Below are 57365 nucleotides of genomic sequence, written 5' to 3'. Positions count from 1 at the left end.
CCGGGGTCCCCGCGTCGGACAGCGCCCGGCCGAGGCCGTCGGCCCGGATCCCGCCGCAGGTCCCGAGGTCGGACAGGACGACCCGGACTGCGTACAGGGTGCCGGCCAGGGGCCGCAGGTTCGGGTTCGGCGTCACCGTGGGGTCGCCGTAGTAGCGGTCGTACGCGCTGGCGCCGCGCGCGAAGTCGTCGTCGACCCCGGCGGCGGCGAACCGGTTGAACCGCGCCAGGGTGGCGCTCAGCGCGTCGGCGTCCACGCCCATCGACCGGGCTAGGTCACCCGGGGTGCCCGCGCGGTGCGCGATGCCCGCCGCGTACCAGGACTTCGGCAGCGGGGCGCGCGGGAACTGCGTGCCGGCGAAGACGTAGCTGTTGCGGTACCGCTTGTCGAAGACCAGCCACATGGTGGGCAGCGCCCCACCTTCGCGGGCGAGGCCGAGCACCCGCTGCCCGAACGTCATGTAGTCGCAGGACTCGTTGACGAACCGGCGGCCGGTGCCGTCCACCATGAGCGACCCGGGCAGGGAACGCTCGGCGAGCAGCACCGACGGCGCGGCGTCGCCGACCGGGGCGACGGCGGGGAACCACCACGCCTGCTCCATCAGGTCGGTGCCGGCGCCCGCCTCCTGGGCGGCGCGGATCCCGTCGCCGGTGTTGCTGTCCGCGCCGAGGCTCCAGCCGCCCAGGTCGCGGTGGTGGTGGGCGTGCCGCAGCGGCAGGTCGTGGTCGAAGCCGCCGGTGGCGAGCACGACACCCCGCTCGGCCCGTACGGCGAAGGTCGTCTCCCCGTGGCGCAGCTCGGCGCCGACGACCCGGTCTCCCTCGACCAGGAGCCGCTCCAGCGCCGTCTCGGTCCAGACCGGGATGCCGGCGCGGCGGACGCCGGCGAAGAGGCCGGCGGCGATGGCCTGGCCGCCGGCGGCGTACTCCCGCCCGACCGCGAGGCCGCCGAGGCCCTGGGCGAGGCGGGTCATGATGCGGGGCAGCGCGCGAACCGGGGTCTTCGCCATCAGGTTGAGCCACTTGTAGTCCGCGCCGGTGACCGGCATGGGCACGGGCGCGGAGAGGACGGCGGGACGCAGCCGCGCCCGGTCGGCACCGAGGAGCTTCAGGTCGAGCGGGCGGCACTCGCAGCTACGGCCGACGGCGGTGCCGCCGGGCAGCTCCGGGTGGTAGTCGGAGTAGCCGCGCGCCCAGAGGAAGCGCATCGGGGTGGTCCGGGTGAGCATCTCGACCGTGGCGGTGCCGTGCTCGAGGAAGCTGCGCCAGCGCTGTTCGGGTGCGGAGCCGTCCACGACGGCCTCCAGGTACGCCGCGCCGCGCTCGGGCGTGTCCCCGGAGCCCTCGGCGGCCAGCACGGGATTGGCCGGGATCCAGAAGGCGCCGCCGGAGCGCGCCGTGGAGCCGCCGACCCAGCGCGACTTCTCCACGACGACCACGGAGAGGCCGGCCTCGTGGGCGCTGAGCGCGGCGGCCAGGCCGGTGCCGGAGCCGATCACGACGAGGTCGACCGAGGTGGGCCGGGGCTGTCGGGGAACGGACATCGGGGAACTCCTTACTACGGGGCGACGACGGGCCGGGTACCGGCGGCGACGAGCGCCGTCGTCCCCTCGGCGTCCAGGGGGCAGTGGGTGCCGGTGAAGATGCTGGCGGCGCAGAGGTTGCAGTGGGTGCAGCGCGACCGGGTGGCGGCGTCGCGGCGGATCTTGTTGATCAGGTCCGGCTCCCTGAGCAGGGCGCGGGCCATCGCGACGTACTCGAAGCCGTCGCTCATGGCCGTACGCATCCCGTCGAGGTCGGTGACGCCGCCGAGCAGAATCAGCGGCATGGACAGCTCACGGCGGAACTGGAGCGCGAGGTCGCGGAAGTAGAGCGGCTGGTAGGGGTAGTCGCGGAACAGGAACCGGCCGAACATCTTCATCCCGAGCCGCAGCAGCGGCGGCTGGGGCGCGGCCATCGCCGCGAGCGGGATGTCGCCCCGGAACAGGTACATCGGGTTGAGCAGCGAGGACCCACCGGTGAGCTCCAGGGCGTCCAGGTGTCCGTCGGCCTGCAACATTCGGGCGAACGGGATCGACTCGTCGAGGTCGAAACCGCCGGGCACGCCGTCGCGCATGTTCATCTTGGCGATGACGGCCATGTCGTCGCCGACGGCCTCCTTGACGGCGGCCAGGATCCGGCGCGGGAACTCGGCGCGGTTGGCCAGCGCACCGCCGAACTCGTCCCGGCGTCGGTTGAGCTTCGGCGAAAGGAACGATCCGGCGAGGTAGGTGTGGCCCAGGTGCACCTCGACGGCGTCGAAGCCCACCTCGCGCGCCGCCGCGGCGGCGCTGCCGTGGGCGGCCACGATGCGGTGGATGTCGTCGTGGCTCGCGGCGCGGTCGAAGCCCATCCCCAGGGGGTTGAACCGCGCCGACGCCGCGAGCGAGGGCAGCCCGTTCGAGCGGGGGTTGGCCACCGGACCGGCGTGCCCGATCTGGGCGCTGACCTTGGCGCCGGTGGCGTGCACCGCCTCGGTCAGCCGCTGCAGCCCGGGCAACGCCTCGGGCCGCCAGTAGACCTGGCCCCGTTCGGTGCGCCCCTCGGGCGCGACGGCGAGGTAGGCGACCGTCGTCATGCCGACGCCGCCGCGACCCACGGCGGTGTGGTACTCGATCAGGCGGTCGGTGACCAGGGCGTCCGGGGTCGCCCCCTCGAAGGTGGCGGACTTGATGACCCGGTTGCGCAGGCGCACCGGACCGAGAACGGCGGGGGCGAGCGGGTCGGGGATCGGGCGGGTGGTGGTCACGGGGCTTCCTCGGGTGTGGTGATGCGGATGTCCAGCCGACGCAGCAGGGCGTCGACGGCGTGGGCGGGCGAGCCGTCGGGGCTGCGGGCCCAGTCGTACAGCGCGGCCTGGGCCGCCTCGCGGTACGCGGTGGCGACGGCGTGGTAGATCGCCCTCGGCGCTCCCGGTCGACGCCGGGCGATCTCCTGGGCCAGGGCCTCGGTCCAGGGCGCGTAGGCGCGCGCGGAGGCTCCCGCCAGCTCGGGTTCCTCAGCGACGACCCGCATCCAGTACCCGCCCGCGCTGAGCACGAGCGCGTCGTCGGAGACGGAGGCGACCACGGCGGCGCGCAGGGCGTCCGACAGCGGGACGTCAAGGGGCAGCGTGCGGAACGTCTCGGTCAGCCGCCGGGTTGCGGCGGGCACCCCCACCCAGGCGAGGGCGGCCTTGGAGGGGAAGTACCGCATCAGGGTGCGGACGCTGATCCCGGTGGCCGCGGAGATGTCGTCCCAGCCGGTGGTGCCGTAGCCGCGCTCCGCCCAGAGCTTTAGGGCCGCGGTGCCGACCGCCTCGGGATCGAGCACGGTGGGACGGCCACGTCGGCGCGGGGTGGGCGGGTTCTCCGAGGCCATGCGGCAAGTGAAACACTTTTTGGCGTGGTACGCCAATAATCGGCCGTGGGCTGAGGCATGCCGTCGGCGGCTGGACTGTCCTTGTCAGGCGGGCGGCTCGTTAGCCACGAACGAACCCTTGCCCTGGCGGGTGACGATCCAGCCGCGCTCCTCCAGGATGCGTAGGGCATACCGGACCGGCCAGGCGCTCGACTCGTACTGCTCGCGCAGTTCGGCGATGGACGGCAGCTTCTGGCCGGGCTTCAGGGTGCCCGCGCGGACTGCGGCCATGACATCAGCGATGATCTGCTCGTATAGCGGTGCTTGCGGCATGGGGCATCACCTCTCGTCAGCGCTCTGATCTTCGCACCCCGAGTGACGTGCCGTGCATTCTCTGTTGATTGTGCAGGCATAGCCTTCTAAGTTGAGTTGCCAGAGGCTCTCTCGTCAGCAACGGAGTGCCTTCACCTGGGCGGGGCGGCATCGTCCCCGTGCTGCCCCGCCCTGACCTGCTCCTGATTGCACCGTCCTTATCCCGGATCTGGGTGCACTTGTTGTTGCTGTGACGACAACAAACGCACCCAGAGGAAGGAGGAACAGATGCGTGAGCGCCCAACTGACGGGCCAATGCCGCAGGCGTACCCGGTTCCCGGGGCTCGGCCTCCGCACCCCGACGGCGACCGGGTGCTCGGGCCAGCCCGACCCGCCCGTGCCCCGCTGGCCTGGCGGCGGTACGCCCGCGGCGTGGGCGTCGCGGTCCTCGTACTCGCGCTCCTGGCGATTTGGATCTTGCGGTGAACGAGTTGCCGGTGGGGCGGCGGGTCGCGCAATGGCGGGTACGACGCAACATGACGCAGCAGCAGTTCGCCGACCGGCTCGGCAAGTCCAAAAGTTGGGTCGACAAGATCGAGCGTGGGGCACGTCGACTGGAACGGGTGTCGAACCTCCGGGAGATCGCCGACGCCCTTCGGATCGACGTGCAGGTCCTCCTCGCGGAACGCCCTGGGCGGCCGGCAGCCGCTGACAGCGGTGTGGAGCGGATCCGGACCGCGTTGGCTCAGTATGACGTGTCGGCCTCGCCCCGGACGCCCGACGTCGCGCAGTTACGGGCCGGTCTAGAACACGCGAAGCAGAGCTACCGGCACGCCCGCTACCCGGCGTTGCTCACCCTGCTGCCCGGTCTGCTCGACGCCGTGCGGGCCGCCCGGCCCCACCGGGTCACCGACGCGCTGCTGGTGCCGGTCTATGGCCTGATCGCGTTGACCCTGGTCAAGGTGGATCAGGGAGAGCTGGCGTGGTTGGCCGCCGACCGAGGGATGGCCGTCGCGCTGGCCACTGAGGATCCGCAGGTGAGCGCCGTCGCCACCGTACCGCTGTGTCAGGCACTGCGCTGCTGTGACCGTAACGGGGCCGCGTTGCGGGCCGCCGTCGTGGCCGCCCACCGCCTCGGCCCCCGCGATCCGGCTGCCCGCTTCGGGTCGCTGCGCGGGACGCTGCTGCTTCAGGCCGCGCTGGCCGCCGCCGATCGGGCCGACGATCGCAGTGCCCGAGGGCTGGTCGACCAGGCCGTGGCGCTCGCGGATCAGGGGAGCTTCGGCGGTGAGGGGTTCGGTCCGGCGGCGGTGCAGGCGGCCCGCGTGCTCGTCGAGGCCGCGCGGGGAGACCTGCCAGTGGCGACGGTACGCCACGAGCGGCTGCTCACCAGCGACGGCTGGCGTTGGATGCCGCCCGAGCATCGGGCCGCGTACCTGCTCGACGTGGCCCGCGCGTACGCCTCGGCCGGCGAGATGTCCCGGGCCGGCCGGGCGCTGCTGGAGGCGGAACGCACCGCGCGCAGCGAGGTGCGCGACCGGCCGGCTGCCCGGGAGCTGGTGGCCGCCGTGGCCCGGTCCACCGCCGCACCCGCCGCCCTGACCCGCCTCGCGGCCACCCTCCACGTCACCTGACTCGTCACCCGCGACCGATCAGTTAAAAGGGGGCCCTTCCTCTACCCGAGGCGTTAACAGGGTGCCCTTCCTTACATCAGTGAGCGGTAGAGGTTGAGGGTGCGGGCGGCGATGGCGTCCCAGGAGAAGTGCTCGACGGCGCGTCGGCGGCCGGCGCGGCCGAGGGCGGCGGCGCGCTCAGGATCCGCCAGCAACGAGTTCAGCCGCCCAGCCAGGTCGGCCTCGAAGCGGGCCGGGTCGGCGGGCGTGCCGTCCAGACCGGCCTGCTCGATCGGGACCAGCAGGCCCGTCTCGCCGTCGGCGACCACCTCGGGGATGCCGCCGGTGGCGGTGGCCACCACCGCGGTTTCGCAGGCCATCGCCTCCAGGTTGACGATGCCCATCGGCTCGTACACCGAGGGGCAGACGAAGATGGTGGCGTGGGTGAGCACCTGGATCACCTCGGGCTTGGGCAGCATCTCGGCCACCCAGATCACCCCGGAGCGGCCCGCCCGCAGTTCGGCGACCAGACCCTCCACCTCGGCGGCGATCTCCGGGGTGTCCGGTGCCCCGGCCAGCAGCACGAGCTGGGTGTCCGGGGGCAGGTCGCGGGCGGCGCGCAGCAGGTGCGGCAGGCCCTTCTGCCGGGTGATCCGCCCGACGTAGACCACGCTGGGCAGGGCCGGGTCGATGCCGAGTCGGGCCAGCACGTCCGTGCCCGGATCGGGGGCGTACTGCGCGGTGTCGATGCCGTTGTAGATCACGTGCACCCGGTCCGGATCCACCGAGGGGTACGCGGTCAGCACGTCCCGGCGCATCCCCGCGCTGACCGCCACGATCGCGTCGGCCGACTCGTAGGCGGTGCGTTCGCACCAGGAGGAGAGGGCGTACCCGCCGCCGAGCTGCTCGGCCTTCCAGGGGCGCAGCGGCTCCAGGCTGTGCGCGGTCACCACGTGCGGCACCCCGTACAGCAGCTTCGCGGTGTGCCCGGCCAGGTTGGCGTACCAGGTGTGGCTGTGCACCACGTCCGCGCCGGCACACCCGGCCGCCATCTCCAGGTCCACCCCCATGGTCCGCAGGGCCGGGTTCGCGCTGGCCAGGCCCGCCGGTTCGGGGTACGCCCGCACTCCCGGCTCGGTACGCGGCGCGCCGAAGCAGTGCACCCGGACCTCGGTCAGCCGGCGCAACTCCCGGGCCAGGTACTCGACATGCACCCCGGCGCCCCCGTAGACCTCCGGCGGGTACTCCCGGGTGAGCAGGTCGACGCGCAGCGGGATGGAGTCGGTCATGCCCGGCACCCTAGTGCAGAAGTGTGGCCGTACAAGTGGTGAAGCGGCACCGGGATGGATAGCGTCTGGTCATGGCTGAGAAGGTGCTCGCGATCGTCCTGGCCGGCGGAGAGGGCAAGCGCCTGATGCCGCTCACCACGGATCGGGCCAAGCCGGCCGTCCCGTTCGGCGGGATGTACCGCATGGTCGACTTCGTCCTCTCCAACCTGGCCAACGCCGGGTTCCTCAAGATCGTCGTGCTGACCCAGTACAAGTCCCACTCGCTCGACCGGCACATCACCAAGACCTGGCGGATGTCGACCCTGCTCGGCAACTACGTCACCCCGGTGCCCGCGCAGCAGCGCCGGGGCCCCTGGTGGTTCTCCGGCTCGGCGGACGCGATCTACCAGAGCTTCAACCTGATCTACGACGAGCAGCCCGACTATGTGATCGTCTTCGGAGCCGACCACATCTACCGGATGGATCCCCGGCAGATGGTGGAGGAGCACATCGCCTCCGGGGCCGCCGTGACCGTGGCCGGCATCCGGCAGCCGCTGTCCACGGCCGACCAGTTCGGGGTCATCGAGGTGGCCGAGGACGGCCGGCGGATCCGGGCCTTCCGGGAGAAGCCCACCGACGCGGTGGGGCTGCCGGACGCCCCCGACGAGATCTACGCCTCGATGGGCAACTACGTCTTCACCACCCGGGCCCTGGTCGAGGCGGTCGAGCGGGACGCCGAGGACCGCTCCAGCAAGCACGACATGGGCGGCAGCATCATCCCGATGCTCGTCGAGCGGGGTGAGGCCAACGTCTACGACTTCCGTGACAACGAGGTGCCCGGCAGCACCGACCGGGACCGGGGCTACTGGCGGGACGTGGGGACCCTGGACTCCTTCTACGACGCCCACATGGATCTGATCAACGTGCACCCGGTGTTCAACCTCTACAACTTCGACTGGCCGATCTACACCGAGCAGCCGCCGTACCCGCCGGCCAAGTTCGTGCACCAGTGGGGGGAGCGGGTCGGCCGCGCGGTCGCCTCGATGGTCTCCCCCGGGGCGGTGATCTCCGGCTCACTGGTGGAGAACTCGATCGTCTCGCCCAAGGTGAAGGTGCACTCCTGGGCCCATGTGGACGGCTCGGTGTTGATGGAGGGGGTGGAGATCGGTCGGCACGCGGTGGTGCGTCGGGCCATTCTGGACAAGAATGTCCACGTTCCCGAGGGCGCCGAGATCGGCGTCGATCTGGAACGCGACCGACAGCGCTACACCGTCTCCGACAACGGCATCGTGGTCATCGGCAAAGGACAGAAGGTGGAACCGTGAGTGGTGGTACTCACCCCCGGGCCGGGCAGCCGGCTCAGCCTGCCGACTTGGTCGACGTGCCTCGGCTGGTGACCGCCTACTACGCCGAGCATCCGGACCCGGCCGACCCGGCTCAGCAGGTTTCCTTCGGCACCTCGGGGCACCGTGGGTCGAGCCTGCGCAACGCCTTCAACTCCGACCACATCCTCGCCGTCACCCAGGCGCTCTGCGACTACCGGCGGGAGCAGGGCATCGACGGGCCACTGTTCCTCGGCCGGGACACCCACGCGCTCTCCGCGCCCGCCGCCGTGGACGCGTTGGAGGTGCTCGCCGGCAACGGGGTCACCGTGCTGCTGGACAGCCGCGACGGCTACACCCCCACCCCCGCGGTGTCGCACGCGATCCTCACCCACAACCGGGGCCGCACCGCCGGGTTCGCCGACGGCATCGTGATCACCCCGTCGCACAACCCGCCGGACGACGGGGGATTCAAGTACAACCCCACCCATGGCGGCCCGGCCGACTCCGACGTCACGAAGTGGATCCAGGACCGGGCTAACGCGATCCTCGCTGCCGGGCTCCAGCAGGTGCGCCGCGTCCCGTACGCGCGGGCCCGCACCGTCGACACCACCGGCACGTACGACTTCCTCGGCGCGTACGTCGACGACCTGCCGGCCGTGCTCGACCTGGACGCGATCCGCGCCGCCGGGGTCCGCATCGGCGCCGACCCGCTCGGCGGGGCCAGCGTCGCCTACTGGGACGAGATCGCCGACCGGCACCGCCTCGACCTGACCGTGGTCAATCCGATCGTCGATCCGACCTGGCGGTTCATGACCCTCGACGGGGACGGCAAGATCCGGATGGACTGCTCGTCGCCGAACGCGATGGCTTCGCTGATCGCCATGCGCGCCGACTACCAGGTCGCCACCGGCAACGACGCCGACGCCGACCGGCACGGCATCGTCACCCCCGACGCCGGGCTGATGAACCCGAACCACTATCTCGCCGTGGCCATCTCCCACCTGTTCCGTACCCGGGAGAAGTGGGGCCCGGACGCGGCGGTCGGCAAGACCCTGGTCTCCTCCTCCATGATCGACCGGGTGGCGGCCGACCTCGGGCGTCCGCTGCTGGAGGTGCCGGTCGGCTTCAAGTGGTTCGTGCCCGGGCTGCTCGACGGCACGGTCGGCTTCGGCGGGGAGGAGAGCGCCGGGGCGTCCTTCCTGCGGCGCGACGGTGGCACCTGGACCACCGACAAGGACGGCATCCTGCTCTGCCTGCTCGCCTCCGAGATCATCGCCCTGACCGGCCGCACCCCGAGTGAACACTGGGCAGAGTTGGCCGAACGCTTCGGTGCCCCCGCGTACGCTCGGATCGACGCCCCCGCCTCCCGGGAGCAGAAGGCCGTGCTCGGCAAGCTCTCTCCGGAACAGGTACGCGCCACCGAACTTGCCGGTGAACCGATCACCGCCACCATCACCACGGCACCCGGCAACGGCGCCTCGATCGGCGGGCTGAAGGTGACCACGGCCAGTGGCTGGTTCGCCGCCCGTCCGTCCGGCACCGAGGACGTCTACAAGATCTACGCCGAGTCCTTCCAGGGCCCCGAACACCTGGCCCGCCTCCAGGAGGAGGCCCAGGACCTGGTCACCGAGGTGCTGAAGGCGACAGGCTGAACGGCGGGGACCCCAACAACAGGGTCCCCGCCGTATGCATCCGGTTCCGGCTCAGCGGGCGAGCGGTATGCCGGTCTTCTGGTTGAGAAGCGCGCCGGGAAGGACGCCGCAGAGCCGGGCGAGCTGGTCGATGACCTTGTCCGGCTCGTCGAACGGATCCAGTCCGCTGACCTCCAGGGGATCCAACACAGGCACTCTGACGTGCGAGATCAGCGGATGCAGCGTCCGGTGGTCGGACTCGCCGCTACCCAGCAGATCCTCGTGCAGCTTCTCGCCCGGCCGCAGACCGGTGTAAACGATCTCGACTGTGCTGGCGGCCTGTTCGACCATCCGGCGCGCGATGTCGTCGATGCGTACCGGCTCACCCATGTCCAGCACCAGGGCTTCGCCGTCCCGGCCTATGTTCGCCGCCTGGAGGACCAGATGGACGGCCTCCTGCACCGTCATCAGATACCGGGTCACGTCCGGGTGGGTGACGGTCAGCGGCTGCCCGGCCTCGATCTGTCGCTGGAAGGCGGTCACCACCGAGCCGCGGCTGCTCAGCACGTTGCCGAACCGCACGCTGAGGAAGGTGCCCGGGTAGGCCGCCGCGGCGTGCGCGGTGAGCATCTCGGTGATGCGTTTCGAGTAACCCAGCACGCTGATCGGGTCGGCGGCCTTGTCGGTGGAGATGTTCACGAACCGGGCCACGTCCCGGCAGGCGTCGAGCACGGTGAGAGTGCCCCAGACGTTGGTCTTGACAGCCTCTCCCGGGTGCCGTTCCAGCAGCGTCAGGTGCTTGAGCGCCGCAGCATGAAAGACGATCTCGGGGCGTCGTTGCCGCATGATGCGCCGGACACCCTCGTCGTCGCGCAAGTCGGCGAGGATCAGCTCGGGGCCGTCCAGCAGTGCCCGACCGGTGAGCGACATCTGAAGGCCGTGCAACGCCGACTCGTCCCGGTCCAGCATCATCAGCTCACCGGGGTTGGCCTGCATGATCTGCCGGCACAACTCGGAGCCGATCGAGCCGCCGGCGCCGGTGACCAGGACGCGCCGGCCGGCGAGCACGTTGTCGTCCAGGGTCAGATCACCGACGACCTGACGTCGGCCGAGCAGGTCACTGATCTGGACGTCCCGTACGTCCCTGACCGTGATGCGGTGATCCACCAGCTCCCGCATCGGTGGAAGGATCTTGAATGTGGCGCCCGTGCGGAGCGTGGCCTCCCGGATCTCGCGGATCAGCGTGGCGTCGGCGTTCGCCACGGAGAAGATCAGCGCGGTCGCGCCGGTGCGGTGGATGGCCTTGGCGATCTCGGCCCGGCCACCCAGGACCGAGACGCCGGCGATGCGCAGGTCCTGCTTGTCCGGGTCGTCGTCGAGGGCGCCGACGGGCAGGTAGCGGCCCTTCGGGTCGCCGAGCATCGCGCGGACGAGTCCCTGTCCGGCCTCGCCGAGGCCGAAGAGCAGCACCGGGGTCGCTGAACGGGCGTCCGGACGCATGGCCCGGTCCCGCCGGTGCCGATGCAGCAGACGGCAGCTGAGCATCAGCAACAGTGCCAACGCCCCACCGACCACCGGGGTGCTGCCAGGCACCGGGCGTTGGTCGAACGCCAGCAGGGCGATCAGCACAACGGCAGCCGTGGTGGCGGTGGTGCCCGCGAGACCGCGGACCTCCTCGACACTGCCGAGCGGCTGCCGACCCGAATAGATCCGGCGCAGCGCGCTCAATCCGACATGCAGTACGGCGGCAGCGCCGCCGAGCATCACCGCGTTGACAGCCTGATCGATGGTGAGGATTTGTTCGTACCTTGCCCAACCGGCGACCGTGAATCCACCGACCCAGGCGAGCGCGTCGGCGACGAGAAAGACGGCGGTACGTCGGCTGCTCGCCCTGATGCGGTCGGTGGCCGTGGATGGCGTTCGCTGGACACGCTCAATTTCCCGCAGCATGTACAAACTCCCCTGTCCTGCTGTCGGTGGCCGATGATGACCTACGGCAGGTCAGGGCCACATGCATCCCGTAACTGCTTAGCCGACGTTTGCTCTGCGGGTTCTGGGTTTCGCGTTTCTGTGGCCGGTTGTTGGTATGGCTCGTCGCTGGGGCGAAATATTGTCGCCTCCGCCGGCCGGTATTCAGGAACAGTCGAATGCCATTCACGCCAGTGGGCCGCGCGCAACCGTCGACTGGTCTTACCACGAACCTTCTTGACCCTGAGGTCGATGCCCTTGCGGGCCAGCCGCTCGGCCCGGCTACGGCTGAGCACCGTCTCGATCTCCGACGGGACACATGCCAATGCGTCGATCAGGGCGCGACGAAATCGAAGGGTTTTCAGGTCCGCTGATTCCCGCGCGACCTGTCGCCCGGGTCGGTCGTTTGTCCCGGTGTGCTCGCAGGGGGAGAGGAGAAACTGGTGCTCGATGCGGTGGGAGCTGAGGCCAACCCGACTCGGGAACACGACCTTGAACCCTTTCGCGTCCTGGCTACCTGTGGCGGGTTCGTGCCGGGGCATCGGTATGGAGGCCCGGTGCGCTCTCTCGTCCAGATCGTGGAATCGATATCCGAGAGCATCGACCTGACCTTGGTGACGCGTGACCGCGATCTCGCCACGCCGACTCCGTATCCGGGTCTCTCTGGCCGTTGGGTCAGGCAGTCCGGAGCGCGGGTGTTCTACCTGACCGTCTCACGGGCGGGTCAATGGCGTCAGCTGCGGCGCGAGTTCCGAGATACTTCCTTCGACCTGCTGTACGTGAACAGTCTCTTCTCGATGTTCTCACTCGTGCCGATCATCGCGGCACGGCTGGGTGTGCTGAGGGTGTCGCGGATCCTCGTGGCCCCGCGGGGGGAGTTGTCGACCGGCTCGCTCTCCCTCAAGCGGCGGAAGAAGCAGGTGTTCCTCCGGTTCTGGCTGCCGCTGCTCAGGACGCTGGGAGTCGTCTGGCATGCCACCAGTGATCGTGAGGCGGAGAGTATCCGGCGAGCGTGCCCATGGGCACAGATCGAGATCAACAGGTCGCAGGTGTCGCTGCCGTACGAACCGCTTCCGCCGGGACCGGTCGTACCCGGCCCTGCCCGGCTCGTGTTTATCAGTCGCATCAGCCCCGAGAAGAACTTGATCCTTGTACTGCGGGCGTTGCAGCAGGTCTCGACGCCGATGGATCTCGACATATACGGGCCGATGGAGAATGTCGGCTACTGGGAGAAGTGCCAGAACCTGTTCGCGCGCCTGCCGACGACGGTACAGGTGCGGTACTGCGGCGAGTTGGCTGCGGACGAGGTACGGAGCACCTTCGCCAGGTACGACGCCTTTGTCTTCCCCACGCTCGGCGAAAACTTTGGGCATGTCATCGCCGAGAGCCTTTCCGCATCCTGTCCCGTGATCTGCTCCGACCAGACGCCTTGGACGGACCTGCTGACCGCTGGTGGTGGCGCGGTCCTGAAGCGGCTCACCGCCGACGATCTCGCCGGGCAGCTCGAACGGTTCGCCGCGTTGGATCAGGTCGCTCGGGCGCACGCGCGTCGTGCAGCTGGCGACGCATACCGATCGTGGCGTCGGCGCGTTGACGGCCCGAACATCCTCGAGCAGGCTCGCCGGGCGTCATGGGTACGGCCCGGTGACCCGATCCACCCGTCGTGCTGTGGCGCTGATTCGTGAATGGGAGATAGCGGTGAACCAGCCGGTCAAGGATCGGGCCAACCTTCTTCCCATTAGGGAGGGGACGCGTCGCGTTGCGGTTGTCACCCATGGGCTGCACAGGAGTGGCGGCGTGGAAAGCGTTGTCAGCTGGCTCTGCGAGGGTCTTGCCGCGAGCGGCCGGTACGCCGTGGACATACACGATTTGGCGATGTCGTATCGGGACAGTTCCAGCCGGCGCATTCTGGCGCCCCGGTCGTGGCTGCAGCCGAGCGTGCTCACGCGCAAAGGGGAGAGGCCGGACGAATGGTATTGGGGTGCGAACGCGGTCGAACTCGAGTTCATGCGGTACCGGCCACGACGTGAGTTGACCAAGGCGCTGGCGGGGTACGACCTCATCCAGGTTGTCTGCGGTTCGCCCGCGTGGGCGGCACCGATTCTCAACGCCGGCCCGCCGGTCGTGATCCAGATGGCGACGTTGGTGGAGTGGGAACGTGATTCATATCCGAAAGCGGGAGCGTCCGCCGTAGCCGCTTGGCGAGCGATGATGACCCGGATCACCGCACGGATCGAGAGGTCGGCCCTGAGCGCGGCCGACGCGGTCCTCGTCGAGAACAAGGTGATCCTCGACTGGATGAGGACAGTCGGCCATTCCAACGTCGTGCTCGCGCCTCCCGGCGTCGACACGACCATCTTCTCACCGCCATCCGACGGCTGGCGTGCCGATGGACACCTGCTCTCGGTCTGTCGACTCGCCGACCCACGTAAAGGACTGGACCGAATGGTCCGCGCGTACGGGAAGCTCGTGTGTGATCGGCCCGACGCGCCCCCGCTCGTGCTCGCGGGAAAGGGACGCCTGGATCCCTCGATCAGCGCGCTCATCGCCGATCTCGGGCTGAACCGGCGGATCGTGGTGCGTGCCGATGTTCCGGTCAATGAACTGGTCGAGCTTTACCGTAGTGCCTCGGTGTTTCTGCAGACCTCCTACGAGGAGGGCCTCGGTCTGTCCGTCATCGAGGCGATGGCCTGCGGGGTTCCGAGCGTGGTCACGGCCACCTACGGCGCGCGCGAGAGCGTCGCCGACGGACGGACCGGCTGGTTGGTTCCGCTGGAACCCGCGGCCGATGTCAGCCGGTCAGTGGCGGCGCGGGTGCACGAGATCCTCGACGGCGCCGGTGCCAGTATGGCCACCGCAGCTCGCCGCCGCTGCGAAGAACATTTTTCCCGGCACGTCACGCTCCGCCGTTTCATCGACACGTACGATCGGCTGCTCGCGCACGGGGCAGAGACGCGGTGAGCGCACCAGCGGCGGTCCAGCCCTCAAGGGAACGGGGGAAGCATCGGATCGCCCGGCGGCAGACCTCCCGACTCACCGGGTTGCTCCAGCAGTTCCCGGTGACTGCGGTGATCCTGGCACCGTACGCGATCCTTGTGGTTCCGATGGCGGTGTTCCACGGCAACCCGAAGACCGGGTTCATACTGAGCCTGCTGGGGCTGGCCCTGGCCAGTACCCTGGCCGTGGAACTAGCCTTTCGCAGCCGGATAGGCAAGCGCGGTGACTGGCAGCGCGGCCTTGCACAGGCCAACGCCGGTTACCCACACCTGTTCCTCCTCGCCCGGCTGACCGCTGTCGTCAGCATCGTCGCGGACGTGGTCGGTGCGCTGGAAGGCCGTGGCACTGTCTTCACCCAGGCTGCGGGCGAGTTGGCCTCATCACCCGCGGCCTTCGTCACCTCCGCTCTCTCGGGATGGCGCTACCTCGCGGTCGCCCTGCTGCTGGCGAGCCTGCTCGGGGGCCACGTGGGTCACCTGCGTTTCCTGCTGTGGGCGACCCTCCTCGTCGCCACCCAGGTTGTGCTCATACTGATCACGGCAATCTCGGCCCCGCTGATCGGGTTCCTGTCCTTTCTTCTCGCGGTGACCGCCATCTGTGGTGTGGTCCGCCCACGCTTCGTGATCGCCGCTGTGCTTGTGTTGTTCCTCGTCTGGCCGACGATCTTCGCGCAGCGCAACGAAGTCAGGGTCGGGGGCGGGTATGCGGTGGACGAGAGGATCAGTGCCAGCGACCGACTCCGCTTCGACCTTCAGGTCTCGCGGGCGAGTGACTACGAGGTGCCGGTCGACATCGGCCGTCCCGGCCTGCCGGAAATCGTTCGGTATGGCGTTGTGCCCCGGATACTGGATCCGGATCGGCCGGCGCTGTCGACCGGCGCGCGGATCAACGAGTTCCTCGGTGGAAGCCCTACGTCCGCCTATACATTCCTCGCTCTCGGCACCATCTACTTTCTTGACGGCCCCTGGGGGGTAATCCTCTTCTACAGCGGTTGGGCGCTCGCCGTCGTCGCGCTGATGCGGATCCGGGGCGCGCCGGGACCGGTGCGGCTCTCCTACCTGTGCTTCGTGATGGCAACTCCGCTCGTCTGGTCGGCCACCTACCCCGAGTCCATGATCGCGTTTGTGCAGTACTCGGTCGCTGCGCTGCCGGTTTTGCTGATCATTTACCTGACCAGGCAGACCCGAGCACCTGTCCCGCCTGCCGCCAGCGGGTACGCCAGTTGACCGCATCGGCGGATCTCCGTGGCGCGACCGGCGGAGGTCGGGCATCCGCGTCATCTCCGGCCGGGCGCTCCTTCGGGCGGCGTGCCGTCGTGGCGTTTGCGGTCAACGGGCTGTCCAGTATCGGCAACCTTGCCGTGTCGGTGTCGGTTGCTCGTGGTGAACCGCTGGGTCGCTTGGGGCAGTTCGCCCTCGCGTTCTCGATCTACGTGCTGGTCACCGGGCTGTCGCGTACGACGGTTACGGAGTCGGTTCTCGCGGAGCGCGCGGAACCTTCGTCGGCCGAGGCGGCGTACGGAGCCCGCCGAGCCTGCCTGCTCGGCGTGTTGACGGGGGCAGTGGTCGTGGTGGTGGGGGTCGGTCACGGATCGTCGTACCTCGCCATCGCCGGCGGGATGCTGCCGGGCCTGGTGCTGTACGACTACGTGAAGGCGATGAGCCTCGGCGCAGGCGAGACCCGGGTTGCCGTGGTGCAGGAGGGGCTGTGGACCGGGTGCGTGTTGACGATCACGCTGTCAGCCCTCGTTCTGCCCATCACGCCCGTTCTGGTCTTCGCGACCTGGGCCACCACGGGAGCCCTCATCGGGGTTCTCGCCGCCGTCGGTCAGCGGTATCCGGTCCGGCCGGGATGGAACCTCGATCGACGGCGGACCAAGGTCTCCGCGACCTTTGCGGCGCAGTTCCTGGTCACCACCGGGTCCGCGCAACTGGCCCTGACCGGACTGGCCGTCGTCGGCGGCGCTGCCGGCGTCGCCGTCGTCGGAGCGCTGGGTGCGGCCCGGACCGTATTCGGGCCGGTGGCCCTGCTGACCGCCACGCTCAATTCGTTGATCGTCCCGTTTCTCGCGCGCAGCCGCCCCCGGGGAGTCCGTACGCGGCTGCGTACCGCCGGGCCGGTGGTCGGCCTGACGATTGCCCTCAGCGCCCCGGTGGTGATCGGCGTCTGCCTGTTGCCGGACCGGGCTGGTGCGGCGCTGCTCGCGGACAACTGGGCGGTGGCCCGGCCGTTGCTGCCGTTGATCGCCGTCGAGGTTCTGTTGGCGCCGATCGCGCTCGTCGGATTCGCCGGGCATCGGGTGCAGGGAGCCGGGGGGCGGGCTCTGTTGATCGGCGGGGTGCTCGGCCCGATCCGAGTCGTCTCGATCGTCGCCGGCGGTGTCCTGTTCGGCGCGTACGGCGCTGCCGGAGCGCTTGCCCTGATCGTCGTGGTCAGCGCGAGCTGCTGGTGTCTCAGCTACCTGACCCTCGATGTGCAAAGGGAGAAGCGATGGCGCGACCAACCGTCGGGCTGATCTGTCTCGGTGAGGCGGGAAACTTCGGGGACGACCTGATCATGATTGCCGCGGTCGTGGCGGCCACGGAGACAGGGGACGACGTCGCGGTCCGGCATCTCAGTTTCGGAAGGCCCGTCAACTGGCCTGCGGTCTCCGCACGCATCGGTCGTGACCTGAGCCCGCAAGCGGTACGTCCGACCAGAGACCTACCCGGCTCGCGACGCAGCGAACTCAGCTTCCAAAGCTGTCAGGCGGTGCTGTTCGGCGGCGGTGGTCTCCTGCAAACCAGCCACCATCCGCACACCCCCTACCACTGGCTCAGCTTTCTGCCGCGGCACCATCCGGCGGTTCCGGTGCTTGCCGTCGGCCTCGGCCTCGGCCCGTTGAGCGACTACTGGCAGCGGCGCTTGCACCAGCTTGGTTCCCCGTTCGACGAGTGTTACCTGCGTGATGACGACTCGGTCGCCTATGCCGAACAGCGACTTGGCTGGCGCGTCGGCCGGTGCCGGGATTTCGTCGACTCCGCATTTCTCACTCGACTCGGCATCGGTCGGCGCGGCTTCTCGGCAGACGGTCAAGGCCTGCTCGGGGTGGCGCTACGCCGATGGCCGGGGCTCGACCCCATCGGCACCGCCCGCCACATCGGACGCGTCGCAGAGGCGTACGGTGTCGGGAACATTCGGCTGTTCGTCCTAGAGACGAGTGCCAGCGGAGTGGACGTGGCCTTTACCGAGCAGGTGTGTCGGCAACTCGGTGGCCGTGAAGCGGATGTCGTCCCGTACCTGGGCGCGGACGTGCTCGATTTCGCCGAGGCGATGGCCGGATGTTCGGTCGCCGTCTCGATGAAGTTGCATTCGAGCGCGCTGTGGGCGGCACTCGGTGTGCCGATCTTCCCGATCTCGTACGCGCCGAAGACGGCGGCGTTCTTCGGCCAACCGTTCGCTGGCTTGAAGACGTACGACCAGGTGGTGGCACCTGCGGTGGAGCCGAACTCTGTCCCGCGCGCGGCCGACGTCGTGCTGCCGTGGCTTCGACAGGCGCTCTCCGGGCAGTTTGCGGTCACCCGTGCCGTCCTCACGAACAGCGACAAGTTGCGACTTCAGACGTCACGCACCGCGGTCAACGTCTATCGGCGTCTCGGCCGTTCATTCCGGAACGTGATGGTACGAGAGTGACCGAGGACGCCGACCACACCACCTAACGGCGCAGCGGGTCCTGGCCCCGCGCCTGCTCCAGCAGATTCGCCAGGGCCACGCTGCCGATCCGCTCCGAGAGGTGCTCCAGGTAGAACTGGCGGCCGGTTCGGCCCAGTTCCTGGCGTTTTTCGGTGCCCAACTCGTACATCCGGCGGATCGCGTCGGCCAGGGCGCGGGGGTCACCGGGTGGTGCCACAAAACCGGCGCCGGACTCGTCGACGAGCCGCGCCGCGTCGCCCGCCAGGGCGGCGACGATCGGCCGGCCGCAGGCGAGCGAGCTCTGCACCTTGCTCGGCATGGTCTTGCGGTGCAACGGCCGGTCACGCAGAGAGATTAACTGGACGTCGCCGAGCGGCATCAGCTCGATCATCCGTTCGAGCGGTTGCTGACCGAGGAAGACCACCCGGCCGGGCGGGTAGCCGCTGGCCAACTCGCGCAGCCGCTGCTCCTCCACCCCGCTGCCAGCGAACACGAGCGTCAGGTCCGAGATGTCGGTCAGGTGCTCCATGGCGTCGATCACGACGTCGAGCCCTTGCAGGTTTCCCATGCTGCCGGCGTACATCACCACGAAGCCGGAGAGCCCGAGCGATTCGGCCAGCTGCGGATCGCGGGGCCGGGGGCGAAAGCGGCGCTCGTCGACCCAGTTGTAGACGACCGAGAGTTTGTCCCGGGGGACACCGCGCTCGGCGAGGATGTCGACCATGCCGGGCGCGATGACGGCCACGTGCGTGGCCTGGCGGTAACTGGCGTTGCAGAACCGGTGCAGGATCCGGACGATCTGATCCAGGGCACGGCCGGGACGCACGTAGTCGCTCTCCGCCAGAGTGTCCGGCCACATGTCCTCGACCAGGATGACGTACGGGCGTCCGTGCAGCCACCGGGCCACCATCGCGGGAAGCGCCACGGTCGCCGGTGACGAGTAGACGAGCCAGACGTCGACCTTGCGGAGCAGGTCCAGCCGGGCCACCGCCGAGGCGGCGAAGCTGAGGTAGTTGGCGGTCCGCCTGACCGCCGACCCGTCGTGACTGGGAAACAGCGGCACCCGATGTACGGAGACGCCGTTCATCATCTCGAACTGGTATGCCCGGAGGCGGTATCCCGGGTGCAGCCTGCCCGACGGGTAGTTCGGGAAGCCGGTGAGTACGTGCACCTCGTGACCGAGCGCGACCAAGGACCGGCTGATGATCCCCGGGAGAACGGCTGAGCCGCCTTCCGGGTCGTACCACTGGGAGATGATGCCGATCCTGGTCAACGCGCCACCGCCGCACCCGGAAGCCATCTGTCGACGTTCGCCGTGTGGATGTCGCGGCCGTAGCGGGCGAAGATCTTCGCGAGCCCGTCGCGGTCGCGGACATCCACCGACCAATGGGTGTACGAGGCCAGTTCACCGGACAACCGGCGAAACCCACCTGAGCCTGTCGCAATGGCGACAATCATGAAGAATCCTTCGATTGCTTGAGAATCAGGCGTATCGACCATACAGCGCATCTGTTGCGATTGTGGGAACTGGGAACGGAGTGGTGTCCGAGATGTAGTAGCGAGAGCCGGTAGAACTCTGAATGTGACGAATGACGCGGCTCCCGATCGCAACTCCCGAACCCGGATGTACGACCCGCTGAAGCGACTCTTCGACCTGGTCGCCGCGAGCCTTCTCCTGGTGCTCGCCGCGCCGGTGATGCTCGTCGTGGCGCTGGTGGTGCTGGCCACGATGGGTAGGCCGGTGCTGTTCCGCCACACCCGACCGGGCCGACACGGCACGCTCTTCGACCTGGTGAAGTTCCGGACGATGCACGAGGTCGACCCGGCGCGCGGGCTGGTGACCGATGCCGAGCGACTCACCCGGGTCGGTCGGTGGTTACGTGCCAGCAGCCTCGACGAGTTGCCCGAGCTGTGGAACGTGCTGCGCGGTGAGATGAGCCTGGTAGGTCCCCGACCGCACCTCGTCAAGTACCTCGAGCTCTACACGTCCGAGCAGGCACGTCGACATGATGTCCGGCCGGGGATCACCGGGCTGGCGCAGGTACGGGGGCGCAACGCCATCGGGTGGGAGGAGAAGTTCACGTACGACATCGAGTACGTGGACGAGAGGTCCCTGCTGCTTGATCTCCGGATCCTGGCGGCGACCGTCCGCGTCGTCGTCCGCCGGGAGGGCATCGCCGCCCCCGGCGCCGCCACCTGGCACGAGTACACCGGTCCGCCGAAGGTACGGGAGGGCGTGACCTCGGAGAGCGCCCGATGAAGGTGCTCCTCTTCGGCGGCGGTGGTTTCCTGGGCCGGCACATCCACGCCTGCCTGGCCGCGCACGCCGAAGTGCTGGCCCCGACCCGACAGGACTGTGACCTGGCGGCGATCGACCACGGTGCACTTGTCAGGCTGCTGCGCCGGGTCCGCCCCGAAGCCATCGTGATCGCCGCAGGTAGGACCTTCGGCACCGCCACCGAACTGCTTCAGGCACACACCATGGTGACAGCCAAACTCATCGACGCCATCGCCCTGGCAGCCCCGCAGGCGCGACTGGTCAGGATTGGCTCGGCTGCGGAGTACGGACCGGTACCGCACGGGCACACGGTCCGGGAGGACGATCCGGCCCGCCCAGTCGGTGAATACGGCCTCAGCCATCTCACGGCGACCGCGTTGGTCGAGCTCGCCGGTTCGGCCGGTCGGGTGGACGGGCGGGTGTTGCGTGTCTTCAACCCGGTGGGGCCGGGCATGCCGAAGAGTTTCCTGCTCGCGCGCGCCGCGCTCCTGTTCCGGGAAGCCATCCGCGCCGGAGCGGAGACTGTGGACCTCGGCCTGCACGCCGCCTGGCGGGATTTCATCGACGTGCGTGACGTCGCCAGCGCCACCTGGGCGGCCGTTCGCACCGAACTTGCCGGTGACCGGGTATTCAACATCGGCAGCGGCCGGGCGCTCTCGCTGAGCACCGCCATCGACCAGCTTGCCGAGACCGCCGGCTACGCGGGCGTGGTGGCCGCAGGGCCGTTCGCGCCAGAAGCGGCCAGGTCAGCTGCGGTCGGGTGGATGTGCGCCGACCGTGCTCGGGCCGAGCGCATCCTTGACTGGGTGCCGATGCATCCCCTAGCTGACTCGTTGACCGAACTTTGGACGGACATCAACCGGGACGGCCCGACCGGCGCCGAGACGAGTCACCGCCAGTCGTCGCCCGCGGCGAGACGCCGCTCCAGCAGCGTCGCCAACGGCAGCGACTCACCGTCCCGCCCGCCTGCGCCCACAACCAGAGGCGGCATCGACGGCTCCGGTCGGCTGCCCAGCACCCGGGACCGGAGGCTGGACGGCACGACCAGCAGGTAGAAACGACCCTCGGTGTCCACCGCCCGGGTCCGCGCCCGGTCCACGTACCAGCCGCTGACCGCAGTGCGGTATCGGCGGCGTCCGTCGTAGGACGTCGCGGTGAGACGGTCGGTGCGCAGACCGCGTCGGGCCGCCTCGGCCGCGAATTCGGCCACCAACTCCGCCGCCCTGGCCTGCTCGGCCGCGCGCTGCCGCGCGTCCGCGTCGGCGTGTGCCCGCACTGCTCGACGCTGCCGCTCCCGCCACTCGATGCCGTCGTCCGCCACACCGACACGGTACGCGGCCAACCAGGCTGACTGGTTCCGGTGCCCCGGGAGGCGCTGTCGAGCGGACCTGCGTCGCCACCTGGATCCGTGACCGCTTCGCTCGACAGCGCCTCCGTCGTCCTCATGCCAGGCCGGCTCGGCGCAGCGCCTCGGCCATCGCGTCGTTCGCCGGCCTGGGCGCCGCCCGCCCCGACCGCTGCTGTGGTCCGCCACGCTCGCCAGTGCGGGCTGCGCGCTGCCCGCCACGTTGCCCATCGCGTGTGACCTGCCCGCCACGCGGGCCGTCGGTACCCTGTCGGCTGTCGCGGTCGCGTCGCCCGCCGGTGCCCGGCTCGGCCTCGTCTTCCAGCCGCAGGGTCAGCGAGATGCGCTTGCGCGGCACGTCCACGTCCAGCACCTTGACCCGGACTACGTCGCCGGACTTCACCACCTCGTGCGGGTCCTTGACGAAGGTGCGCGACATCGCCGACACGTGCACCAGGCCGTCCTGATGCACCCCGACGTCCACGAAGGCGCCGAAGGCGGCGACGTTGGTGACCACCCCCTCCAGCACCATGCCGGGGGTCAGGTCACTGATCTTCTCCACCCCCTCGGCGAAGGTCGCCGTCCTGAACTCCGGGCGGGGGTCGCGGCCCGGCTTCTCCAACTCGGCGAGGATGTCGGTGACAGTGGGCAGACCGAAGGTGTCGTCCACGAAGTCGGTGGCGCGCAACCCCCGCAGGATGGCGCTGCGGCCGATGATGGAGCGCAGGTCCTGACCGGTGGAGGCGAGGATCCGGCGCACCACCGGGTACGCCTCCGGGTGCACGCTGGAGGAGTCCAGGGGGTCGTCGCCGCCGGGGATGCGCAGGAAGCCGGCGCACTGCTCGAAGGCCTTGGGGCCCAGCCGGGACACCTTCTTCAACTCGGCCCGGGTGCGGAAGGGGCCGTTGGCGTCCCGGTGCAGCACGATGTTCTCGGCCAGGCCGGCGCCGATGCCGGAGACCCGGGTGAGCAGGGGCGCCGAGGCGGTGTTGACGTCCACCCCGACGGCGTTCACACAGTCCTCCACGACGGCGTCGAGTGACCGGGAGAGCTTCACCTCGGACAGGTCGTGCTGGTACTGCCCGACCCCGATGGACCGCGGGTCGATCTTGACCAGTTCGGCCAGCGGGTCTTGGAGGCGGCGGGCGATGGAGACCGCACCCCGCAGCGACACGTCCAGCCCGGGCAGTTCCTGGGCGGCGTACGCGGAGGCGGAGTAGACCGAGGCGCCCGCCTCGGAGACCACCAGCTTGGTCAGCTTCAGCTCGGGATGCCGCTTGATCAGGTCGGCGGCCAGCTTGTCGGTCTCCCGGCTGGCGGTGCCGTTGCCGATCGCGATCAACTCGACGCCGTGCGCGGCGGCCAGGGTGGCCAGGGTGGCCAGGGAGGCGTCCCACTGCCGACGCGGCTCGTGCGGGTAGATGGTGTCCGTGGCGACCACCTTGCCGGTGGCGTCCACCACGGCCACCTTCACCCCGGTACGCAGACCCGGGTCCAGCCCCATGGTGGGTCGGGCACCGGCCGGGGCGGCGAGCAGCAGGTCCCGCAGGTTGGTGGCGAAGACCCGGACGGCCTCCTCCTCGGCCGCCTGCCACAGCCGCATCCGCAGGTCTGCCCCGAGGTGGATCAGGATGCGGGTACGCCAGGCCCAGCGCACCGTGTCGGTCAGCCACTTGTCGGCCGGCCGCCCCTGGTCGGTGACCCCGAAACGGCCGGCGATCGCGGCCTCGTACCGGGTCGGGCCGGTGACGACCGCATCGGCGTCCCCCTCGGCCTCCGGGTCCATGGTCAGGTCGAGTACGCCTTCCTTCTCGCCCCGGAACATGGCCAGGATCCGGTGCGAGGGCAGCTTCGGGTACGGCTCGGCGAAGTCGAAGTAGTCGGCGAACTTGGCCCCGACGGTCTCCTGTCCCTCGCGTACCCGGGACACCAGCCGGCCCCGCGACCACATCTGCTCCCGCAGGGTGCCGATCAGGTCGGCGTCCTCGGCGAACCGCTCGATCAGGATGGCCCGGGCCCCGTCCAGCGCGGCGGCCGCGTCCGCCACCCCCTTGTCGGGGTCGACGAAACCGGCCGCCACCGTCTTCGGGTCCTGCGTCGGGTCACCGAGCAGGATGTCCGCCAGCGGCTCCAGCCCGGCCTCCCGGGCGATCTGTGCCCGGGTGCGCCGCTTGGGCTTGTACGGCAGGTAGATGTCCTCCAGCCGGGACTTCGACTCGGCGGCCATGATCTGCGCCTCGAGGGTCTCGTCCAGCTTGCCCTGGCTGCGGATGGACTCCAGCACCGCGGCCCGCCGCTCGTCCAGCTCGCGCAGGTACCGCAGCCGCTCCTCCAGGGTGCGCAGCTGGGTGTCGTCGAGCAGCCCGGTGGCCTCCTTGCGGTACCGCGCGATGAACGGCACGGTGGCGCCGCCGTCGAGCAGGTCGACGGCCGCGCGTACCTGGTGCTCGGCGACCCCGAGCTCCCCGGCGATGCGCTGATGAACAGAGAGGGTCACGATGCTCCGCCTTCTGATGTGGGTTCCGCCGTGCATTCTGCCGGGCTACCGTGGCGATCATGGAAGCACCTGTGGAGCCCCGGGCGCGGCGACTGTTCGGCGGCAGCGCTCGGGCCCTCGGCGACCTGGCTACCAGCCCGTTCCGGGCCGACCGGGACCGCATCGTCGGCTCGCCCTTCTTCGCCCGGCTGGCCGGGGTCACCCAGGTGGTGAGCCCCGGCGGGTCCGGGTTGCTGGTGCACAACCGGCTGACCCACAGCCTCAAGGTCGCCCAGGTGGCCCGGGCGATCGCCGAACGCCTGACCGCCGACGACTGGCAGCGGGATCTGGCGGAGAAGTTGGGTGGCTGCGACCCGGACGTGGTCGAGGCCGCCGCCCTAGCCCACGACCTAGGTCACCCGCCCTTCGGGCACCTGGGGGAGCGGGTGCTGGACCGGCTGGCCCGGCACCGGCTGGGTCTCACCGACGGCTTCGAGGGCAACGCCCAGTCGTACCGGATAGTCACCTCGACCGAGATCCGGGGGGCGGCGACCACCGGCCTGGACCTGACCGCGGCGGTGCGGGCGGCCATGCTGAAGTACCCCTGGACCCGGCTGGACCACCCCGACCCCCACCCCCGCCTGATGGACCCTCCGCCGCGCGGGGCGGCTCCGCTGCCGGAGGACCCGGACAGCGGCTCGGCGAAATTCGGGGCGTACCGCACCGAGCTGGACGACCTGCGGCAGGCCCGGGCACCCTTCGTCGGGCGGATCGCCGACTGGCAGCAGACCGTCGAGGCCTCCGTGATGGACATCGCCGACGACATCGCGTACGCCATCCACGACGTGGAGGACTTCTACCGGGTGGGGGTGCTCCAGCAGGGGGCGGTGGCCGCCGAACTGATGGCCTGGCAGCGCGAGGGCGGGCACCTGCGGGCCATCACGGACGCGGCCCTGGCCACCTCGGCCCGTCGTCCCGGAGCGGCGATCGAACGGCTGCGCCGCCACCTGCACCACAAGGACGGCTGGGTGGCCGACGACGAGGCTTTCGCCGCGGCGGTCGAACACGTCCGGGAGGAACTGGTCGAGGGGCTGCTGGCCATGCCGTTCGACGGTTCGATCGAGGCGGAGCAGTACGTGGCCCGGTTCTCCGCCCGGTGGACCACCCGGCTGGTCGACGCGATCACCCTCACCGAGAAGCCCTCGCTGCGCTCCGGGCACGTGTTGCTGGCCCCACCGCAGTGGCACGAGGTGCAGGTGCTCAAGTTCGTCCACCACCGGTTCGTGCTGGCCCGCCCGGACCTGGCCCTGCACCAGCGGGGTCAGGCCCGGCTGCTCGGCACCCTGGTCGAGGCGCTGCTGGAGTGGCTGCTGGATCCGCAGGAGGAGTCCCGGCTGCCCCGACGCCTGCACGACCTGGTCGAGTTGGCCGAGGCGGAACTGCATCCGCGTACCCCGGATCGGATCGGCCGGGCCCGGGGTCGGGCCATCGTGGACTTCGTGGCCCAACTGACCGACGGGCAGGCGGTGGCCATGCTGGACGCCCTCTCCGGCCGCTCCGGTGCCCTGTGGACGGACGCCTTCGTGCTGTGAGGTCGTGACTCAGCGGGCCGGTACCCCCTTGACCACGGTCCGGCGAGTCTCAGGCGATCGCCTGCCACCAGCCGTCGACCGCCGGAGGGTCGTCGACCACCACCCGCTCGCCCGGCCGGGGCACCGCCAGCCGCAGGTCGCGGGCCTTGGCCTCGACCCAGAGCCGGTCCACCGGCTCGGACCAGTCGTGCAGGGCCAGGTTGAAGGTCCCCCAGTGCACCGGTACGAGCAGCCCGCCGCGCAGGTCCACATGGGCGGCGACCGCCTCCTCCGGGAACATGTGGATGCTCGGCCAGGCCCGGTCGTACGCCCCGATCTGGATGAGGGTGACGTCGAAGGGGCCGTGCGCCGCCCCGATCTCGGCGTAGCCGGGGAAGTAGCCGGAGTCCCCGGTGTAGTACACCCGGCGCTGCTGACCGGCCACCACCCAGGAACTCCACAGGGTGCCGTTGCGGCGCAGCCCTCGCCCGGAGAAGTGCTGGGCGGCGGCGCAGGTGATCTCCAGACCGGCCAGCCGGTGGGTCTGCCCCCAGTCCAGTTCGACGATCCGGTCGGCCGGCACCCCCCACCGGTCCAGGTGGGCGCCGACCCCCAGCGGCACCAGGAAGGGCGCCGACTGCCGGGCCGTCAGTTCCCGGACCGTGGCCATGTCCAGGTGGTCGTAGTGGTCGTGGGAGATCAGGATCGCGTCCAGGCGGGGCAGTTCCGCCAGGCCTGCCGGGGGTTCGTGCAGCCGGTGCGGTCCCAGGGCCGCCGAGGGGGAGCACCGCTGACTCCACACCGGGTCCAGCAGCACCCGCCGTCCCTCGATCTCGATCAGGGTGGTGGCGTGGCCGTACCAGATCACGTTGAGTTCCCGGGCGGGGTCGACCGGGGTGACCGGGGCGGCCCGGACCAGCGGCACCGGGGCGCTGGGGCGGCGCTTCTGCTTACCGAAGAGCAGCTCCCGCAGCATGTTGCGGTCCGGGGCCGGGGCGGTGATCGGGGTGCCCGGCCGGTTGTGGAAGACCCCCTCGCGGAACTGCGGCGAGCGGGCCGCCCGGTCCGCCCGGGGGCCGGTGAGCCGACCACCCAGGGCGGCCGGCACCTCCCGGGCGACCCAGGCCAGGCCGGCCAGCCCGGCCAGGGCCGCCAGCCCGGCCATTGATGCGCCGATCCGTCGACCGGTAGACCTCTTCGGCGTCCGCATGGATCCCCTCCCGTGACTGCCCGGGGTCCACGTTAGTCGCCGTCGGTCGATTCAGCCGCCGTTGCTGGGGCGGTGGGCGGGGGCCCGGTGTCTGGTCCCGCTGCCACCGAGCCGGTCGGTGGCCTCCAGGAAACGCCGCCCCATCCGGGCCCGGGCCGCCACGGCGGGGTGGGTGGCGCCGTAGTCGTCCGCGCCGGCCTGGCCGTCGGCGAAGAGGGCGTACGTCAGCACGGGGGCACCGGCGGGGTCGAAGATCACCCCGGCCTCGTGGCGGGCGTCGGCGAACCAGCCGGCCTTGGTGGCGACGCGGGCCCGCTGCGCCGAGGACATCTCCCGCCGGATGCCGTCGGTGAAGGCCACCGGAGAGCGCAGCAGCCGCAGCACCACCTCGGTCGAGGCCGGGGTGAGCAGGGCGCCGCCGACCAGGGCCCGGAGCAGGTCGTGGGTCTCCCGGGGGGTGCTGGTGCCGAGGAAGAACCGGTTCGGGTTGGCCACCGGCTGCACCTGGGTGTTCGGGAAGCCCTTGTCCCGCAGGATCTGGTTGAGCTCGGCGGCCGGGCAGACCAGCCCGCAGAGCCGTACCGCGGTGTCGTCGGAGACGGTCAGCAGGTTGGCCAGCACATGTCCCAGGGTCACCTGGCTGGGGTAGGCCCCGTCCAGGCTGAAGATGCCGTCGCCGCCGGGCACCACGATCGCGGCGCTCACCTCGACCTGCTGGTCCAGGGTGAGCAGGCCCCGGTCGACCTTGTCCAGCACGGCGACCGCCACGGCGATCTTGTTGACGCTGTACGCCTCGATCCGGCGGTCCGCCGACTCGGCCACCGCGACCACCGGGTCGGCCCCGGCCGGGTCGGTCAGGCTGACGTACGCCTGCCAGTTCCCCCCGGCCCGGCCGCTCTCCCGGCGGTACGCGGCAGCGATGCGCGCCGCCACCCGCCCACGGTCGCCACCAACCCCTGCCTGCCCGGTCACCGCGCCGGCCTGCCCGGCCCGTCCGGGGTCAGCGGCGGCCGGCCCGGCCGCGCCGAACACCGTGCCGGCCGTGGCCATGCTGCCCAGGCCGAGGGCGGTCCTGCGGTTCGAATGCGCTCACGGGGCGAGGACGACCTTCACGCAGCCGTCCTCCTTGCGCTGGAACATCTCGTACGCCTGCGGGGCCTGCGCCAGCGGCAGCCGGTGGGTCCGCAGGTCCTCCACCCCCAGGGGGTCCTCGTCAGCCGCGAGCAGGGGGATGATCTCGTCGGTCCACCGTCGGACATGGCACTGGCCCATCCGCACCTGGACGCCCCGGTCGAACATCTCCATCAGCGGCAGCGGATCGACCTCACCGCCGTACACCCCGGAGATGGAGACCGTGCCGCCGCGTCGCACGGCCTTCAGGGCGGCCTTGAGCACGACGAGCCGGTCCACCCCGGCCTTGTCGATCATCTGCCCGGCCAGCTTGTCCGGGAGCAGCCCGGCGGCGGTCTGGGCGATCTTGCCCAGGGGCGCCCCGTGCGCCTCCATGCCGACGGCGTCGATCACCGCGTCCGGCCCCCGCCCGTCCACCAGGTCGATCAACGCGCCGGGCACGTCGTCGATCTGGCTGGTGTCGAGCACCTCGACACCGTGCCGGCGGGCCATCTCCAGGCGCTCCGGAACCAGGTCCAGGCCGATCACCCGCTCGGCGCCGAGGTGCCGCCCGACCCGGGCGCAGAACTGGCCCACCGGGCCCAGGCCGAACACGGCCAGGGTGCCGCCACGGGGGGTGTCGGCGTACTTCACCGCCTGCCAGGCGGTGGGCAGGATGTCGGAGAGGTAGAGCCAGCGCTCGTCCGGGCCGGTCTCCGGCACCTTGATCGGCCCGAACTCGGCGTGCGGCACCCGCAGGTACTCGGCCTGGCCCCCGGGCACCGAGCCGTACAGGCTGGTGTAGCCGAACAGGGCCGCGCCCTTGCCCTCCGAGGTGACCTGGGTGGTCTCGCACTGGGCGTACAACTGGCGGGAGCACATCCAGCAGGACCCGCAGGCGATGTTGAACGGCACCACCACCCGGTCGCCGGGCTTGAGTCGGGTCACCCCCGCCCCGACCTCCTCGACGATGCCCATCGGCTCGTGCCCCAGGATGTCCCCGGGCTTGAGGTACGGCCCGAGCACCTCGTACAGATGCAGGTCAGAGCCGCAGATCGCGGTGGAGGTGATCCGTACGATCGCGTCCGTAGGCTCCTCGATCCGCGGGTCCGGCACCTGCTCGACCCGCACCTCCCGCCTACCCTGCCACGTCAACGCCCGCATGCTCTGCCCCCAACCGTCGATGTAGCTACCCTGCTACCCGACAACCCGCCCCCTAACCACCCACCCACCCCCCTCTCTCACCGCGTTGATCATGAGGTTAGCGGCAGTAGTCGATCTCTACGCTGCCGTCAACCTCATGATCAACCCCGTGGGGGTGGGGTGGGGGGAGGGGGGTGGGGGTGGGTTGGGGTTAGGGGGTGGGGGAGTCGGGGCGTTTGGTGGTGGTGGCTGCCAGGTAGTCGCGGTTGAGGCGGCCGATGGTGGTCAGCGGGATGCCCTTGGGGCAGACGGCGGTGCACTCACCGGCGTTGGTGCAGCCGCCGAAGCCGGCCTCGTCGTGGGCGTCGACCATGCCGATGACCCGGGTGAAGCGCTCCGGCTGGCCCTGGGGCAGCAGGCCCAGCTGGGTGACCTTGGCGGCGGTGAACAGCATGCCGGAGCCGTTCGGGCAGGCCGCCACGCAGGCGCCGCAGCCGATGCAGGCGGCGGACTCGAAGGCGGCGTCCGCGTTGGCCTTCGCCACCGGCACCGAGTGGGCCTCCGGCGCGCTGCCGGTGGGCGCGGTGATGTACCCGCCGGCGGCGATGATCTTGTCGAAGGCGTTCCGGTTGACCACCAGGTCCTTGATGACCGGGAAGGCCCGGGCCCGCCACGGCTCGATGTCGATCGTGTCGCCGTCTTTGAACTGCCGCATGTGCAGCTGGCAGGCGGTGGTGCCGCGCTGCGGCCCGTGCGCGTTGCCGTTGATCATGAGGCCGCACATGCCGCAGATGCCCTCACGGCAGTCGTGGTCGAAGGCGACCGGCTCCTCTCCGGCGAGGATGAGTCGCTCGTTGAGCACGTCGAGCATCTCCAGGAACGACATGTCCGGGGAGACGTCCTCGACCTTGTAGGTCACCATCCGACCCTTGTCCTGGGGACCGGACTGGCGCCAGATGCGCAGGGTCAGGTTCACTTGTAGCTCCGCTGCGTGGGGTGGACGTATTCGAACTTCAGGTCTTCCTTGTGCAGCACCGAGGGCTCACCGGTGGCGGTGAACTCCCAGGCGGCGACGTAGGCGAAGTTGTCGTCGTCGCGCTGCGCCTCCCCGTCGGGGGTCTGGTGCTCGGCCCGGAAGTGGCCGCCGCAGGACTCCTCCCGGTGCAGGGCGTCGATGCACATCAGCTCGGCCAGCTCGAAGAAGTCGGCCACCCGGCCGGCCTTCTCCAGGGACTGGTTGAGCCCGTCGGCGTCACCGACGATCCGTACCCGCTGCCAGAACTGCTCGCGCAGGGCCCGGATCTCGTCGATGGCCTTGCGTAGCCCGGCCTCGGAGCGCTCCATGCCGCAGTGCTCCCACATGATCTGGCCGAGTTCCCGGTGGAAGGAGTCCACCGTGCGGTCGCCGTTGACGGCGAGCAGCCGCTGGAGGCGGTCCTCCACGTCGCGGCGGGCCTCGATCGCGGCCGGGTGGCTGCCGTCGATCTTCTCGAACGGCCCGGCGGCCAGGTAGTTGGCGATCGTGTTGGGCAGTACGAAGTACCCGTCGGCCAGCCCCTGCATCAGGGCGGAGGCGCCCAGCCGGTTGGCGCCGTGGTCGGAGAAGTTCGCCTCACCGATCACGAACAGGCCGGGGATGGTGGACTGCAGGTCGTAGTCGACCCAGAGGCCGCCCATCGTGTAGTGCACGGCCGGGTAGATCCGCATCGGAACCTCGTACGGGTCCTCGCCGGTGATCCGCTCGTACATCTCGAACAGGTTGCCGTACTTGGCCTCGATGGCCTTGCGGCCCAGCCGGTTGATGGCGTCGGCGAAGTCCAGGTAGACGCCGAGCTTGGTCGGGCCCACCCCCCGACCCTCGTCGCAGACGTTCTTCGCGGCCCGGGAGGCGATGTCCCGGGGCACCAGGTTGCCGAAGGAGGGGTAGATCCGCTCCAGGTAGTAGTCCCGCTCGTCCTCGGGGATGTCCCGGGGGGCGCGGTCGTCGCCCTTGGCCTTCGGCACCCAGACCCGGCCGTCGTTACGCAGCGACTCGCTCATCAGGGTCAGCTTCGACTGGTGGTCGCCGGAGACCGGGATGCAGGTCGGGTGGATCTGGGTGTAGCAGGGGTTGGCGAAGTAGGCGCCCTTGCGGTGGGCCCGCCAGGTCGCGGTGACGTTGCAGCCCTTGGCGTTGGTGGACAGGTAGAACACGTTGCCGTAGCCGCCGGAGGCGAGCACCACCGCGTCGGCGAACTCGCTGGTGATCTCACCGGTGACCAGGTCCCGGACCACGATGCCCCGAGCCTTGCCGTCGACGACGATCAGCTCCAGCATCTCGTGCCGGGAGTTCATCTCCACGTTGCCCAGGCCGATCTGCCGCTCCAGGGCCTGGTACGCCCCGAGCAGCAGCTGCTGGCCCGTCTGACCCCGGGCGTAGAAGGTGCGCTGCACCTGGGCGCCACCGAAGGAGCGGGTGTCCAGCAGGCCGCCGTACTCGCGGGCGAAGGGCACCCCCTGGGCGACGCACTGGTCGATGATGTTGACCGAGACCTCGGCCAGCCGGTGCACGTTCGACTCCCGGGAGCGGAAGTCACCGCCCTTGACGGTGTCGTAGAACAGCCGGTGTACGGAGTCACCGTCGTTGCGGTAGTTCTTGGCGGCGTTGATGCCACCCTGGGCGGCGATGGAGTGCGCCCGCCGCGGGCTGTCCTGGTAGCAGTAGGACTTGACCTGGTAGCCCTGCTCACCCAGCGTGGCGGCGGCGGCACCGCCGGCCAGGCCGGTGCCGACCACGATCACGGTCATCTTGCGCCGGTTGGCCGGGTTGACCAGCTTGGCCTCGAACCGACGGCGTTCCCAGCGGCTCTCGATCGGGCCGTCGGGAGCCCGGGTGTCGGCGACCGGGTCGCCTTCGATGTACAGATCCATGGTCAGGACACCAATCCGGTGAGTACGGCGAACGGGACCACGAGGTAGCCGACGACCAGCCCGACGGAGAGGACCAGCGCCACCACCCGGGCACGCTGCTCCCCGCGCGGGGTCTGCTGGCCCAGGCTGCGCAGCGCGCTGTAGACCCCGTGGCGCAGGTGGAAGCCGAGGGTGGTGACCGCCAGGGCGTAGAAGAGGGTGACGTACCAGCGCTCCGGCGCGAAGCCGGCGACGACGTTGGCGTACGGCCGGGTCGGGTCGCCGACCGGGTTCAGGGTGCCCGTGGTCAGGTCCAGCAGGTGGTAGATCACGAAGAAGAGGATGATCACCCCACCCCAGCGCATGGTGCGGGCGGCGTAGCTGCCCTGGACCTTCTTGCGGTGGGCGTAGCGGACCGGGCGGGCGGCGCGGGCCCGCATGGCGAGCACCGTGGCGGCCCAGATGTGCCCGACGGCCGCGACCACCAGGCCGATGCGCATGAACCAGAGGAACCAGACCCCCGGCAGCACCGGCTTGCCGACGTCACGCAGCCAGTGGGCGTAGCCGTTGAACGAGGAGTCGCCGGAGAAGACCTTCAGGTTGCCCAGCATGTGTGCGATGAGGAAGAACACCAGGAAGATGCCCGTCACCGCCATGACGGCCTTCAGGCCGACGTTCGAGCGGATGGGCGACCGAGTTCGCGTCGTGACTACCACGAGGCCGACGCTAGGAGCAGTTCAATCAGTCGTCCAATGCATCGACACCGCAGTCTTGATAGCCATAAGCTATCCAGGTGCAGCTCCATCAGCTCAAGTACTTCGTTGCGGTGGCCGAAGTACGACATTTCACCCAGGCGGCCGATGTCGTCGGCATCACCCAACCCTCGTTGAGTAAGCAAATTCACGCCCTGGAAGCCACCCTCGGCGCCCCCCTGTTCGAGCGGGTAAGGGGCAACATCACCCTCACCGCGGCCGGCGAGGTGCTGCTGCCCCTGGCCAAGCGGATCCTCGCCGACGTGGAGACCGCCACCCGCGAGGTGCAGGAGTTGGTCGGGCTGCGCCGGGGGCGGGTCCGCCTGGGGGCCACCCCCAGCCTGGCCACCTCGCTGGCCCCCCCGGTGCTGCGCCGCTTCCGTGACGTCCACCCCACGGTCGACCTGCGGGTCGAGGAGGGCGGATCGCAGGACCTCGTCCGGGAACTGCTCCGGGGGGCGCTGGACCTGGCACTGATCATCATGCCCGCCCAGGGCACCGATCCCGGCCTGCGCGCCGACCCGATCCTGACCGAGAGCCTGGTGGTCGCCTCGGTCGACCCCCTGCCGACCGCCTACCCCGGGGCCGACCTGCGCATCACCGACCTGCGGGATCAGCCGCTGGTGATGTTCCGCGAGGGCTACGACCTGCGGGACGCCACCCTCCAGGCCTGTCGCAACGCCGGTTTCGAGCCGACCCTGTCGGTCGACGGCGGGGAGATGGACGCCGTACTCAGCTTCGTCGAGGCCGGGCTGGGGATCGCCCTGGTCCCCGGCATCGTGGTGGCCCGCCGCCCCGGCATCCGGGTCACCCGACTGGCCCCACCCGGGGTGCGCCGCACCATCGCGGTGGCCCGCCGCCGCGACGTGGTGCCCACCCACGCCGGGCGCGAACTGCGCCGCATCCTGCTCGACTACGTGCAGACCGCCACCACCGCCAGCGAACTCCCGCCCGGGGTCGAGCCGTTGACCTGACCTGTCCGGATCGAGCACGACGGAAGCAGCCCCGGGGATGAGAGCACGCATAGGCTCCCGGCATGGCAGCCTCCGGTCGCGCCGTCGTCATCGGAGCCAGTCTGGGCGGATTGCTCGCGGCCCGGGCGCTGGTGGACAGCTTCGCCGAGGTGATCCTGCTGGACCGCGACGTCCCGCCGGCCGAACCGGTGCATCGCCGGGGGGTACCGCAGGGCCGGCACGTACACGTCCTGCTGGCCCGGGGTCGGCAGGCCCTGGAGTGTCTGCTGCCCGAACTCGGCGCCGAGTTGTACCGCCTCGGGGCCACCCCGGTCGACCTGCACGGGCAGGTGCACTGGTACAACGACGGCCACCGGATGCGGTCGGCCCGCTCCGACCTGACCGGCTTCGGCATGAGCCGCCCGCTGCTGGAACAGGCCGTCCGGCAACGGATCCTGGCCCTGCCCGGGGTACGCCTGGTGCCCGACTGCGAGGTGACCGGCCTGCTGGCCACCGCCGATGGCCGCCGGGTCACCGGGGTACGGCTGGCCCCCCGCGAGGGCCCGGCAGCGACCCTGACCGCCGATCTCGTGGTCGACGCCGGTGGCCGGGCCAGCCGCAGCCCGATCTGGCTGGCCGAACTCGGCTACCCGACGGTCGAACAGGAACGTGTCGAGGTGGGGGTCACCTACGTCACCCGCCGGTACCGGCGCGAGGACGGCCAACTGGAGGACAAGCTCGGCGTACTGTCCAACGCGATGCCGGGGCGGGCCCGCTACGGGGTGGTCGCACCCCAGGAGGGCGGGCGGTTGGCGGTCACCGTCGCGGGCATCCTGGGCGAGGCGCCGCCGGTCGACGAGGCCGGATTCATCCGGTACGCCACCTCGCTGGCCGCCCCGCAGGTCGGGGAACTGGTCCGGCAGGCCCAGCCGCTGGACGAGCCGGTGCTGATGCGCTTCCCGGCCAGCGTCCGACGCCGGTACGAACGACTGTCCCGGTTTCCGGACGGCCTGCTGATCTTCGCCGACGCCCTGTGCAGCCTGAACCCGGTCTACGGACAGGGCATCACGGTCGCCGCCGTACAGGCCCTGCTGCTGCGGAGCCTGCTGGCCCGGGGCCGCCACCGTCTGGCCCGGCGGTTCTTCCGGCGGGCGGCCCGGGTGATCGACGGGCCCTGGTCCATCGCGGTCGGCACCGACCTGCGCTTCCCGGGAGTCACCGGGCGGCGTACCTGGAAGGTCCGGTTCGTCAACGCCTACCTGGCCCGGCTGCATGTCGCGGCTGCGCGCGACGCGGTGCTCGGCGCCGCCTTCCTGCGGGTGGTCAACCTGATCGACCCGCCGGCCCGGCTGCTGGGCCCGGACGTGATGCTCCGGGTACTCCTCGGCAGACGTCAGCGCCCCTCGGCCTCGTCCATGGCCCGGTAGATGCGCTGCTCCGAGATCGGGTACGGGGTGCCCAGGGCCTGCGCGAAGACGCTGACCCGCAGCTCCTCGATCATCCAGCGGATCTGCCGCACCGCCACGGAACCGCGTCGGGCCGGGGGGAGGGCGGTGAGCATCTCGTCGTACTCCCGCTGCACCACCGCGATCCGGTCCTGCAACTGCTTGTCCCGGGGCGGATTGCCGGGCAGCCGGTCCAGCCGCCGCTCGATGGCGGTCAGGTAGCGCAGCAGATCGGACAGTCGGGCGTAGCCGACCTCGGTGATGAAACCGGCGTGCACCAGCCCGGTGAGCTGGTTGCGGATGTCGGCCAGGGCGGCCACCACGGCCAGGTTCCTCGTCGCGCCGAGCCGCTGCTGCACCGCGTACGCGGCGGCCAGCACCGCCCGGACCCGCTCCATCACCTCCGTCACGGTGTCCACCAGACCGGCGCGGACCTTGTCCCGCAGGGCGGCGAAGCCCTCCGGGTCCCAGACCGGCCCCCCGGCATCCCCGATCAGCTTGTCGATCGCCGCGCCGGTGGCGTCCTCGATCAACGCCTGCACCCCGCCGTGCGGATTGCGCGACAGGGCCAGCTTCGCCTCGTTGGACAACCGTCCGGCCAGGAACTTCGCCGGGGAGGGCACGGTCAGCCGCAGCAGTCGCCGGGTACCGGCCCAGTGCGCGGCCTCCTGCTCGGCCGGGGAGTCGAAGACCCGTACCCCGACCGTGGTCCCCTCGTCCACCAGCGCCGGGTACGCGGTCACCGCGTACCCCGCCCGGACCTGCTCGATGGTGCGGGGCAGGGTGCCGATCTCCCAGCCGGTCAGCCCGGTGCGGGCCACCTCCGGCGCGGCGGCGGCCACCACCTGGCGTACCTCCGCCTTGAGTCGGCGTTGCAGGGCCGGCAGGTCCTTGCCCTCGGCTACCGGTTTGTCGTCCTCGCCGAGCACCCGGAAGGTGACCCGCAGGTGGTTCGGCAGCTTGCTCAGATCCCACGCCTCGCGGGGCACGGTCACCCCGGTCATCCGGCGCAGCTGCCGGGTCAACGCCTCCAGCAGGGGTTCCTCGCCGGGGGTGATCGCGGCCAGCACGGCGCGGGCGTAGTCCGGCACCGGTACGAAGTTGCGCCGCACCGGCTTGGGCAGGGAGCGGATCAACGCGATGACCAGTTCCTCCCGCAGGCCGGGCACCTGCCAGTCGAAGCTCTCCGCCGGTACCTGGTTGAGCAGCGGCAACGGGATGTCGACGGTCACCCCGTCGACCGGGGAGCCGGGCTCGAAGGTGTACGTCAACGGCAACTCGACACCCTCGGTGCGCCACTGGTCGGGGAAGTCCGCCTCGTCCACCCCGCCCCGACCGGCGTTGACCAGCAGCTCACGGGTGAAGGTGAGCAGGTCGGGCTGCTCCCGGCGGGTCTTCTTCCACCAGGTGTCGAAGTGCCGCCCGGAGACCACCTCGGCGGGAATCCGCTCCTCGTAGAACTGGAAGATGGTCTCGTCGTCGACCAGGATGTCCCGCCGCCGGGCCCGACTCTCCAGCTCCTCCAGCTCGGTGCGCAGCCGCTCGTTGTCCCGCCAGAACTGGTGGTGGGTGGACCAGTCGCCCTCCACCAGCGCGTGCCGGATGAACAACTCCCGGCTCAGCACGGGATCGATCCGACCGAAGTTGACCTTGCGGGAGGTGACCAGGGGCACCCCGTAGAGGGTCACCTTCTCGTACGCCATCACGGCCGCCTGCTTCTTCTCCCAGTGCGGCTCGCTGTAGCTGCGTTTGACCAGGTGCTGGGCCAGCGGTTCGACCCACTCGGGTTCGATCCGCCCGTTCACCCGCCCCCAGAGCCGGGAGGTCTCCACCAACTCGGCGGCCATCACCCAGCGCGGCGGCTTCTTGAACAACGCCGAGCCGGGGAACAGCCCGAACTTCGCCCCCCGGGCCCCCAGGTATTCGTTCTTCTGGGCGTCCTTGAGGCCGACATGGGACAGCAGGCCGGGCAGCAGGGACTGGTGCACCTTAGGGGTGTCGATCTCCTCCGGCAGGTCCGCCCCGGCCTGGCGTCGCCCGCCGCCGCGCGGGGCCTCCTCGTCGGCGCCTCGCCGTCCGCGTCCCCGACCCTCCTGCTCGGCGGTACGCAACACCTGGCGCAACTGGCTGACGATGTCCTGCCACTCGCGTACCCGCAGGTAGTTGAGGTACTCGGCCTTGCACATCCGACGGAAGGCGCTGGAGGACAGCTCCTTCTGCTGCTCGCGCAGATACCGCCACAGGTTAAGAAACGCCACGAAGTCCGACTCTTTGTCGGTGAACCGGGCGTGCGCCTGGTCGGCCTGGGCCTGCTTGTCGGCCGGCCGCTCACGCGGATCCTGGATCGACAACGCCGCGGCGATCACCATCACCTCGGTGGCGCAGCCGTTGCGCTCCCCTTCGAGCACCATCCGGGCCAGCCGGGGGTCCACCGGAAGCTGGGCCAGCCGCCGCCCGAGCGCGGTGAGCCGCCGATCCGGGTCGGTCTCGGCCGGGTCCAGGGCACCCAACTCGTGCAGCAGGTTGACCCCGTCGGCGATGTTGCGTCGATCCGGCGGGTCGATGAACGGGAAGGCGGCGATGTCGCCCAGGCCGATCGCGGTCATCTGGAGGATGACCGAGGCCAGGTTGGTACGCAGGATCTCCGGGTCGGTGAACTCGGGCCGCGACTGGAAGTCCTGCTCGTCGTAGAGCCGGATGCAGATACCGTCCGAGGTACGCCCACAGCGGCCCTTGCGCTGGTTGGCACTGGCCTGCGACACCGGCTCGATCGGCAGCCGCTGCACCTTCAGGCGCTGCGAGTAGCGGGAGATCCGGGCGGTACCCGGATCGACCACGTACTTGATGCCGGGCACGGTCAGCGAGGTCTCCGCGACATTCGTCGCCAACACCACCCGCCGCCCGCTGTGCGGGGCGAAGACCCGGTGCTGCTCGGCGACGCTCAGCCGGGCGTACAACGGCAGGATCTCGGTGCCGAGCAGCGACCGCTTGTTCTGCACCAGCTTGCCCAGCGCGTCGGCGGTGTCGCGGATCTCCCGTTCGCCGCTGAGGAAGACCAGGATGTCGCCGGGGCCCTCGGCGGCCAGCTCCTCGACCGCGTCGCCGATGGCCTGGATCTGGTCGCGGACGTTCTCCTCGTCCGCCTCCTCCTCGTCGGCCTCCGCCACCTCGATCAGCGGCCGGTAACGCACCTCGACCGGGTAGGTCCGCCCGGACACCTCGACCACCGGCGCCGGTACGCCCTCGGGATGCTCCTCCGTCGGCGGCCCGGCGAAGTGCCGGGCGAACCGGTCGGTCTCGATCGTCGCCGAGGTGATGATCACCTTGAGGTCGGGTCGGCGGGGGAGCAGCTGCCTGAGATAGCCCAGAATGAAGTCGATGTTGAGGCTGCGCTCGTGCGCCTCGTCGATGATCAGGGTGTCGTACTGGCGCAGCATCCGGTCGGTCTGCAACTCGGCCAGCAGAATGCCGTCGGTCATCAGCTTGACCAGGCTCTGCTCACTGACCTGGTCGGTGAAGCGCACCTTGTAGCCGACCACGTCGCCCAGCTCGGTGCCCAACTCATCGGCGATCCGGTCGGCCACCGTACGCGCGGCCAGCCGACGAGGCTGGGTGTGCCCGATCAGCCCGCTGATCCCACGCCCCAGCTCCAGGCAGATCTTCGGCAACTGGGTGGTCTTGCCCGACCCGGTCTCACCGGCCACGATCACCACCTGGTGATCCCGGATGGCGGCGGCGATATCGTCCTTACGCTCGCTGACCGGCAGCGCCGCCGGATAGGTGATCTTCGGCAGCGCGGCCCGGCGCCGTTCCAGCCGCCCTTCCGCCGCCGCCACCTCGGCCGCGATCTCGGCCAGCGTCGACTCCCGCCGCTGCGGGTCGCGCAGCCTGCGCACCCCGTCCAGCCGTCGGCGCAGCTGGCGCTGGTCGCGGAACATCAACGGGGGAAGGCGACGCTGCAACGCGCGGATCGGGTCGGTCGCGGCAGGTGAGACTGGATTCTGCATGTCGTGCCCAAGGATATGCAGCCCGCCGCCGCCCCCGCCTCCTGGTTATCCCCACCACCCCGCCCACCGCCCCCGACCCCCTGACCGCATTCGCCAGCCAAGGCCCGGACAACGCGCGGCGCCTGCCGCGCCGACCTGCGCCGTGCGGCGCCGGGCGCTGGCTGTCGGGGCTGGCACGGTGCCCGCCTGAGCCGTGCCGGCATTCGGGCTGCCGGGCGGTGCAGGATGGTGCGGTGCCGGGCGTTGCGAGTCGGGCGTTGCCGGGGCGGTGGAGCGCCAGGTCCAGGGCCGGCGGTGTCAGGTCTCCCCGGCGCCCATTGCTCTGCTTCAACCGGCGCAATGGTGCTGGTCCGCAACCTGTGCGTGGGGTGAAGCAGAGCAAAGGGGGCGGTGACGATGCAGCCGGACGGCGGCGGTCTATCGTGGGGCGTCGAACTGGGAGCGGAACGCGGGGACGCCGATGACGATGCGTGACACCGATCGGGCGTTGGTGCAGGCGGCCAGCGCGGTGGCGAAGCTGCGCTGCCGTAGTGCTGCCCACACTCTCGCCACCGCGGCCCGCACCGCCGATGGTCGGGTCGTCTCCGCCGTGAATGTGGTGCACCCCACGGCAGGAGCATGCCCCGAGGTGGTCGCGCTCGGCACCGCCGTCACCCAGGGTGTGGGCGAGCTGGAGACGATGGTCACGGTCGGGACCGCGGCCGGTCCCTGGTCGCCCCCTGCGACGCCTGCCGCCGACTCCTGGGCGACCTGCTCCCGTCGCTGCGCGTGATCATCGGCCCCCTCGACGACCCCCGAGTCCTACCGATCACCGACCTCCCCCCAACCACCCCCCACTGACTCCCGTCACCGGGGCGCCCGGGCATGCGCGGGGGTCAGCGGGTGCGGGTGCGGATCGCTTGGCGGAGTTCGGCCAGGAAGCCGTCGAAGTCTTCCCGGAGGCGTTGCGCTGTCACGTGCAACACGATCCAGTCCTCGCCGAGCAGGCGGTTGAGGCGACGTCGGTCGCGGTGGAACTGCGCCGGGTCGTCGTGCCAGAGGCCGATGAAACGACCGTCCCGTTGCACCACGAACTGGGTGACCGGCCGGGGGAGACCGGCCAGCACGATCCGTACCCGTAGCCGTGACTCCGGTGCCGACTCCGCGCCGGGATCGGCCAGCTCTGCCACCCGCAGCATGCGTTTCCAGCCCCGGGCACCGCGACGATCTTGTGCCAGGTCCAGCAGTTGCTCGGTTCGTACCAGCCGACGGCCGAGCAGCCGGTCCACCACGACCACGGCCTCTGCCAGGTCAAGCCATTGGGCCAGATCCCAGCAGGTCCGCAGCGGTGTGGTGACCGGCATCCGTCGTGCGACAGCACCTCGAACCCGTCGACCTCGGCGGTGTGCACGGCTCGACCGGCTACCGGCCCGAAGCGTTGCCCGGCGGGCACCAGCACGTCGAGGGGGTCGGCGTCGGCGATGAACCCGGCGCCGAACAGCGCTGCGGCGCTCCGTCCGGCGATCGCCGCACCGGGTGGGAGCAGCCACCGCGCGGCAGCCTGACACCGGGTGCGGTGCGAGACCGTGAGCTGGGCATCGGCGTACACGTCTCGGAAGATCGGCCGCCATGCCTTGCTGCGTAGCTGACCCCGGGTCAACAGCCCTCGGGCCACGGCACGGGAACCTCGGAAGACGCGCCCGCGTAGCTGCGGTGGGCGCCGAGCAGAAGTAGCCACGCCAGCCACCATGACCCACCGCCCTGCCCGCCCGACACCCCTGTGGATAACCCTGCTCCCACCGGCAGGCAGCGGGTATGCAACTTCGGGGAAGATGCTGCCTCTGGGCGCACGGAGGCGACATCTTCCCCGAAGTTGCTCGTACGCAACGTGCGGGTGGGGCGGGGTCAGGCGGCGGCGGACCAGATGGCGCGGAAGGCGGCGGCTTCGCCGGCCAGCCAGCGTTCGATCTCCTCGGACCGGACGCTCTCGGGCATCCGGTGGGTTACGCCCCGGCGTACGTCTACCAGGATCGGCTCGGCGTGCGGCAGGACGGCATCCATGTGCCGGGCCATCAGGTGCAGGGTGGCCAGTGCGGCCTCCTCGCTGGGTGGGGTCTCGTCGAAGTGCAGTCGGACCGCCTCGGCGCGGCCGTCGGAATGGCGTACGCCGAAGTGGGGGTTGATCTTGACGGGTAGGTCACCGAGCAGGGCCAGGGCGTCGCGGGTCTGGGCGAGGTCCACAGTGCGCGGCTCGCCCAGGGAGTGCAGCCAGGTCGTGGCGCCCGGCACCAGTGCCTGGTAGAGGGGGCGCCACCGGGGCTTGACCAGGTCCACCACCTGCGCCAGGTGGGTCCCTCCAGTGTGGAAGGCGATGTCGGTCTTGAGGGCCTTGACGAACTGGCCGTGCGGGTTGAAGCCGGAGCGGCTGGCCCGCTGGCGGCGCAGGCCGCCGACGAAGGTGGCTTTCGTCGGCCCGGTGCGGTCGACGTACCGGGTGAAACCGAGGAGGGTGGCGTACGGCGTGAGGGGGGCGGAGATGGGCGCGGTCACGAGCATCCTCCCAGGTCAGGAACTCGATTAGTACATACATTCTAATCGACGGGTCTGACATCGCCCAGGGGAGAAGACGGGCCGACGGGTGCGGTACGAACCGTGGCAGGGGACAACGCGGGGCTCGGAGATCGTCTAAAGTCCTGGCTTCCCCCAATTCTTCCGGAGCATCCACATGACATCCCTCATGGCTCGTTGGCCACGCTTTGCCGTCGGCACGGCGGTGCTGGCGACGGCGGCGCTCCTCGGCTCCGCCCCGGTGGCGTACGCCGCGGACGCACGACCCGACCTGTTCGTCTCGTTCACCCAGGAGCCGGTCGCCGAGGTCGACAACAGCGGCACCACCGTCGGCATGTACGTCTACAACTACGGCGAGGCGGACGCGAGCGCGGTGACCGTCACCCTCGACCTGAGCAAGCTCTCCGCCGGAGTCGTCGCGACCGTGCCGGAGTGGGTCGACGAGTGCAAGCTCGCCGGCAAGAAGATCACCTGTGCCGTCGGGGTGCTCGTCGCCGGGCAGGTCGACACCCTCTACCCGGTGTCCTTGGCCAGCGAGAAGGGTGCCAAGCCCGGCGATGCCGGCTCGATCTCGGTGACCATCGCCGGCGCGGAGGAGGACGCGAACCCGGACGACAACACCACGACCTTCCCGGTCTCGGTGGTCGCCTCCGGGCCCGATCTGGTGGCCGCAGCCGCGGACCTGAACGACAAGTCCGACCGGGTCGGCGGCGGTGACACCGTGCCCCTCTACAGTGGCGTCTTCAACGAGGGCGACACCACCACCGAGGGCTTCAGCTTCAGCGTCAGCCTCGCCACCGGCGCCACCTTCGTCGAGCGCTACAGCGACTGCACGTACGCCGACTACTACCCCGACGCCACCGGGGCTCCGTACGTGTACGGGCCGAGTGAGGTCACCTGCGTACTGCCCTTGCCCCTGGAGCCGGGTGAGGGCCTGCTGCTGTTCGACGACGAGAGCGGCGAGTCGCTGTTCAACATCACCTTCGGTCGCAACCTGTCCGGGCCGGGGGAGCACAGTGGAGTCGTCAGCGTAGCCCTGGCGGGGCAGTCGCGGGCCGCGCAGAAGGTCACCGGCAGCAAGGGCAAAGGTCCCTCCCTCGCCGCTGCCGCCAAGGCCCTGCAGGCCAAGGCCGCGGACGCCAAGGCCTCCCGGCGGTCCGCCGCCGAGCGGGAGCTCGACGAGTCGAACAACTACGCGGACTTCCGGTTCTGGAGCAAGAAGAACACCCTGGACGTGGCTGTCACCGCCCCGGCGATCAAGGGCGCCGTGGGTGAGACCGTCGACCTGACCTACGAGGTCGTCAACCACGGTCCCTCCGACGGCGGGGGCCCGGGGGTGCTCATCACCGCGCCCAGCGGCACGGTGCTGCTGCCCGCCGAGTGGTGCTACACCGACGGCGAGCCGGGCCGGACCCTGCCCGAGTCGAAGAAGCTGCGCTGCAACTTCGAGAGCGAGTTCCCGAGCACCGCCTCCGGCTTCGGTCGGATCAAGGCGACCGTCAAGATCAAGATCAAGTCCGAGCCCGGTACGGACGGCACGATCGTGGCCGACGGCGCCATGTACTCCAGCGAGTCCAAGCCGGAGAACAACACCGCCCGCATCGTCATCAACACCGGTGACGGTGACGGCGGTACCGGCGGCGGCCTGCCGGTGACCGGCACCTCGGCCACCCTGCTCGCCGGTGTCGGTGCCGCCGTGCTGGCGGTCGGCGCCGTACTCCTGGTGATGTTCCGTCGCCGTCGCGTGGCGTTCCAGGCCCCGCGCGACTGACCGACGGTGTCGGCGCCGCAGGGGTGAGCGGACCGCTCAGGTCCTACCCCTGCGGCGCCGGACGCCGACGGCCCGTGCTGGCCGCCGGCACCGGCGGCCTCGCCTCAGAGTTGGCCGACGTCCGTGATCCGGATGACCGCCGTGCCCGCCTCGTCGGAGGCGGCCAGGTCGACCTCGGCACTGATGCCCCAGTCGTGGTCGCCCTCGGGGTCGTCGAGGATCTGCCGTACCGTCCAGCGTTCCCTACCCTGCTCGATCATGAGCAGCGCCGGGCCCCGGGCGTTCGGCCCGATGCCGATCTCGCCGTACGACTCGAAGTAGGGCTCCAGCGCCTCGGCCCAGGCGTCGGCGTCCCACCCGGTGGCCCCGTCCAGTTCGCCGAGGCTGTGCCACTGCCGCAGCGCGGCCAACTCGACCCGACGGAACAGGGCGTTGCGGACGAGGACCCGGAAGGCGCGGGTGTTGCGGGTGACCGCCGTGGGACGGTCGTCCAGGGCGGCGGCGACCTCCGGCAGGTCGGTCGGGTTGCGCAGCCGCTCCCATTCGTCGATCAGGCTGGAGTCGACCTGGCGGACCAGCTCCCCGAGCCACTCGATCAGGTCGATCAGCTCGTCGGTCTTGGCTTCCTCGGGCACGGTCTGCCGCAGGGTCTTGTACGCGTCGGCCAGGTAGCGCAGCACCAGGCCCTCCGAGCGGGACAGCCCGTAGAACTGCACGAACTCGGTGAAGGTCATCGCCCGCTCGTACATGTCGCGGACCACGGACTTGGGGGAGAGCTGGTGGTCGGCGACCCAGGGATGCCCCTGCCGGTACATCTCGTACGCGTTCTCCAGCAGTTCCGCGAGGGGCTTGGGCCAGGTCACGTTGTCGAGCAGTTCCAGGCGGGCCTCGTACTCGATGCCCTCGGCCTTCATCGCGGCGACCGCCTCACCCCGGGCCTTGAACTGCTGCGCGGAGAGCACCTGGCGGGGGTCGTCGAGGATCGACTCGATCACGCTCAGCACGTCCAGGGCGTACGAGGGGGACTCGCTGTCCAGCAGTTCGATGGTGGCCAGGGCCAGCGGCGACAGGGGCTGGTTGAGCGCGAAGTCTAGTTGCAGGTCGACCGTGAGCCGGACCCGTCGGCCGGTCTCGTCCGGCTCGGGCAACTCCTCGACCACCCCACCGGCTCTCAGCGCCCGGTAGATGGCGATGGCCCGGCGGATGTGCCGGCGCTGGGCGGCGGGGTCCTCGTGGTTGTCGGTGAGCAGGTGCCGCATGGCGGCGAAGGCGTCACCGGGGCGGCCGATGACGTTGAGCAGCATCGAGTGGCTGACCTGGAAGCTGGAGGTGAGCGGTTCCGGCTCGGCCTCGACCAGCCGCTGGAAGGTCGGCTCACCCCAGCCGATCGACCCCTCCGGCGGCTTCTTGCGTACCACCTTGCGGCGCTTCTTGGGGTCGTCGCCGGCCTTGGCCAGGGCCTTCTCGTTCTCGATCACATGCTCGGGGGCCTGCACCACGACCCGGCCCAGGGTGTCGAAGCCGGCGCGTCCGGCCCGCCCGGCGATCTGGTGGAACTCGCGGGCCTTGAGCAGCCGGGTCCGCACCCCGTCGTACTTCGACAGGCCGGTGAACAGGACCGTACGGATCGGCACGTTGATGCCGACCCCGAGGGTGTCCGTCCCGCAGATGACCTTGAGTAGTCCGGCCTGGGCCAGGGTCTCCACCAGCCGGCGGTACTTGGGCAACATGCCGGCGTGGTGCACCCCGATGCCGTGCCGGACCAGCCGGGACAGGGTCTTGCCGAAGCCCGAGGTGAACCGGAAGTTCCCGATCGCCTGGGCGATCATGTCCTTCTCGGCCCGGGTGCAGACGTTGACGCTCATCAGGGCCTGGGCGCGCTCCAGGGCGGCGGCCTGGGTGAAGTGCACGACGTAGACCGGGGCCTGCTTGGTCTCCAGCAGTTCCTCGAGAGTCTCGTGCATGGGGGTCATCGCGTACGAGAAGATCAGCGGGACCGGCCGCTCGGCCGAGCGGACGACGGCGGTGGACCGCCCGGTACGCCGGCTCAGGTCGTCGACGAACCGGGTGGTGTCCCCCAGGGTGGCCGACATCAGGACGAACTGCGCCTGAGGCAGTTCGATCAGGGGCACCTGCCAGGCCCAACCCCGGTCCGGTTCGGCGTAGAAGTGGAACTCGTCCATGACCACCTGGCCGACATCGGCCCGGGATCCCTCCCGCAGCGCCAGGTTGGCCAGGATCTCCGCCGTGCAGCAGATGATCGGAGCGTCCGCGTTGACGCTGGCGTCCCCGGTGAGCATGCCGACGTTCTCCGCCCCGAAGACCTCGCAGAGGGCGAAGAACTTCTCCGACACCAGGGCCTTGATCGGCGCGGTGTAGAAGGTCGTCCGGTCGTCGGCCAGGGCGGCGAAGTGCGCGGCGATCGCGACCAGGCTCTTGCCCGAGCCGGTCGGGGTATTCATGATCACGTTGGCCCCGGAGACGATCTCGATGACCGCCTCCTCCTGATGGGGGTAGAGGTCGAGGCCGCGCGCGGAGGCCCAACCGGCGAACGCGTCGTAGAGGGTGTCGGGGTCGGCGGTCTTGGGCAGCGCGGCGGTGAGAGTCATGGCCGGTCCATGGTGCCTGGATCATGCCCTCCGACGCCAACCGGGTGACCGGTTTCGCCGGACCGGCTGTTAACAGGGGCCCCCTTTACCGCACGAGGCGTTAAGAAGGGGCCCTTCCTTACCCGTTAGCGGCGGCGGTAGATCAGGTCGGCGATCGGGCGGCCGGCCCGCAGGGCCCGCCGCTCGAACCGGGTCACCGGCCGGTGGGCGGGCCTGGGGGCGTACCCCTCATGCAGGTTGACCAGGCCCGGATCGGCGTCCAGGGTGGTCCGCATCGCCTCGGCGTACTCCGCCCAGTCGGTGGCGCAGTGCAGGATGCCGCCGAGGGCCAGCCGGGAGCGCAGCAACGCGACATGCCTCGGCTGGATCAGCCGTCGCTTGTGATGCCGGGACTTGGGCCAGGGGTCCGGGAAGAAGACGTGCACCGCGTCCAGGGAGTCCGCCGGAATCGTCTGCATCAACTCCACCGCGTCGCCCTCGGCGATGCGGACATTGCGCAGCCCACGCCGGTGCACCAGGTCCAGCAGGTTGGCGATTCCGGGCGTGTGCACCTCGACCGCCAGATAGTCTCGATCCGGGTCGGCGGCGGCCATCTCGACCGTCGTGTCACCCATGCCGGACCCGATCTCCACCACCAGCGGAGCCCGGCGGCCGAACAGGGCGACCGGATCGAACGGCGTGGCATCGCCCACGCGCAGGGCGTACACCGGCCAGAGGTGTTGCAGGGCGGCCGTCTGCCGCTCGCCCATGCGGCCCCGCCGCGGGTGGAAGGTACGGATCGCCCGCGCCGGGTCGGGCGCGGCGCCAGCGGAGGTCGGTTCGGTGGAGGTCACAGCGCACCGAGCTTACGCGAGCCCGGTGTCGGATCGGATGTGATGTACGACCGGGGATGAGACCATCATTCCCGTACCGCAGACCGGGTGTCCGGCGGCGCCCGGCGACTGCTCCGTCGCGCCGGGAGGGGGCATCGTGTCAGTGACCCGTACTCGCCCGGCCCGGTCGGCCACCCTGGCTGCGGCCTCGATGTTCGCCCTCGTCGCCCCGCTGCTCGCCGTCGCCCTGACCGGGATCTCGACCCCGGCCCGCGCCGCCGCGGCCGGTGCCGGCCAGCCGGTCGACGCCTCCCAGCCGGTCGACGCCCGAGTGGTCGCCGCTCCGCAGCCACCTGGCCCGGACGTGTTCATCGAGATCAGCCCGAGCACGGTGGAACCGGGGCATCTGGTCGGCCTGCGGGCCAGTTGCCGGGACAACTCCGTCGGGGCCATCGTCGTCTCGGACGCCTTCGGCCGGGTCGCCGTGCAGCCGCAACGCGGCCTGCTGACCGGTACCGCCCAGGTGAAGGACCGGGTGCTGCCCGGCAACTACCGGGTCAAGCTGGAGTGCCGGGGCGGGGAGAGCGCCTCCACGATGCTTCAGGTGGTCCGCACCGTCAGACCCAGCCGGGGACCGGCCACCGGATTCGGCGGCGGTGCCGGGACCACCTTCGGCCTGCTGGTGCCCGGTGGGCTCGCGTTGACCGTCAGCGGCGTGATCCTCTGGGGCGTGACCGTCCGGCGTCGGCACACCGGCCGGTGAGCCCCCATGGCCGCCTCCCGAACCCCACGCCCTGCCGGGGTTGATCGCATCTCACGATCGGCTGGTGGGGTGCGGGTCGGGCGTCCGGCTGGTAGCCGGCCGAGCCCTCATCCTCGGCCCGAGGTGTTCGTGCCGCCGGTCGAGCGGCCCGGGACTTCCATCGCCCGGGCGGACCTCTTCGTCCCGGGCGACGTCCCACCGGCTTCGAAGCGACCGGCATCCACCGGCCACCCGGCCCGTGGCTCGGCCCGACCGGTCCGCTCCTTGCCCCCGGCCGGTCCGCTTCCCCCGGCCAGCCCGCGTGCATCCGCCGGGAAGGCCCCCCGGGGCACCCGATCCAGTCGCCGGGCCACCCGCCCCGGCCGCAGTCCCTGGTCCTTGCCGTTGGCGGTGGTGCTGGTACTGCTCGGTGTCTTCGCCACCGGCGCCGGGCTGGGCCGCAGCGTCGGCGATCCGTTGCAGTGGGCCACCGCGGCCGGCGGCGGTGCCGAGCCACCGGCGCGCGAGACGGTCGCCGCGCCCGCCGCACCCCGGCCGGTACGCCTCACGGTCGCGACGGTCGACATCAACGCCCCGGTGAAACCGGTCGGGGACGCCGCGGACGGCACGATCGACGTACCGCCGTTGAGTCGGCACGAGGAGACCGGTTGGTACGACCGGGGCCCGGTGCCCGGGGAGCCCGGTCCCGCCGTCATCGTCGGCCATGTCGACACCAAGAGCGGCCCCTCGGTCTTCTACGACCTGCACAAGCTCCGGGTCGGGGAGACCGTCGAGGTGCAGCGGGCGGACGGCTCGGTGGCGGTGTTCACGGTCGACTCCGTCGAACGCTTCCCCAAGGACCAACTGCCGGCCGACCGGATCTACGGCCATGACGGCCCGCCCAGCCTGCGGCTGATCACCTGCGGAGGGCAGTGGGTCGGCGGCGCGACCGGCTACGCCGACAATGTCATCGCCTTCGCCACCCACACCGAGACCCGCCCCGCATAGCAGCAGCCCAGAGCGGGCCGGTGACTCAGGGAACCTGCTGCACCACCTCGAACTCCAGCAGGGTGGCGCCGGTGGCGACCGGGGGGCGTTGTTCGCCGCCGGGCGGGGCGGCGTGGGCGGCACGGGCCGGGCCGGCGGCCCAGTCCTGGTACGCCTGCTCGCTCTCCCAACGGGTGTAGACGAAGTAGCGGTTGTCACCGGCGACCGGGCGCAGCAACTCGAAGCCGAGGAAGCCGGGGGAGTTCTGCACGGCGTGCGCCCGCGCGGCGAACCGCTTCTCCAACTCCTCCCCGGCTCCCGGGGGTACCTCGATCGCGTTGATCTTCACGACTGCCATGTCCCCACCCTAGACGCGGGCAGCGCCCACTACGGCGCAGACGCCGCGCCTCAGCAGGATTCGACAACCGGGGTGAAGGTGGTGTCGACGACGATCGGGGCATGGTCGGAGGGGGACTTGCCCTTGCGGGCCTCCCGGTCGACATAGGCCGCGTGGACCGTGCCGGCCAACGGTGCCGAGGCGTACACCAGGTCGATCCGCATGCCCTTGTTCTGGTGGAACATGCCGGCCCGATAGTCCCAGTAGGTGAAGGGGTGCGGCCCCTTCATCTGGGTCGGCACCACATCGACGAGGCCGAGGTCCCGCAACGCCGCCAGGGCGGCCCGTTCGGCCGGGGTGACATGGGTGGAGGTGGCGAACAGCGCCGGATCCCACACGTCGTCGTCCGTCGGGGCCACATTGAAGTCCCCGCAGACCGCCAACGCCGGGTGGCCGGTCAACTCGGCGGCCAGGGCCTCCCGCAGAGCCCCCAGCCAGGCCAGCTTGTAGGCGTAGTGCGGGTCGTCGGGGGCCCGCCCGTTCGGCACGTACACCGACCAGATGCGTGCCCCGGCGCAGGTGGCGGCGATGGCTCGGGCCTCCGGCTCGGGGAAGCCCGGCTCCCCGGGGAAGCCGACCGTGACATCGGCCAGGCCGACCCGGGACAGGATGGCCACCCCGTTCCACCGGCCGTCGCTGTGGCTGGCCACGGTGTAGCCCAGCTCGCCCACCTCGGCCACCGGGAAGGCGCCGTCGGGGCACTTGGTCTCCTGGAGGCAGACCACGTCCGGTTCGGTGCCGGCCAACCAGTCGAGCAGCCGGGGCAGGCGGGCCTTCACCGAGTTCACGTTCCAGGTCGCCAGACGCATGATGTCAGCCTGCCGTATCCCGGCCCGACTCCGCGCGCCGCCACCCGAGGGCGCGCGGTGTCAAACGGGGACCCCTGCTGTACGCCCTCGCGTCAACAGGGGACCACCTCATTCGTTGTTGGGGCGGGTCTGTTCGGCCAGGAAGCGTTCCAGTTCGGCGCCGAGTTCCTCCGCAGTGGGCAGGGGGCCGGTCTCCGCCGCCAGCAGGTTCTTACCTTCCTGACCCCGGGCGTACGCGTCGTACTGTTCCTCCAAGGCCTGCACCAGGGTGCTGGCCTCCTCGCTCTGCGTCACCTGCCGGTCGATCTCCACCCGGACCGCCTCGGCGGCCGAGCGCAGCCCGTCGCGGGGCAGCAGCAGCCCGGTGCTGCGGGACACGGAGGCGAGCAGCACCTCGGCGGCGGCAGGATACTCCGCCTGCGCCACGTAGTGCGGCACATGGGCGGCGAAGCCCAGGGCGTCCCGACCGGCCTCACCCAGGCGGAACTCCAGCAGGTGACCCACGCTGCCGGGCACCTGGACCCGTTGCAGCCAGGGCTCGTAGCCGACGATCAGGTCAGGCCGGGTGGCGTGGGCGGTCACCCCGGCGGGCCGGGTGTGCGGCACCGCCATCGGGATCGAGTTGAGCCCCACCGTCAGGCGTACGTCCAGCCGGGCGGAGAGCCCGGCGACCGCGGCGACGAACCGCTCCCACTGCAGATCCGGCTCCGGCCCGGTGAGCAGCAGGAAGGGGGTCTCGTCGTCGTCGTGCAGCAGATGCAGCACCAACTCCGGCGTGTCGTAGCTTTCCCAGTGATCCTCCACGAAGGTCATCACCGGGCGGCGGGATCGGTAGTCGAAGAGCTGGTCGAGGTCGAAGCGGGCGATCTGGCGGGACTCCAACGAGGTCAGCAACTGCTCGCGGGCCAGTCGGCTGGCGTTGCCGGCGTCGACGAAACCGGTGAGTGCCTGGATCAGGACCGGTTGCCCTAGTTCGGGCAGATCGGTGGTGAGTTCGTAGAGCTCGTGTGGATCGAGCACCGGTGCGGCCTCCCTGGTTGCGCGTAACGGGGGTTGCTGGTTTGACGGCTCCCCCGATCGCCAGAACGTACCCGCCATCCTGGCGCATTCCTGCCGCGCCGGTCCGCCCGACCCGGATTCGATCCGACCCTGCCCGAATACGGCGTTGCGGCCCGGGGGTACATATGAGTGAGCATCGTGGAAGGGAGTGGTGATGAGCGACCCGGCTCCGGTCAACGGACAGCCCGGCGTCCCGGCAGTGCCGGGCCGGCGGCCCGAGGGTGAGGCCACCGAGACGCCACCGGTCACCCTCTGGGACCGGATGCGCCAGGACCCGCAGTACGCCCCGGAACATCTCGCCCTGGAGGCGGTCCGCCGACTCGGTCCGGAGGCGGCCACCTGGGTCCGACAGGCCCGCGCGCAGCACCCGAACGCCACCCCGGACTCCCTGGCCGATCAGGTGGTACGCCGATTCGTCAACCAGGCCCGGCTCTCCGGTGCGGTCTCCGGGGCGGCCGGTCTGCCCGGTGCGGTGCTCGATGTCGGGGTGCTCGCCTGGACCCAGGCCCGCATGGTGCTGCACATCGCCGCCGCCTACGGCGCGGACCCGGCACACCCGGACCGGGCCGCCGACCTGCTGGTCCTGCAGAAGGTGCACAAGGTGGCGGCCAGCGCCCGACTGGCCCTGGGGGTGGCGGCGGGCCGGGAACGGGCCGGTGCGCTGTTCGGTGGTGGCGGCCAGACCACCCTGGGTCGGGCGATGCTGCGGCTCGGGATCCGGCTGGCCCAGATGGCCGGGGTACGGGCCGCGAAGCGGGTCTTCGCCAAGGTGGTGCCGGGGGCGGCCATCATTCTGGGCACCTGGGCGAACTCCTCGGCCACCAAGAACCTCGCCGAGCGTTCCCGGGCCCACTACCGTCAGCACGGTCATCCGCACATCCCGGCCCCTCGTCGTTCCCCTGAGGACGACGATCAGTCGGCGTAGCCGGAGGACCGCCAGGTCACCTCGGCGAGACGGGACTGACCGGCCGTGTTGGGGTGGAAGTAGTCCAGGGCGTTGACCAGGTCCAGGCCGAACCTGACCCGGTGCACCGCCCCGCCGTCGTACCGGCACCGGGAGCCGTACGCGCGGCAGGCGGCCGACAGTTGTCTGTTGTAGGCCGAGATCCGTTCCTTGAACTCCGTGCGGCGGGCCCGGTCGGCCGGTGCGGTCGAGGTCGGCTCGGCCAGCAGGGCCGGACAGACCCCCCGTCGCCAGGCCCGGGTGGCCCGGGAGTCGTCGTGACCGACCTCCCAGAGCCGGTACAGGTTGGGGATGCTGACCACCAGCACCCGGGCCTTGGGTCGGCCCTCGCGCAGCACTTTCAGCCCTCGGTCGATCTCGGCCCGGAACTCGGTAACCGGGGTCATCGCCTCGATGGAGTTGCGGCAGGCGTCGTTGGCCCCGATCAGCACGGTCACGTAGTCGGCCCGGTCGCGTACCGCTGCCTCCGCCTGGCCGGCCAACGCGGCGGCCCGGGCCCCCGGGCGGGCGTGGTTGTACGCCTTGTCCCGCAGCTTGGGGTTGCGGTCCAGCAGCCGGCGGTAGTGGCTGTCGACCCGCAGCCCCGACCCGGTGGACCAGGAGTTGCGTTCGCAGGAGGTGAGCACGAGGCAGGAGCCGAAGCCGGTGGTGATGGAGTCACCGAGGGCGGCGACCACCTTGGGGGAGCCGGGTGGCGGGCTGCCGGTGGGTCGGGGGGTCGCCTCTCCGCCCGCCTCGCAGGCCAGGGCGACCAACGCGAGCAGGCAGACGGCGGCGGTTGTCCAGCGTCCAGGCATGACTTCCCCAGCCTCGTAGCGCGCAGAGACGGCAGGGTGACTGTACGCGTGGGCCGCGTGACCTTCGTGCCGCCTTGTCGGAGATGCGGCAGATCCCTGTCGCCGGGTCGAGAAGCGTGCTAGTCGCGGTGGTGGCGGTTAGTCCGGGCGGTGCGGGGTAGGTGGAGGTGATGACGAGATCACAGCCCCGGCGTGCCCGCGGCACGGTCGGCCACGCGTACAGCGCACTCAATCTGCGGCTGGTGCTGGCCGGCTTCGGGCTCGTCACCATGGTCGTCTTCGCGGTGCTGGCGTTCCGTGCCGAGCTGGCCTGGCTCGGTGTGGTCTGCGTGATCTTCGCGGTGGTCGCGGTCGTCGACCTGGCCGTCATCCAACGCCGCCGTGCCGCCCGCCGCCGTGAGGAACCCGGTGTGCGGCACTCGCTCTTCGAGTGACGGGAGAAAGCCCTGATGCCCATCGCCACCACCAACCCCGTTACCGGCCAGGTGCTCAAGACCTTCGAGCCGATGTCGGACGAGCAGTTGAGCGACGCGATCGAACGGGCCGATCTGGCGTACCAGCAGCTGCGGGGCACCACCATCGACCAGCGCGGGCGGTGGCTGAACGCGGCGGCGGACCTGCTGGAGGCCGAACGCGACGACATCGCCCGGCTGATGACCACCGAGATGGGCAAGACGTACGCCGCAGCCAAGGCAGAGGTCACCAAGTGCGCCGCCGCCTTCCGCTTCTACGCCGCCCACGCCGCCGAGTTCCTGGCCGATCTCCCGGCCGACGCGAAGGCGGTCTCCGCGACCCGGGCCTTCGTCCGCTACCAGCCGATCGGGCCGGTCCTCGCGGTGATGCCCTGGAACTTTCCGCTCTGGCAGGTCGTACGCTTCGCCGCCCCGGCCCTGATGGCCGGCAACACCGGGCTGCTCAAACACGCCTCCAACGTGCCGCAGACCGCCCTGCTGCTGGAGGACGTGATCCGCCGCGCCGGTTTCCCCGAGGGGGCCTTCACGACCCTGCTGGTCGGCTCCGAGGCGGTGGAGCAGATCCTGGGCGACCCCCGGGTACGCGCCGCCACCCTGACCGGAAGCGAGCCCGCCGGCCGGTCCATCGCCCAGATCGCCGGCCGGGAGCTGAAGAAGACCGTGCTGGAACTGGGCGGCAGCGACCCCTTCGTGGTGATGCCCTCGGCCGATGTGGAACTGGCCGCCGAGGTGGCCACCACCGCACGCTGCCAGAACAACGGGCAGTCCTGCATCGCGGCCAAGCGGTTCATCGTGCACACCGAGGTGTACGAGGCCTTCGCGGAGGCGTTCGCGCACCGCATGTCGGCGCTGCGGGTCGGCGACCCGATGGACGCCGACACCGATGTCGGGCCGTTGGCCAGCGAGCGGGGCCGCGACGAGGTCGACGCCCAGGTCCGGGACGCGGTCGACAAGGGAGCCACCGTGCTCTGCGGTGGTCGCAAACCCACCGGGGAGGGCTGGTTCTACCCGCCGACCGTGGTCGCCGACCTGGATCCGAGCATGCGGATGTGGTCCGAGGAGGTGTTCGGGCCGGTGGCCGGGTTGTACCGGGTGTCCTCGTACGAGGAGGCGATCGAGGTGGCCAACGGCACCGCCTTCGGGCTGGGCTCCAACGCCTGGACCCGGGACCCCCAGGAGCAGGAGCGTTTCGCCACCGACCTGGTCGCCGGGGCGGTGTTCATCAACGGCATGACCACCTCGTACCCGGAGCTGCCCTTCGGTGGGGTGAAGAACTCCGGGTACGGCCGGGAGTTGTCCGCCCAGGGCATGCACGAGTTCTGCAACCTCAAGACGGTCTGGATCGGTGCGGGGGAGGCCGGGGCCGGCGCCGGGGCGCACGCCGAGTAGCCCGGCTTACTTTTCCGCCGGCCTGGGTAGGGAGGCCGGCATGACGGCGATCGGTTTCCACGCTTCCCACGAGCAGATTCATCCCCGTGCCCTGCTGGAGGCGGTGTGCCACGCCGAGGAGGTCGGCTTCGACGCCGCGATGTGCTCCGACCACTTCGCACCCTGGAGCGAGCGGCAGGGACACTCCGGGTTCGCCTGGTCGTGGCTAGGTTCCGCGCTCCAGGCCACCAGCCTGTCCTTCGGCGTGGTCAACGCACCGGGCCAGCGTTACCACCCGGCCATCATCGCCCAGGCGATCGGCACCCTGGCCGCGATGTACCCGGGCCGGTTCTGGGCCGCGCTGGGCTCCGGTGAGGCCGCCAACGAACATGTCACCGGCGAGGCCTGGCCCCGCAAGGAGGTCCGCAACGCCCGGCTGCGCGAGTGCGTAGAGGTCATCCGGGCCCTGCTGGCCGGCGAGGAGGTCAGCCACGACGGGCTGGTCCGGGTCGACCGGGCCCGGCTCTGGACCCGACCCGAGCAGCCCCCCGCCCTGGTCGGCGCCGCGGTCAGTGTCGAGACCGCCCGCTGGTGTGCCGAATGGGCGGACGGTCTGATCACCGTCAACGCCTCCACCGACCACCTCCGCCGCATGATCGACGCCTACCGGGAGGCCGGCGGTCGCGGGCCGATCCACCTCCAGGTGCATCTGAGCTGGGCCAGCAGCCAGGCCGAGGCCGAGGCCATCGCGTACGACCAGTGGCGCAGCAACGTCTTCGCCCCTCCGGTCTGCTGGGACCTGGCCACCCCGGAACACTTCGACGTGGTCTCCGCCCAGGTACCGATGTCCCGCCTGGCCGAGGTGGTCAACATCTCCGCCGACCTCGCCCGGCACACCGCCTGGCTGGAGGACTGCATCGACCTAGGCTTCGACCAGATAGCCCTACACCACGTAGGCCAGGACCAACGCCCCTTCCTGGACGCCTTCGGCACCCAGGTCCTCCCCAAACTCCCCCACACCCCCTAACCCCACCCCCTAACCCCACCCCCTAACCCCACCCCCCTCGCGCCCTCTGTCTGCGCCCCGTTGATCATGAGGTTAGCGGCAGTTGTCGATCTCCAGACTGCCGTCAACCTCATGATCAAGGCGGCGGAGGCAGGGGGTGGGTTAGGAGTTGGCCGGGCCAGGGGGGTTGGGCGGGGCGGGTGAGGGTGAAGGGGGTGGTGGGGGTGAAGCCCTGGCGTTGGTACCAGCGGACCAGGGCGCCGTCGTCGCCGGCGTAGCAGTCCACGCGGAGCAGGCGGGCGCCGCGTTGTCGGCCCAGGTCGGCGGCGTGCGTCAGTAGTCGGGCACCGATTCCCGCTCCGGCGTACGCCCGGTCGGTGACCAGCAGGTTCACGTACAGCTCCGGTTCGGTGGCCGGGGGCACGTAGTCGTTGGCGGTGCCCACCACGAGCGCGCCGACTGGTCGGTCGCCGATTTCTGCCAGCCACAGACCGTCGCCCTTGGCCCAGCCGTCGGCCTGGGCGATGCGGCGCGGGTCGGTCGACGCGGGCTCGGTGCCCCACTGCCCGGTACGCCCCTGCGCCACCAGCCAGGCGGTGGCGTCGTCCAGCAGTCGCAACACCGCCGCCGCGTCCCCCGGCCCTCCGGCCCGCAACACCAGATCATCCATGCCGCCATCCTGCTACCCGGCGACCAGGCGAACAGCGAGGGGCCCGGTGATCAAGAGGTTTGGTCGCCTGGAGGCGGAATCCAGACCAAACTTCTTGATCAACCGGGCCCCGAGCGGGCCGGGCCGCAGCCGGGCCGGGCCCCCTCGCGAGTGGGGCCGGGTGGGGTGCCGGTCGCCGACGGCACCCCACCCGGGGATCAGGAGACGGTGCAGGGTGCGCCGTTGACCGTGATCAGGTTCGGTGCGGGGTTGGCGCCCTTGCCGGTGGTGGCGTTGAAGCCGAACATCGCCGTGCCGCCGGGGGCGATGTTGCCGTTGTACGACTCGTTCTTCGCGGTCACCGTGGCGCCGGACTGCTTGACGTCTGCCATCCAGGCCTCGCGCACCTTGGCGTCACCGGTGAAGGCGAACTTGGCGGTCCAGCCGTTCAGGGTGGTGGTGCCGGTGTTGCGGATGGTCACCTGGCCGGTGAAGCCGGTGCCGCCCTGCCAGGAGCCGTAGTTGGTGTACGTCACCGAGCAGGTGGGTGCCGGCACGGCCGCCGAGTCACCCTGGTCGGCCAGGAACGAGGCGATCCAGGCCAGCGCCGAGTTCCAGTTGATCGCCACCTCGTTGGTCGAGTAGGAGGCGATGTCATCGACGTAGCAGAACATCGGGGCGCAGCCGGCGAGCAGCTTCTCCACGAACGGGTCCTGCAGGTCGGCGTTGGGACCGCCGGCCAGCGAGCCCGCGGGCGGCTTCGGCATGGTCGGGTCGAGCTGGTAGCCGAAGATGCGGCTGTGCTGGTTCTCCGCCGCGTGCTCGCCCCAACCGGTGACGAACGAGATGTTCAGCGCGTTGCGGCCGAGGATGTAGTCCATCGTCTGCACCGCGCCGTCGCGGTACTTGGCCTGACCGGTCAGGTCGAAGGCGGTGGCCAGCACGATCGCGTTGTTGATCACGTTGCTGTTGCCGCCCCAGAAGTAGCTGCTGGACTCACCCGGCATCGGCAGCCCGTACGCCTGGCGGGCGA

At 70.6% G+C, this 57365-nt stretch carries 47 protein-coding genes and 2 pseudogenes (2 of these 49 cut by a window edge); 22 read left to right on the top strand and 27 right to left on the bottom strand.

Annotated elements, in window-relative coordinates; all coding sequences use genetic code 11:
* The 4 genes from ABZ795_RS15970 to ABZ795_RS15955 all read right to left on the bottom strand — a co-directional run.
* A protein-coding gene (locus ABZ795_RS15970; protein ID WP_357530862.1) for a 3-ketosteroid-delta-1-dehydrogenase crosses the window boundary here: on the bottom strand, window positions 1–1543 show its 5' portion. 173 nt of this gene lie to the left of the window's left edge; only the first 1543 of its 1716 coding nucleotides appear in the window; it begins with the start codon at window positions 1541–1543; its stop codon lies off the left edge, out of view.
* A gap of 14 nt (window positions 1544–1557) precedes the next feature.
* Window positions 1558–2787: an NADH:flavin oxidoreductase gene (locus ABZ795_RS15965; protein ID WP_357530861.1), complete on the bottom strand. Its 1230-nt coding sequence runs from the start codon at window positions 2785–2787 to the stop codon at window positions 1558–1560.
* Window positions 2784–3398 carry a TetR family transcriptional regulator gene (locus ABZ795_RS15960; protein WP_357530860.1) on the bottom strand — a complete coding sequence of 205 codons (615 nt, stop codon included), beginning with the start codon at window positions 3396–3398 and terminating at the stop codon, window positions 2784–2786. Before ABZ795_RS15960 ends, ABZ795_RS15965 begins: the two co-directional genes overlap by 4 nt.
* A gap of 84 nt (window positions 3399–3482) precedes the next feature.
* Complete coding sequence (locus tag ABZ795_RS15955) at window positions 3483–3710, bottom strand: winged helix-turn-helix domain-containing protein (protein ID WP_357530859.1); 228 nt, start codon at window positions 3708–3710, stop codon at window positions 3483–3485.
* A gap of 461 nt (window positions 3711–4171) precedes the next feature.
* On the opposite strand from ABZ795_RS15955, the gene ABZ795_RS15950 reads away from it, so the two are divergent.
* Entirely contained in the window at window positions 4172–5323 is a 1152-nt protein-coding gene (locus ABZ795_RS15950; RefSeq protein WP_357530858.1) for a helix-turn-helix transcriptional regulator, read from the top strand.
* 71 nt (window positions 5324–5394) lie between these two features.
* Here the strand turns inward: ABZ795_RS15950 and glgA are convergent, their stop codons facing one another.
* On the bottom strand, window positions 5395–6591 hold the full coding sequence (glgA, locus tag ABZ795_RS15945) for a glycogen synthase (protein WP_357530857.1): 1197 nt from the start codon (window positions 6589–6591) through the stop codon (window positions 5395–5397).
* Window positions 6592–6662: 71 nt separating this feature from the next.
* Between glgA and glgC the strand changes: the two genes are divergently transcribed.
* Together glgC and pgm are read left to right on the top strand one after the other, a co-directional pair.
* Window positions 6663–7895 carry a glucose-1-phosphate adenylyltransferase gene (glgC, locus tag ABZ795_RS15940; RefSeq protein WP_357530856.1) on the top strand — a complete coding sequence of 411 codons (1233 nt, stop codon included), beginning with the start codon at window positions 6663–6665 and terminating at the stop codon, window positions 7893–7895.
* A complete protein-coding gene (pgm, locus tag ABZ795_RS15935; protein WP_327026917.1) occupies window positions 7892–9547 on the top strand; it encodes a phosphoglucomutase (alpha-D-glucose-1,6-bisphosphate-dependent) in 1656 nt (551 codons plus the stop codon). Before glgC ends, pgm begins: the two co-directional genes overlap by 4 nt.
* Before the next feature lie 51 nt (window positions 9548–9598).
* Here pgm and ABZ795_RS15930 read toward each other — a convergent pair whose 3' ends face one another.
* Window positions 9599–11476, bottom strand: a complete 1878-nt coding sequence (locus ABZ795_RS15930; RefSeq protein ID WP_327026916.1) for a nucleoside-diphosphate sugar epimerase/dehydratase — start codon at window positions 11474–11476, stop codon at window positions 9599–9601.
* 461 nt (window positions 11477–11937) lie between these two features.
* Here ABZ795_RS15930 and ABZ795_RS15925 point away from each other — a divergent pair, with 461 nt between their 5' ends.
* The 5 genes from ABZ795_RS15925 (at window position 11938) to ABZ795_RS15905 (ending at window position 18163) form a co-directional block, all read left to right on the top strand.
* Window positions 11938–13179 (top strand): glycosyltransferase, encoded by a 1242-nt coding sequence (locus ABZ795_RS15925; protein WP_357530855.1) that lies wholly within the window; start codon window positions 11938–11940, stop codon window positions 13177–13179.
* Between the two features lie 112 nt (window positions 13180–13291).
* Window positions 13292–14455: a glycosyltransferase gene (locus ABZ795_RS15920; protein WP_357530854.1), complete on the top strand. Its 1164-nt coding sequence runs from the start codon at window positions 13292–13294 to the stop codon at window positions 14453–14455.
* Between the two features lie 98 nt (window positions 14456–14553).
* The gene (locus ABZ795_RS15915) at window positions 14554–15717 is read left to right on the top strand and encodes a hypothetical protein (RefSeq protein WP_327026913.1); all 1164 of its coding nucleotides are present in this window, start codon (window positions 14554–14556) and stop codon (window positions 15715–15717) included.
* Window positions 15718–16109: 392 nt separating this feature from the next.
* On the top strand, window positions 16110–17006 hold the full coding sequence (locus ABZ795_RS15910; protein WP_357530853.1) for a hypothetical protein: 897 nt from the start codon (window positions 16110–16112) through the stop codon (window positions 17004–17006).
* On the top strand, window positions 16982–18163 hold the full coding sequence (locus ABZ795_RS15905; protein ID WP_327026911.1) for a polysaccharide pyruvyl transferase family protein: 1182 nt from the start codon (window positions 16982–16984) through the stop codon (window positions 18161–18163). Before ABZ795_RS15910 ends, ABZ795_RS15905 begins: the two co-directional genes overlap by 25 nt.
* A 22-nt stretch (window positions 18164–18185) precedes the next feature.
* Here ABZ795_RS15905 and ABZ795_RS15900 read toward each other — a convergent pair whose 3' ends face one another.
* Both ABZ795_RS15900 and ABZ795_RS15895 read right to left on the bottom strand, forming a co-directional pair.
* The gene (locus ABZ795_RS15900) at window positions 18186–19463 is read right to left on the bottom strand and encodes a glycosyltransferase family 4 protein (RefSeq protein ID WP_357530852.1); all 1278 of its coding nucleotides are present in this window, start codon (window positions 19461–19463) and stop codon (window positions 18186–18188) included.
* A 23-nt stretch (window positions 19464–19486) separates the two neighbouring features.
* Window positions 19487–19621, bottom strand: a pseudogene (locus ABZ795_RS15895) (NAD-dependent epimerase); the annotation flags it as partial.
* 166 nt (window positions 19622–19787) lie between these two features.
* Here ABZ795_RS15895 and ABZ795_RS15890 point away from each other — a divergent pair.
* Together ABZ795_RS15890 and ABZ795_RS15885 are read left to right on the top strand one after the other, a co-directional pair.
* Complete coding sequence (locus ABZ795_RS15890) at window positions 19788–20423, top strand: sugar transferase (protein ID WP_357530851.1); 636 nt, start codon at window positions 19788–19790, stop codon at window positions 20421–20423.
* Window positions 20420–21256 (top strand): annotated as a pseudogene (locus ABZ795_RS15885) (NAD-dependent epimerase/dehydratase); the annotation flags it as partial. The gene ABZ795_RS15890 and the pseudogene ABZ795_RS15885, both read left to right, overlap by 4 nt.
* Window positions 21257–21330: 74 nt before the next feature.
* On the opposite strand, the gene ABZ795_RS15880 reads toward ABZ795_RS15885, so the two are convergent.
* Together ABZ795_RS15880 and ABZ795_RS15875 are read right to left on the bottom strand one after the other, a co-directional pair.
* On the bottom strand, window positions 21331–21783 hold the full coding sequence (locus ABZ795_RS15880; protein WP_327026908.1) for a hypothetical protein: 453 nt from the start codon (window positions 21781–21783) through the stop codon (window positions 21331–21333).
* Between the two features lie 100 nt (window positions 21784–21883).
* Entirely contained in the window at window positions 21884–24283 is a 2400-nt protein-coding gene (locus ABZ795_RS15875) for a Tex family protein (RefSeq protein ID WP_327026907.1), read from the bottom strand.
* Between the two features lie 59 nt (window positions 24284–24342).
* On the opposite strand from ABZ795_RS15875, the gene dgt reads away from it, so the two are divergent.
* Entirely contained in the window at window positions 24343–25854 is a 1512-nt protein-coding gene (dgt, locus tag ABZ795_RS15870; RefSeq protein WP_327026906.1) for a dGTP triphosphohydrolase, read from the top strand.
* A gap of 49 nt (window positions 25855–25903) precedes the next feature.
* On the opposite strand, the gene ABZ795_RS15865 is transcribed toward dgt, so the two are convergent.
* From ABZ795_RS15865 to ABZ795_RS15840, 6 genes are all read right to left on the bottom strand, one after another.
* A complete protein-coding gene (locus tag ABZ795_RS15865; protein ID WP_357530850.1) occupies window positions 25904–27043 on the bottom strand; it encodes an MBL fold metallo-hydrolase in 1140 nt (379 codons plus the stop codon).
* 51 nt (window positions 27044–27094) lie between these two features.
* On the bottom strand, window positions 27095–28093 hold the full coding sequence (locus ABZ795_RS15860) for a serine hydrolase (RefSeq protein ID WP_357530849.1): 999 nt from the start codon (window positions 28091–28093) through the stop codon (window positions 27095–27097).
* 39 nt (window positions 28094–28132) lie between these two features.
* Complete coding sequence (locus ABZ795_RS15855) at window positions 28133–29317, bottom strand: zinc-dependent alcohol dehydrogenase (RefSeq protein ID WP_357530848.1); 1185 nt, start codon at window positions 29315–29317, stop codon at window positions 28133–28135.
* A gap of 190 nt (window positions 29318–29507) precedes the next feature.
* Window positions 29508–30272: a succinate dehydrogenase/fumarate reductase iron-sulfur subunit gene (locus ABZ795_RS15850; RefSeq protein WP_357530847.1), complete on the bottom strand. Its 765-nt coding sequence runs from the start codon at window positions 30270–30272 to the stop codon at window positions 29508–29510.
* Entirely contained in the window at window positions 30269–32206 is a 1938-nt protein-coding gene (locus ABZ795_RS15845; protein ID WP_327026901.1) for a fumarate reductase/succinate dehydrogenase flavoprotein subunit, read from the bottom strand. Before ABZ795_RS15845 ends, ABZ795_RS15850 begins: the two co-directional genes overlap by 4 nt.
* A 2-nt stretch (window positions 32207–32208) precedes the next feature.
* Entirely contained in the window at window positions 32209–32901 is a 693-nt protein-coding gene (locus tag ABZ795_RS15840) for a succinate dehydrogenase cytochrome b subunit (protein ID WP_327026900.1), read from the bottom strand.
* 71 nt (window positions 32902–32972) lie between these two features.
* Here ABZ795_RS15840 and ABZ795_RS15835 point away from each other — a divergent pair, with 71 nt between their 5' ends.
* The gene (locus ABZ795_RS15835) at window positions 32973–33911 is read left to right on the top strand and encodes a LysR family transcriptional regulator (protein WP_327027180.1); all 939 of its coding nucleotides are present in this window, start codon (window positions 32973–32975) and stop codon (window positions 33909–33911) included.
* Window positions 33912–33973: 62 nt separating this feature from the next.
* The gene (locus tag ABZ795_RS15830) at window positions 33974–35317 is read left to right on the top strand and encodes a squalene monooxygenase (protein ID WP_357530846.1); all 1344 of its coding nucleotides are present in this window, start codon (window positions 33974–33976) and stop codon (window positions 35315–35317) included.
* Here ABZ795_RS15830 and hrpA read toward each other — a convergent pair.
* Entirely contained in the window at window positions 35284–39342 is a 4059-nt protein-coding gene (gene hrpA / locus ABZ795_RS15825; RefSeq protein ID WP_357530845.1) for an ATP-dependent RNA helicase HrpA, read from the bottom strand. The genes ABZ795_RS15830 and hrpA overlap by 34 nt on opposite strands.
* 466 nt (window positions 39343–39808) lie before the next feature.
* Here hrpA and ABZ795_RS15820 point away from each other — a divergent pair, with 466 nt between their 5' ends.
* A complete protein-coding gene (locus tag ABZ795_RS15820) occupies window positions 39809–40114 on the top strand; it encodes a hypothetical protein (RefSeq protein WP_357530844.1) in 306 nt (101 codons plus the stop codon).
* 103 nt (window positions 40115–40217) lie between these two features.
* Here the strand turns inward: ABZ795_RS15820 and ABZ795_RS15815 are convergent, their stop codons facing one another.
* Entirely contained in the window at window positions 40218–40685 is a 468-nt protein-coding gene (locus tag ABZ795_RS15815) for a hypothetical protein (RefSeq protein ID WP_357530843.1), read from the bottom strand.
* 5 nt (window positions 40686–40690) lie between these two features.
* On the opposite strand from ABZ795_RS15815, the gene ABZ795_RS15810 reads away from it, so the two are divergent.
* Window positions 40691–40966, top strand: a complete 276-nt coding sequence (locus ABZ795_RS15810; RefSeq protein WP_357530842.1) for a hypothetical protein — start codon at window positions 40691–40693, stop codon at window positions 40964–40966.
* Between the two features lie 260 nt (window positions 40967–41226).
* Here the strand turns inward: ABZ795_RS15810 and ABZ795_RS15805 are convergent, their stop codons facing one another.
* Window positions 41227–41871, bottom strand: coding sequence for a hypothetical protein (locus ABZ795_RS15805; RefSeq protein ID WP_327026895.1), 645 nt, complete (start codon window positions 41869–41871; stop codon window positions 41227–41229).
* Between the two features lie 175 nt (window positions 41872–42046).
* Here ABZ795_RS15805 and ABZ795_RS15800 point away from each other — a divergent pair, with 175 nt between their 5' ends.
* Complete coding sequence (locus ABZ795_RS15800) at window positions 42047–43660, top strand: LPXTG cell wall anchor domain-containing protein (protein WP_357530841.1); 1614 nt, start codon at window positions 42047–42049, stop codon at window positions 43658–43660.
* A 104-nt stretch (window positions 43661–43764) separates the two neighbouring features.
* Here the strand turns inward: ABZ795_RS15800 and ABZ795_RS15795 are convergent, their stop codons facing one another.
* Both ABZ795_RS15795 and trmB read right to left on the bottom strand, forming a co-directional pair.
* Window positions 43765–46269: a DUF3516 domain-containing protein gene (locus ABZ795_RS15795; protein WP_327026893.1), complete on the bottom strand. Its 2505-nt coding sequence runs from the start codon at window positions 46267–46269 to the stop codon at window positions 43765–43767.
* A gap of 125 nt (window positions 46270–46394) precedes the next feature.
* Window positions 46395–47018 carry a tRNA (guanosine(46)-N7)-methyltransferase TrmB gene (trmB, locus tag ABZ795_RS15790; RefSeq protein WP_357530887.1) on the bottom strand — a complete coding sequence of 208 codons (624 nt, stop codon included), beginning with the start codon at window positions 47016–47018 and terminating at the stop codon, window positions 46395–46397.
* Window positions 47019–47292: 274 nt separating this feature from the next.
* On the opposite strand from trmB, the gene ABZ795_RS15785 reads away from it, so the two are divergent.
* Together ABZ795_RS15785 and ABZ795_RS15780 are read left to right on the top strand one after the other, a co-directional pair.
* The gene (locus ABZ795_RS15785; protein WP_357530886.1) at window positions 47293–47844 is read left to right on the top strand and encodes a hypothetical protein; all 552 of its coding nucleotides are present in this window, start codon (window positions 47293–47295) and stop codon (window positions 47842–47844) included.
* A 378-nt stretch (window positions 47845–48222) separates the two neighbouring features.
* Complete coding sequence (locus ABZ795_RS15780; RefSeq protein ID WP_357530840.1) at window positions 48223–48831, top strand: class F sortase; 609 nt, start codon at window positions 48223–48225, stop codon at window positions 48829–48831.
* Between the two features lie 25 nt (window positions 48832–48856).
* Here ABZ795_RS15780 and ABZ795_RS15775 read toward each other — a convergent pair whose 3' ends face one another.
* The 3 genes from ABZ795_RS15775 to ABZ795_RS15765 all read right to left on the bottom strand — a co-directional run bounded on the left by ABZ795_RS15775 (window position 48857) and on the right by ABZ795_RS15765 (window position 51036).
* A complete protein-coding gene (locus ABZ795_RS15775) occupies window positions 48857–49168 on the bottom strand; it encodes an antibiotic biosynthesis monooxygenase (protein WP_327026890.1) in 312 nt (103 codons plus the stop codon).
* Window positions 49169–49218: 50 nt separating this feature from the next.
* Window positions 49219–50016 carry an exodeoxyribonuclease III gene (locus tag ABZ795_RS15770; protein ID WP_357530839.1) on the bottom strand — a complete coding sequence of 266 codons (798 nt, stop codon included), beginning with the start codon at window positions 50014–50016 and terminating at the stop codon, window positions 49219–49221.
* Window positions 50017–50124: 108 nt separating this feature from the next.
* The gene (locus ABZ795_RS15765; protein ID WP_327026888.1) at window positions 50125–51036 is read right to left on the bottom strand and encodes a PAC2 family protein; all 912 of its coding nucleotides are present in this window, start codon (window positions 51034–51036) and stop codon (window positions 50125–50127) included.
* A gap of 193 nt (window positions 51037–51229) precedes the next feature.
* On the opposite strand from ABZ795_RS15765, the gene ABZ795_RS15760 reads away from it, so the two are divergent.
* Window positions 51230–52000 carry an EcsC family protein gene (locus tag ABZ795_RS15760; RefSeq protein ID WP_357530838.1) on the top strand — a complete coding sequence of 257 codons (771 nt, stop codon included), beginning with the start codon at window positions 51230–51232 and terminating at the stop codon, window positions 51998–52000.
* On the opposite strand, the gene ABZ795_RS15755 is transcribed toward ABZ795_RS15760, so the two are convergent.
* Complete coding sequence (locus ABZ795_RS15755) at window positions 51988–52836, bottom strand: GDSL-type esterase/lipase family protein (protein WP_357530837.1); 849 nt, start codon at window positions 52834–52836, stop codon at window positions 51988–51990. The genes ABZ795_RS15760 and ABZ795_RS15755 overlap by 13 nt on opposite strands.
* Before the next feature lie 170 nt (window positions 52837–53006).
* Between ABZ795_RS15755 and ABZ795_RS15750 the strand changes: the two genes are divergently transcribed.
* The 3 genes from ABZ795_RS15750 to ABZ795_RS15740 are packed head-to-tail and all read left to right on the top strand — an operon-like array spanning window position 53007 to window position 55704.
* Window positions 53007–53270 (top strand): DUF6343 family protein, encoded by a 264-nt coding sequence (locus ABZ795_RS15750; protein ID WP_357530836.1) that lies wholly within the window; start codon window positions 53007–53009, stop codon window positions 53268–53270.
* A 15-nt stretch (window positions 53271–53285) separates the two neighbouring features.
* Entirely contained in the window at window positions 53286–54698 is a 1413-nt protein-coding gene (locus tag ABZ795_RS15745; RefSeq protein ID WP_357530835.1) for an NADP-dependent succinic semialdehyde dehydrogenase, read from the top strand.
* Between the two features lie 40 nt (window positions 54699–54738).
* Complete coding sequence (locus tag ABZ795_RS15740) at window positions 54739–55704, top strand: TIGR03885 family FMN-dependent LLM class oxidoreductase (RefSeq protein ID WP_357530834.1); 966 nt, start codon at window positions 54739–54741, stop codon at window positions 55702–55704.
* Window positions 55705–55819: 115 nt separating this feature from the next.
* Here ABZ795_RS15740 and ABZ795_RS15735 read toward each other — a convergent pair whose 3' ends face one another.
* Both ABZ795_RS15735 and ABZ795_RS15730 read right to left on the bottom strand, forming a co-directional pair.
* Window positions 55820–56353 (bottom strand): GNAT family N-acetyltransferase, encoded by a 534-nt coding sequence (locus tag ABZ795_RS15735; protein ID WP_357530833.1) that lies wholly within the window; start codon window positions 56351–56353, stop codon window positions 55820–55822.
* A 197-nt stretch (window positions 56354–56550) separates the two neighbouring features.
* A protein-coding gene (locus tag ABZ795_RS15730) for a glycoside hydrolase family 9 protein (RefSeq protein ID WP_327026881.1) crosses the window boundary here: on the bottom strand, window positions 56551–57365 show its 3' portion. Its footprint extends 1798 nt past the window's final position; only the last 815 of its 2613 coding nucleotides appear in the window; the start codon falls outside the window, past its right edge; the stop codon is at window positions 56551–56553.

It is taken from the genome of Micromonospora sp. NPDC047134 (assembly GCF_040643455.1).
Taxonomy (GTDB): domain Bacteria; phylum Actinomycetota; class Actinomycetes; order Mycobacteriales; family Micromonosporaceae; genus Micromonospora.
Note: the sequence above shows the minus strand (reverse complement) of the source record. Positions and strands in the feature narration are given on the sequence as shown.

Bases quoted from the DNA above. Each gene is read 5' to 3' on its own strand.
- ABZ795_RS15960 (WP_357530860.1), bottom strand. From the start codon at position 3,398: ATGGCCTCGGAGAACCCGCCCACCCCGCGCCGACGTGGCCGTCCCACC.
- ABZ795_RS15955 (WP_357530859.1), bottom strand. From the start codon at position 3,710: ATGCCGCAAGCACCGCTATACGAGCAGATCATCGCTGATGTCATGGCC.
- glgA (WP_357530857.1), bottom strand. From the start codon at position 6,591: ATGACCGACTCCATCCCGCTGCGCGTCGACCTGCTCACCCGGGAGTAC.
- glgC (WP_357530856.1), top strand. From the start codon at position 6,663: ATGGCTGAGAAGGTGCTCGCGATCGTCCTGGCCGGCGGAGAGGGCAAG.
- ABZ795_RS15930 (WP_327026916.1), bottom strand. From the start codon at position 11,476: ATGCTGCGGGAAATTGAGCGTGTCCAGCGAACGCCATCCACGGCCACC.
- ABZ795_RS15910 (WP_357530853.1), top strand. From the start codon at position 16,110: ATGCTGCCGGGCCTGGTGCTGTACGACTACGTGAAGGCGATGAGCCTC.
- ABZ795_RS15905 (WP_327026911.1), top strand. From the start codon at position 16,982: ATGGCGCGACCAACCGTCGGGCTGATCTGTCTCGGTGAGGCGGGAAAC.
- ABZ795_RS15900 (WP_357530852.1), bottom strand. From the start codon at position 19,463: ATGGCTTCCGGGTGCGGCGGTGGCGCGTTGACCAGGATCGGCATCATC.
- ABZ795_RS15890 (WP_357530851.1), top strand. From the start codon at position 19,788: ATGTACGACCCGCTGAAGCGACTCTTCGACCTGGTCGCCGCGAGCCTT.
- dgt (WP_327026906.1), top strand. From the start codon at position 24,343: ATGGAAGCACCTGTGGAGCCCCGGGCGCGGCGACTGTTCGGCGGCAGC.
- ABZ795_RS15865 (WP_357530850.1), bottom strand. From the start codon at position 27,043: ATGCGGACGCCGAAGAGGTCTACCGGTCGACGGATCGGCGCATCAATG.
- ABZ795_RS15860 (WP_357530849.1), bottom strand. From the start codon at position 28,093: ATGGCCACGGCCGGCACGGTGTTCGGCGCGGCCGGGCCGGCCGCCGCT.
- ABZ795_RS15855 (WP_357530848.1), bottom strand. From the start codon at position 29,317: ATGCGGGCGTTGACGTGGCAGGGTAGGCGGGAGGTGCGGGTCGAGCAG.
- ABZ795_RS15845 (WP_327026901.1), bottom strand. From the start codon at position 32,206: ATGGATCTGTACATCGAAGGCGACCCGGTCGCCGACACCCGGGCTCCC.
- ABZ795_RS15830 (WP_357530846.1), top strand. From the start codon at position 33,974: ATGGCAGCCTCCGGTCGCGCCGTCGTCATCGGAGCCAGTCTGGGCGGA.
- hrpA (WP_357530845.1), bottom strand. From the start codon at position 39,342: ATGCAGAATCCAGTCTCACCTGCCGCGACCGACCCGATCCGCGCGTTG.
- ABZ795_RS15820 (WP_357530844.1), top strand. From the start codon at position 39,809: ATGCGTGACACCGATCGGGCGTTGGTGCAGGCGGCCAGCGCGGTGGCG.
- ABZ795_RS15815 (WP_357530843.1), bottom strand. From the start codon at position 40,685: ATGCCGGTCACCACACCGCTGCGGACCTGCTGGGATCTGGCCCAATGG.
- ABZ795_RS15800 (WP_357530841.1), top strand. From the start codon at position 42,047: ATGACATCCCTCATGGCTCGTTGGCCACGCTTTGCCGTCGGCACGGCG.
- ABZ795_RS15795 (WP_327026893.1), bottom strand. From the start codon at position 46,269: ATGACTCTCACCGCCGCGCTGCCCAAGACCGCCGACCCCGACACCCTC.
- trmB (WP_357530887.1), bottom strand. From the start codon at position 47,018: ATGGGCGAGCGGCAGACGGCCGCCCTGCAACACCTCTGGCCGGTGTAC.
- ABZ795_RS15785 (WP_357530886.1), top strand. From the start codon at position 47,293: ATGTTCGCCCTCGTCGCCCCGCTGCTCGCCGTCGCCCTGACCGGGATC.
- ABZ795_RS15775 (WP_327026890.1), bottom strand. From the start codon at position 49,168: ATGGCAGTCGTGAAGATCAACGCGATCGAGGTACCCCCGGGAGCCGGG.
- ABZ795_RS15770 (WP_357530839.1), bottom strand. From the start codon at position 50,016: ATGCGTCTGGCGACCTGGAACGTGAACTCGGTGAAGGCCCGCCTGCCC.
- ABZ795_RS15760 (WP_357530838.1), top strand. From the start codon at position 51,230: ATGAGCGACCCGGCTCCGGTCAACGGACAGCCCGGCGTCCCGGCAGTG.
- ABZ795_RS15755 (WP_357530837.1), bottom strand. From the start codon at position 52,836: ATGCCTGGACGCTGGACAACCGCCGCCGTCTGCCTGCTCGCGTTGGTC.
- ABZ795_RS15750 (WP_357530836.1), top strand. From the start codon at position 53,007: ATGACGAGATCACAGCCCCGGCGTGCCCGCGGCACGGTCGGCCACGCG.
- ABZ795_RS15745 (WP_357530835.1), top strand. From the start codon at position 53,286: ATGCCCATCGCCACCACCAACCCCGTTACCGGCCAGGTGCTCAAGACC.
- ABZ795_RS15740 (WP_357530834.1), top strand. From the start codon at position 54,739: ATGACGGCGATCGGTTTCCACGCTTCCCACGAGCAGATTCATCCCCGT.
- ABZ795_RS15735 (WP_357530833.1), bottom strand. From the start codon at position 56,353: ATGGATGATCTGGTGTTGCGGGCCGGAGGGCCGGGGGACGCGGCGGCG.